Here is a 57,671-nt window from a genome sequence, read left to right on the forward strand (position 1 = left end):
CCCGAGCGCGCGCGCCGCGCGCCGCGGGCGACCGCGGGCAGCCGCCCGCGACCGACACAGAACAGCTCGACCAGCAGGCTGGTGTCGCGATAGTCGTGCCGGTGCAGGACGAAGCCGTGACAGGCGCTGGCGCTCACCGCCGCCGATCAGTCCTCGCTGTAACCGAGCCGCGCGAGCGCGGCCTCGTCGCTCGACCAGCTCTTCTTGATCTTCACCCAGACCTCGAGATGGACCGGGCAGTCGAAGAGCTTCTGCATCTCCAGACGCGCCTGGGTGGCGGTGGCCTTGAGCGACTCGCCCTGCTTGCCGATGATGATCGCCTTCTGTCCCGGGCGCTCGACCCAGATCAGGGCGTTGATCATATAGCGCCCGTCGACCGCCTCGAAGCGCTCGATCTCGACCGTGGTGCGATACGGCAGCTCCTCGCCATAGCGCTGGGTGAGCTGTTCGCGCAGCAGCTCGGCGGCGAAGAAGCGCTCCGAGCGGTCGGTGAGCTGGTCCTCGGGGAAGATCGGCTCGCCCTCGGGGAGCGCGGCGAGCACCGCCTGCTCCAGCGCCTCGACCTGACTGCCGCGCGCCGCCGAGACCGGGAACAGCTCGCGGAAGGCGTGACGCTCGCCCAGGGTCTGGAGGAAGGGCAGCAGCGCCTCCTTGTCCTCGACCCGGTCGACCTTGTTGATCACCGCGATGCACTCGACCCCGGCGCGGGCGACGGCGGCGAGCGCCTGCTCGTCCTCCTCGGTCCAGCGCAGCGCCTCGACCACGAACAGGATCAGGTCGGTGTCGGCGAGCGCGGCGCGCGCGGTACGGTTGAGATAGCGGTTGAGCGCACTCTCGCCGCGACGATGGATGCCCGGGGTGTCGACGAACAGGATCTGTCCCTCGGCGCGGCTCTTGACCCCGAGGATGGAGTGGCGCGTGGTCTGCGCCTTGTGCGAGGTGATCGCGAGCTTCTGACCGAGGATGCGGTTGAGCAGCGTCGACTTGCCGACGTTGGGGCGCCCGACGATGGCGACGGTGCCGCAGCGACCGGTGATGGCGTCATTCATGTTCGAGGATCTCCAGCATGGCCTCGGCGGCCGCCTGTTCGGCACGGCGCCGGCTGGTGCCGGTGCCTCGGGTGGTCAGATCGGCATCGCCGAGCGCACAGACCACGGTGAAGGATTGTGCATGCTGATCACCCTCGATGGTGATCACCGTATAGCCCGGCAACGGCCGCTTGTGGGCCTGGAGGAACTCCTGCAGCCGGGTCTTGGGGTCCTTTCCGGAACGGTTGATGCTGGTCTGCTCGAGGCGCTCGGCAAACAGCTTGGCCACCACGGTATTGGCCACGGCGAAGCCACCGTCGAGATAGACGGCGCCGAGCACCGCCTCCAGGGCATCGGCGAGGATCGAGTCGCGGGCGTGACCGCCGGTGCGCAGCTCCCCCGCCCCCAGGCGCATGTAGTCGCCCAGCTCGATGCCGCGGGCGAGCTTGGCCAGCGACTCGCGCTTGACCAGGCTCGCGCGCAGACGGCTGAGCGTGCCTTCGTCGGCCTCGGGGAAGCGATGGCCGAGCGCTTCGGCGATCAGCAGCCCGATCAGGGCATCGCCGAGGAATTCGAGACGTTCGTTGTTGTTCGGGCCGACGCTGCGGTGCGTCAGGGCCTGTTCGAGCAGTTCGGGGCGGGCGAACTCGTGCCCGAGCACACGGGCCAGCCGTCTGGGGTCTGCATTCACTGAGTGCTGATTTCCACCTGATTGTGGAACGTGAGCACGGCATCGACGTTGAAGAACAGATGCGTGCGACGTTCATACTCGAGGACCACGCTGAGTCGGTCGGCATCGGTCCGCTTGATGACGAACTCCTGCGCCGAGACCGAGGTGATCCCGTTGATGTCGAGATTGCGCATGAGATAGTCGGTGATCTTGCGCGGATTCCTGCCCACCGGCTCGACCGGATCCTCGAGCCCGTCCATCACCGACTGGATGGTCAGGTTCTGCATGTAGATCGGCCCGAGCTTGAGCAGCAAGGTGATGAAGAAAGCCGCCAGCCCGACCAGGATCGTGAAGGAGAGGATCCCGGCCCCAGCTTGCCGGCGGGCCGGCGTCGTGTATCTGCGTGTCGGCATCGCGCGTCCCTCAGTCGATTCCGTCGCCGAGTCGCGACCAGGCGATCGGCAGGCCGTCGCGGGCACCGTCCCAGTGCATCCAGATGCCGAACGCCTTGCCGACCAGATTTTCCTCCGGGACGAAGCCCCAGCAGCGACTGTCATTGCTGTTGTCGCGATTGTCACCCATCACGAAGTACTGCCCCTCCGGCACCTTGACCGAACCGAAGGCGAGCACCCGGCAGCCGGGCGGCAGATCGGGGGCGCGCGAACGGGTGAGGATGCTGTGCTCGACCCCGTCGAGGCTCTCGAGGGCCTCGCGCGCGCCGGTCATCTCTCGCCCGGAGCCGACACCAGTGTAGCGCCCGATCGGCAGCTGGGCCACCGGCTCGCCGTTGAGATAGACGGTCTTGCCGCGATAGCCGATGACGTCGCCGGGCAGCCCGATCACCCGCTTGATGTAGTCGGTCGAGGGGTCGAGCGGGAAGCGGAACACCACCACGTCGCCACGCTCGGGCTCGCCGATGTCGACGAACTTGGCGTTGAGCACCGGCAGACGCAGCCCGTAGGCGTACTTGTTGACCAGGATGAAGTCACCGGTGAGCAGGGTCGGCATCATCGAGTTCGAGGGGATGCGGAAGGGCTCGACCACGAACGAGCGCAGGATCAGCACCGCGAAGATCACCGGGAAGAAGGCGCGCGCATACTCCACCACCACCGGCTCCTTGACCGGGGCGCCACCGGCGGCGGCACGGCGACGCGGGGCAAGCCAGCGCGCGTCGAGCAGCCAGATCGCGCCGGTCACCACGGAGGCCAGCACCAGGAAGGCGGGAAAGTCGAAGTTGGTCATTGCGTCTGCAGGGTCTCTTGGTCCTTAGGGGATGGTCCGTGCCCCGGGGGGGCGACAGGCGACGGCGGGCGCGTCCACCCGAACGGGCGAGCGGCGAGTGACGGGCGCCGGGGCCGCGCGCACCGGGCGCGCGGCCGGCGGGCTCAATTATCCTTGCCGACCTGGAGCACGGCAAGGAAGGCCTCCTGCGGGATCTCGACCTTGCCGACCTGCTTCATGCGCCGCTTGCCGGCCTTCTGCTTCTCGAGCAGCTTGCGCTTGCGGGTGGCGTCACCGCCGTAGCACTTTGCGGTGACGTTCTTGCGCAGCGCCTTGACCGTGGTGCGAGCGATGATCTTGGTGCCGATAGCCGCCTGGATGGCGACCTCGAACATCTGCCGCGGAATCAGCTCCTTCATCCGCTCGGTGACCTCGCGCCCACGCGACTGCGACTGCGCGCGATGGACGATCGAGGACAGCGAGTCGACCTTGTCGCCGTTGATCAACACGTCGAGCTTGATCAGGTCGGCGGCCTCGAAGCGCTTGAACTCGTACTCGAAGGAGGCAAAGCCACGGCTGACCGACTTCAGCCGGTCGAAGAAGTCGAGCACCACCTCGCTCAGCGGCAGGTCGTAGGTGACCTGCACCTGGCCGCCGAGATACTGCAGGTTCTTCTGTACCCCGCGCTTCTCGATACAGAGGGTGATGACCGCGCCGAGATAGTCCTGCGGGACGAGGATGTGGGCCTCGATGATCGGCTCGCGGACCTCGGCGATCTGGTTCGGCTCGGGCAGATTGGCGGGGTTGTCGACCTTGATCAGCTCGCCGTCGTTGCGCAGCACCTCGTAGACCACGGTGGGCGCGGTGGTGATGAGGTCGAGGTCGTATTCGCGCTCGAGCCGCTCCTGGATGATCTCCATGTGGAGCATGCCGAGGAAGCCGCAGCGGAAGCCGAAGCCGAGCGCCTGGGAGACCTCGGGCTCGTAGTAGAGCGCGGCGTCGTTGAGGCGCAGCTTGCCGAGCGCCTCGCGCAGGTCCTCGTAGTCGTCGGTGACCACGGTATAGAGCCCGGCGAAGACGCGCGGGCGCATCTCCTTGAAGCCCGGCAGCTTGGCACCGGGGTTGTCGGGATGGGTGATGGTGTCGCCCACCGGCGCGCCGTCGATCTCCTTGATGCCGGCGATGAGGAAGCCGACCTCGCCGGTGGAGAGACACTCGCGGTCGGTCTTCTTCGGGGTGAAGACGCCGACCGCATCGACCTGATGGGTGCGCCCGGTGGACAGCATCTGGATCTTGTCGCGACGACGGATCTCGCCGTTGACCACCCGCACCAGCGAGACCACGCCGACGTAAGGGTCGAACCAGGAGTCGATGATCAGCGCCTGCAGCGGTGCCTCGCGGTCGCCTTCGGGCGGCGGGATGCGCTCGACCAGCGCCTCGAGGAGATCGGGGATGCCGAGACCGGTCTTGGCGCTCACCCGCAGCGCATCGGTCGCCTCCAGGCCGATGATCTCCTCGATCTCGCCGATCACCCGCTCGGGCTCGGCCGAGGGCAGGTCGATCTTGTTGAGCACCGGCAGCACCTCGAGCCCCTGGTCGATCGCGGTGTAGCAGTTAGCCACGCTCTGCGCCTCGACGCCCTGGGCGGCATCGACCACCAGCAGCGCGCCCTCGCAGGCGGCGAGCGAACGCGACACCTCGTAGGAGAAGTCGACGTGACCGGGGGTGTCGATGAAGTTGAGCTGGTAGGTCTCGCCGTCGCGCGCCTGATAGTTCAGGGTGACGCTCTGCGCCTTGATGGTGATGCCGCGCTCGCGCTCGAGGTCCATGGAGTCGAGCACCTGGCTCGACATCTCGCGATCGGTCAGGGCTCCGCTGACCTGGATGAAGCGGTCGGCGATGGTCGACTTGCCGTGATCGATATGGGCGATGATCGAGAAGTTACGGATGTGGGAGAGATCGGTCATCGGGATTGCGTGTGCGCCCAGCGGCTGATGAATGCGAGTGATCGCGATGCCGCCCGGTTGAGGGCGAGGCATCGCGACAGATAGCCGCTCATCTTACCAGAGGCGCGGGGGACGGCGCATCAGGCAGCGGCCAGCGGCCAGCGGCCAGCGGCCAGCGGCCAGCGGCCAGCGGCCAGCGGCCAGCGGCCAGCGAAGAGGATAGCCGCGCTGGCCGGGGCCGATGCCCGGATCATTCGGGGTCGGGCATGCGGATGGCGAAGAACATCCGCCCGTCGCTGCGTTGCACCAGCACCGCCACCGAGCGCCCCGGCTCGATCCCGGCGAGGATCTGCTCGAAATCGGCGGGGTCGGCGACCGGCTGGCCGTCGAGCATCAGGATGAGGTCGCCGGCGCGCAGCCCGGCGCGCTCGGCCGGGCCGGGTTCGAGGGCCTCGACCATCACCCCGCCCTGCTCGACGCCGAAGTGCTCGCGCTGCTCCGGGGCGATGGCGCGCACCACCAGGCCGATACGGTTGGCCGGGGTCTCATCGAGCGCCGGCGGCGCGGCGAAGGCGTCCTCCTCGGGCAGCTCGGCGATGGTGACCGAGAGGCTGATCCGCTCGCCACGACGCAGCACCCTGAGTTCGGCCTGCTCACCGATCGGCGTCACCCCGACCAGCGGCGGCAAGGCGCTGGAGGTGAGCACGTCCTTGCCGTCGAAGGCGAGGATCACGTCGCCCGGGCGCAACCCGGCCGCCGCCGCCGGGCTGTCGGCCAACACCTCGGCGACCAGCGCGCCGCGCGGCTGCTTGAGGCCGAAGCTCGCGGCCAGTTCGCGGGTGACGTCCTGGATCATCACCCCGAGCCAGCCACGGGTCACGCGCCCCTTGGTCTTGAGCTGTTCGATCACATCCATGGCGACATCGATCGGGATCGCGAACGACAACCCCATGAAACCGCCGGTGCGGCTGTAGATCTGGCTGTTGATGCCGACCACGCGGCCATCGAGATCGAACAGCGGCCCCCCTGAGTTACCGGGATTGATGGCGACATCGGTCTGGATGAAGGGGACATAGTTCTCCGAGGGCAGGTTACGCCCCTTGGCGCTGACGATACCGGCGGTGGCCGAGGACTCGAAGCCGAAGGGCGAGCCGATCGCCAGCACCCATTCACCGACCTGGAGATCCTTGGAGGAACCGATGCGCACCGCCGGCAGGCCCTCGGCGTCGACCTTGAGCAGCGCGATATCGCTGCGCTTGTCGGTGCCGACCAGATCGGCGACGAACTCGCGCCGATCGCTGGTGCGCACCACGATCTCGTCGGCGCCCTCGACGACATGCGAGTTGGTCATCACGAAGCCGTCGGAGGAGACGATGAAGCCGGAGCCGAGCGAGCGCGACTCGATGTCGTCGGGCAGCTCGCCCTCCTCGCCGAAGAAGCGATCGAAGAAGTCGCGCAGCGGCCCCTCGTCGGGCAGGTCGGGGATGGTGAAGCCGTGCATCTCGGAGACCGAGGACGTGTGCTGCTTGGTGCTGATGTTGACCACCGAGGGGCCGTTCTCGGCAACCAGGCTGGCGAAGTCCGGCAGGGTACGCCCGACGGCCATCCCCGGCGCCAGGGCGCAGCAGAGCAAGGTGGTCAGAGCGAGCGAGAGACGGGGTTTCGAGCGCATGGTTGCTCCTCAATGATTCATCGGCGCGGCCGGGGCCGCTTGGCTGGCGGGTTCGCGGGCGCCTGGAGCGACGGGCGCAATCAGCCGTCAGGGCTCGAGCAAGGTCACCCGCAGCGGCTCGGCGCCGAGACGACGGATCACCTCCGGCTGGCGTGATGGATCCCGGGCCAGGGCACGACTGTAGCCGCGAAGCCACACCAGTGCGAGAGTAAGACCCAAACCGGCCCCGAGCAACCCCAGCGGATCGGACGCGGCGCCACCGAGTGCGTTTCCCGCCACGGCACCGAGCACCAGCCCCAGGGTCGGCGCCAGATAGGCCGCGAGCGAGAGCCGAAGCACGCCCTGAGCCGAGATCGCCAGGACCACCTCGTCGCCGACCTCGACCCCGATCCGATCACGTGCGCGGACCTCGGCGGCGCGCCGCGAGAACAGCCGCTCGAGCAACGATGTGCCACAGGCGCCACGCGCGGCACAACCGCCACAGACGCTGCGCCGCTGGGTCCGGACGCGAACGTGATCACCGTCGCGGGCGATCACCCGCCCCTGTTCTTCGATCATGGTTCAGTCCTCGGCGTGGCGGCGCACGCCCGCCACCGCCGCTTCCACGGTCGCGACCGGCACCTCGCCGACCGCGGTGATCTGATAACCGGCGCGCCAGGCCCCGGCGGCATGCACGGCACCGATGTTGGTCGCCCCCTCGAGCCCGGGGGTGGCCGTCCGTTCGACATAGATCGAGTAGGCCGAGAGCCGGTCGGTGAACAGGAAGTGCTCGAGCTCGCCGCCGTCGTCCTGTGGGATTCGGTGATGGGTCACCAGCTCGAACCCGGTGGGCTGATCGACGAACCGCCATTGCGGCGGCGGTTCGGTCACCGGCGCCTCGCGCACGCCCTGGGGCGCGGCCTCGGGCTCGGTGCCGTCGTCGGGGTGGAAGGTGACGGTGGCGAACATCAGCTGCTCGAGCGCCTGCTCGGAGCGGTCGATCAGATCGGATTTGAGCGGCAGCGCGGTCGCGCGGTCGATATGGAAGCGATAGCCGTATCTCAGCGCATCGCGCGGGATGATGCCGATCACCTCGGTATCGCGCCCGGCCACCCGCCCCCGCCCCAACCGTTCGACACGATAGTGTTCGCCGAGGCGCTCGGGGTCGATGCCGTTGGTGTCGATCAGGCCGCCACCGCCGCCGGCGCTCCGCACCGAGATGCCGTAGCCGTCACGCATGGTGCAGTTGACCCGCCGGGAGTCGCGCGAGAGCGCCCGCACCGGGCCGCTGAGCGCAACCAGACGCTCCTGGGTGTGACCGGCGGCGACACGATGGATCAGGTGCAGGGTCTCGAGCTGGTTGTCATGGAGATAGACCAGGGTGCCCTCGTAGCTGAGCGCGCGCAGCGCCTCGGACATCCGGTCGAGCAACTCGGCGACCGGCGCATCGGAGCGCATGCGCGCCTGCTCTCCCGACGCCCCGGCCAGGGGCGTGCTCAGACACAGCAGGAGCAGGCAGACCCGACCGGTCGACCGGGGACTAGCGAGGCGATTCATAACCGACGAAGGTCGCATAAGGCAGCATGCCCTTGGCCCCGCTGGCGGAGGCCGTGTCTTGATGAGTGACCAGGAACAGATCGAGCTTGTTGGCGAGATCCGGGCGATCGATGCCCCAGCGCCCGTCGCCGACGGTGACCACCGCAGGCGGCGGTGCCTGATGCTGCGCCGTGGCCGGGAAGCCGCCCTCGAGCCGGTCGCCGCCCTGGAGAAACAGCGGCGGCACCGCGAACACCGCGACGAAGGCCGCGGCGGCGGCCAGCGCCATCCCCGCTGCCGGCGCCAGCGCGCGGCGCGGCTGGAAGCGATGGCGCTGATGGAACACCAGGGCGTCGGCCACCACCTGCTCACGCACCGCATCGGCCACCCCGGCGCACGACGGATCGAGTCGCTCGCCGCGGATGGCGTGACCGATCATCTGGTAGCGCGCCCAGGTCTGGCGCAACGCGTCATCGTGCGCCAGCGTGTCGAGCAGGCGCCCGGCGCTGGCGGAGTCGAGTTCGCCGTCTTGGAGTTCGGAAAGTCGTTGTCTTAGCTCGGTCATTGGTTCACGCCTGCGCTGGGTTCTGTCGCTGTCTCGGCCTTGCACCCGAGGTTCACGCGTCATCGCGCGAGCCGAGCGCTGGGCCACCCAAGGCCCGAACGGACATGCCGCACGGGCGGTTGACGCCCATATTCAGGGCTTGAGCAACGGACGCAATCGCTTGTCGATCGCGTCACGCGCCCGAAAGATGCGCGAGCGCACGGTGCCGATCGGGCACTCCATGGCATTGGCGATCTCCTCATAGCTCATGCCCTCGAACTCCCGCAGCATGATCGCCGTGCGCAGGTCATCGGGCAGGTCGTCGAGCGCGGCCTGGACCGTGCGCGCGATCTCGTCGCCGAGCAGCTCACGCTCGGGCGTGGCGCCATCGCGCAACCGCCCGCCGCCTTCCATCTGCTCGGCCACCTCGGCCTCGACATCGCCACCCGGCGGGCGCCGCCCCTGGGCGACGAGATGATTCTTGACGGTGTTGACGGCGATCCGGTAGAGCCAGGTGTAGAAGGCGCTCTCTCCGCGAAACCCCGGCAAGGCGCGATAGGCCTTGAGGAAGGACTCCTGGGCGACATCCATCACCTCCGCCGGGTCGCGCAGATAGCGCGAGATCAGGTTGGAGATCTTCTGCTGGTACTTCAGCACCAAGAGGTCGAAGGCGCGTTTGTCACCGGCCTGGGCGCGCTCGACCAGCTCCTGATCGGCCTGACGCTCAGACATGGGTCACGACCGCCGGTCCCCCGACCATCGGCTCCGTTGGCATGGACAGCTCCCCGGTTAGGAAGTTCTTCGGACAGGGCCGCAAAAATCCGACCCCGACCGTGCGAATCAAAGCATGCAATCCTGACCGGAATCGCTCGAAGCGGCAAGTCCGTGCAACGCTCACGGCCCCATCGATCGGTCGCCGCCATCGTCACGACACGGCAGTGGCACGGCGTGCGGACTGGATTTCCCGACCCCGGCGGCATAAAAATGAAGGCTGCCCCGCGCCGCGGCGTGGAGACGACTCCGGCCCCGAGCACCTCCCGAGACCGGCGTTGAACCATCCCTGTTCCCTATTGCAGCGAGTCCCGACCATGCCAGCAACCGTTCATCGTCATGACGTCCTCATCCTCGGCAGTGGTGCCGCGGGGCTCAGTCTCGCGCTGCGACTCGATCCCGATCTCTCGGTCGCGGTGGTCTCCAAGCGCGAACTGGTCGAGGGCAGCACCCTCTACGCCCAGGGCGGTATCTCGGCGGTGCTCGACGAGCACGATTCGATCGAGTCGCACGTCCAGGACACCCTCAAGGCCGGCGCCCATCTGTGCGATCGCGAGATGGTGCGAATGGTCGTCGAGCGCGGCCCCGACAACATCCGCTGGCTGCTCGACCAGGGTGTCGAGTTCACCCGCGACGAGGCCTATCAGAGCACCGGCGGCTACCACCTCACCCGCGAGGGCGGGCACTCGCACCGGCGCGTGGTCCACGCCGCCGACGCCACCGGGCGCGCGGTGGCGACCACGCTCGAGGCGCAGGTGCGCGAGCGCGCCAACGTCTCGCTCTACGAGCAGCACATCGCCGTCGACCTGATCACCACCAAACACCTGCCGGGCAGCCGCGATCATCGCTGTCTCGGCGCCTACATCCTCGATCTCGGCAACGGCCAGGTCGAGACCTTCATGGCCCGTTTCGTGGTGCTCGCCACCGGCGGGGCCAACAAGGTCTATCTCTACACCAGCAACCCCGACGTCTCCACCGGCGACGGCATCGCCATGGCCTGGCGCGCCGGGTGTCGGGTGGCGAACATGGAGTTCATGCAGTTCCACCCGACCTGTCTCTATCACCCCGAGGCGCGTTCCTACCTGATCACCGAGGCGCTGCGTGGCGAGGGCGCACGGCTGCTGCTGCCCGACGGCGAGCGCTTCATGCCGCGCTTCGACGAGCGCGCCGAACTCGCCCCGCGCGATATCGTCGCGCGCGCCATCGACCACGAGATGAAGCGTCTCGGCGCGCCCTGCGTCTATCTCGACATCTCCCACCGCCCGGCCGAGTTCATCATCGAGCACTTCCCGACCATCCACGCCCGCTGTCTCGAACTGGGGATCGACATCACCCGCGAGCCCATCCCGGTGGTGCCGGCGGCGCACTACACCTGCGGCGGGGTGATGGTCGACAGTCACGCCCGCACCGATCTGCCCGGGCTCTATGCCAGCGGCGAGACCGCCTACACCGGGCTGCACGGGGCCAACCGCATGGCCAGCAACTCGCTGCTCGAATGCCTGGTCTACTCCGAGCGCGCTGCCGAGGACATCGCCCGCCTGGCACCCAAGGTCGAGTTCGCTCCCGACGCGCCGGAGTGGGACGAGAGCCGGGTGACCGAGCCCGACGAGGAGGTGGTGGTCACCCACAACTGGGAGGAGCTGCGCCGCTTCATGTGGGACTATGTCGGCATCGTGCGCACCACCAAGCGGCTGCGTCGCGCCAAGCGCCGCGCCGACCTGCTCGCCCACGAGGTGATCGAGTACTATGCCAACTTCCGGGTGAGCAACGACCTCATCGAGCTGCGCAACCTGCTCGAGGTCTCCGACCTGATCATCCAGTCGGCGCTGCGCCGGCGCGAGAGCCGCGGGCTGCACTACACCCTCGACTTCCCGCGCCGCGACGCCTCGCAGCGCACCCCCACCATCCTCATCCCCGACCGCTACGTGCCGCGCGCCCGTCACTGAAGGATCCGGCGGGCAACACGCCGACCACGGCCGCAAGGGGTCGACCCGAATGCGCCTCGAATCACAGCGAGGCGCACCCATCGCCCCATATAATTAGGGAGTTAAGCCCACCACCCAGCACCAGGTCGGCACCCTCGCACGCGGTATGCCGACCGCGGCGCATCCTGCCCACCGCCCGGAGTCCAGCGCGCATGTCATCCCCGCACTCAGCCGCTCCCCGCCATCGCATCCGCGCGCCGCGCGGCATGACCGATGGCGAGCGTGGCGATCGAGCAGCAAGCACGCACCGCCTCGGGTGGCGAGCGCGATGAGCTGGACGCCGCGCCCGGCCTCATCGCTGCGTCATCTGCTGCCGCTGTTCGCACTGATCCTGGTGTTGCTGATCGGCGCCTTCTCGGTGCTGCTGTGGTGGATCCAGGAACAACGACTGCGCGAGATCGTCGCCGCCGACATCGACGAGATCGCGACCGTCTTCAACGCCGTCCTCGACGACCAGAGCGACTGGCTCGACGCCCTCGCCACCTCGGTGGCGATGGACACGACCACCCGCGAGGCGCTCGCCGCGCGTGATCCCGAGCGTCTCGATCGGCGCTGGCGTGCCCTGTTCGAGCGTCTGCGCATACGCAATGGACTCACCCACTTCTACTTCATCGGCGTCGATCGGCGCACCCTGCTGCGATTGCACGCCCCCGAACGGGTCGGCGACCGGATCGACCGCTTCACCGCGCGCCAGGCCGAACGCGACGACAGCGACGCTCAAGGGCTCGAACTCGGCCCGCTCGGCACCTTCACCCTGAGGGCGATCACGCCGATCCACGATCGCGGACGCCGCATCGGCTATGTCGAGGTCGGCAAGGAGATCGAGGACATCCTCGCGGCACTGCACACCCCCACCGAGACCCGGCTGGCGGTGATCATCCGCAAGCAGCTGCTCGATCGCGCGCCCTGGGAGCAGGGCATGCGGCTGCTCGGACGCGAGGGCGACTGGGAGCGCCTGACCAACAGCGTCATCACCTACAGCTCACCGGGTGGCATCCCCGCCGGCCTGGATCACGCCATCGAGCAGATCGACCGCCCCGGTCACACGCAGCACGACCCCGGTCGCGAGCTGATGGTCGACGACACCCGCTGGCGGCTGTCGCTGCTGCCGCTGGACGATGTCGCCGGCCGACACGTCGGCGACCTGCTGCTGGCCCACGACCTCACCAGCGAGGCCAGCGCCTTCAGCCATCACATCCGTACCTGGGGACTGGTCACCATGTTGCTGCTGAGCGCGGCACTGAGCGCCAGCGGGCTGCTGGTGCGGGGGGCCAGGCGGCTGATCCGCCGCCAGCAGGCCGAACTGGTCGAGCACCAGGGACTGCTCGCCGCCACCCTGCGCTCACTCGGCGAGGGGGTGATCAGTACCGATGCCGACAAGCGCATCATCGACATCAATCAGACCGGCGAGCAGCTCACCGGCTGGATGGCCACCGAGGCACGCGGACGCCCGCTCGGCGACGTGCTGCTGCTGGTCGACCCCGAGACCCGCGACCCCATCCCGCTGCCCAGCACCGCCACGGTCGAGCGCGCCACCGAGCAGGCGCTGCTGATCACGCGCAGCGGCAACGGTCGTCCGGTGGTCACCAGCAGCGCTCCCATCCGCAACGATCAGGGCCACACCCTGGGCGCGGTGATCGTGTTCCGCGACATGAGCGAGGCACAACGCATCCGGCACGAGCTCGAACTCAGTCGCGAACGCTACATGCTGGCGATCGACTGCAGCAGCGACGGCATCTGGGACTGGGACCTGCGCAACAATCAGGTCTTCATCTCCCCGCGCTGGAAGGAGCAGATCGGCTTTGCCGATGACGAGCTCGACAACGCATTCGAGAGCTTCGAGACACGACTCCACCCCGAAGACAGGCGCCGGATCCTCAATCAGCTCGCCAACTATCTGCAGCAGCCGCAGGACTCTTACGCCCTCGAGTTCCGGCTCAGACACAAGAACGGCAGCTATCGCTGGATCCTCTCGCGCGGCCGGGCGCTGTGCAACGCCCAGGGCGAGCCGTATCGAATGAGCGGCTCGCACACCGACATCAGCGCCCGCAAGGAGGCCGAGCGGACCATGGCGATGCTCTCGGCCGCGGTCGAGCACAGCGACGACCTGGTCGCCATTCGCGACCCGGAGCTGCGCGTGATCGCCGCCAACCCGGCCTTCGCCCAGGCCGTCGGCGTGGACTCCACCGGGCATCTGGTCGGGCGCACCGATGCCGAGCTGCTCGGCATCGCCCCCGACGAGGAGCCGGCGCGCTCACTCATGGCCGACGAGCGCCGCGCCCAGTTCCTCCCCGCGGGCGAGCACATCGTGCGCGAGCACGATGCCCGGCTCGCCAGCGGCGAGACCCGTACCCTGCTGACCAAGAAGTACCCGATCTACGACCACGACCAGCGACTGATCGGCACCGGCACGCTGTCGATCGATATCAGCGCCCGCAAGCGCACCGAGGATGCATTGCGCGAGACCAACGCGGCGCTCAAGGCAGCGATCGAACGCGCCAACGCCATGGCCAACCGCGCCAAGATGGCCAGCCGCGCCAAGAGCCGCTTCCTGTCGAACATGAGCCACGAGATCCGCACCCCGATGAACGGGGTCATCGGCATGCTCGGACTGCTGCGCGAGAGCCCGCTCAACGCCGATCAGCAGCGCTATCTCGAGATCGCCCAGCACAGCGGCGAGGGGCTGCTCAAGATCATCAACGACATCCTCGACTTCTCCAAGGTCGAGGCCGGCAAGCTCGAGCTCGAACGCATCGACTTCGACTTCGGCGAACTGCTCGACGACTTTGTCGCGACCATGGCGCTGCACGCCCACGAGAAGGCGTTGGAGCTGACCTGCACGGCGGCGCCGGATATCCCCACGGCGCTGCGCGGCGACCCCGGGCGTGTGTTGCAGATCCTCACCAACCTGGTCGGCAACGCGATCAAGTTCACCGAGCATGGCGAGGTCGCGGTACGCGCCACGCTGCTCGGATGCGATGCGCACCAGGTCAGAGTGCGCCTGGCGGTCCGTGACACCGGTATCGGCATCCCGCACGACAAGCGCAAGCGGCTGTTCCACGGCTTCTCCCAGGTCGATCCGTCGAACACCCGCCGCTACGGCGGCACCGGACTGGGGCTGGCGATCACCAAGCAACTGGTCGAGCTGATGGGCGGCGAGCTCGGCCTCGAGAGCACCTTCGGGCAGGGCTCGATCTTCTGGTGTGACCTGCCCCTGGCGCGCCAGCAGGGGCCGGAGGCGGAGCGCCACCCACCGCAGCCCTCGGCGCGGCTGCGCGACACACGGGTGCTGGTGGTCGACGACAACCGCCACACCCGTGAGTTGATCGCCGCACAGCTCGGCGACTGGGGGCTGGCCAGCGCCGCGGCCGGCGACGGCGACCAGGCGCTGACACAACTCCACCAGGGTGTCGCTCAGGAGCGCCCCTTCGCCATTGCACTCATCGACGTGAACATGCCGGACATGGACGGTATCGCCCTGGGCGAGGCGATCAGGGCCGAGCCGGCGCTGGCCGGAACCGCACTGGTGATGATGACCGCGCTCGGCATCGCCCGCGAGACCGAGCGCTGTACCCGTCATGCCCTCGGCCTTCAGCTGACCAAGCCGGTGCGCCAGCGCGAGTTGCTCGACGCGCTGGAGCAGACGCTGAGCCGCCCCGCAGATCAGCCACGCCCAGCCGCATCGCCCGCTCGCCGCGAGCGCCATCCGGCGCGACTGCTGCTTGCCGACGACAATCTCACCAACCAGCAGGTGGCACTCGGCATCCTCGGTCACCTCGGCTTCGACGCCGACTGCGTGAGCGACGGTCGCCAGGTCCTCGAGGCGCTCGCCGCGCGTCACTACGACCTGCTGCTGCTCGATGTACAGATGCCGCTGCTCGACGGACTCGAGACCACCAGGCACATTCGCGACCCGGCGCAGGGCTTGCTCAACCGCGACATCCCGATCATCGCCATGACTGCGCATGCGCTCGAAGAGGATCGGGAGCGCTGCCTGCAAGCCGGCATGAACGACTACCTGGCCAAGCCGATCGACCGCAAGGCGCTGGCCGCAGCACTCGAGCGCTGGCTGCCGCGGCAGGCGCTCGCCCCCCCCGGGGCCCCTCCGGTCCTCGACACACCGGCGCTGATGGAGGGGCTGATGGCCGACCGCGCGCTCATCTATCAGGTGATCGAGACCTTCCTCGACGACATCCCCAGACAGCTCGCCTCGCTCGGCCGGCAGCAGCAACGGCGCGATCTCGCCGCCTGCGCCCATCACGCCCAGCACATCGAGAGCGCAGCCGCCAGCCTCGGCGCCAGACAGCTGGCCGAGGCGGCCGCCGAACTCGAGACGGCCTGTCGCTGCGCCAGCGACCCCGCAACGTTCGCCGCATCGCTCGGCGCCGTCGAGACGGCCTTCACCGATCTCCGCGCAGCCCTGACCCGACTCCAAGACACCCTGCTCCAGGAGCATCATCATGTCAGTTGACCCACTTGCGCCTCGCCGTCAGGAGGTCGCGCTGCCACAGGGCCTCGACCAGGCCAGCCGGGACCCGATGCCGCCCTGGAGTCGCGAGCTCTGGACACGAACCTTCGACGCCCTGCCCGACATGATCGCGCTGATCGACCATCAGCGACGTATCCTGCGCGTCAACCGCGCCATGGCCGAACAGCTCGGCTGTACCCCCGAGTCGCTGATCGGTCGCCCCTGCTACGCGGTGGTCCACGACACCGACGCCCCGCCACACGCCTGCCCGCTCAGCCGCACCGAGCAAAGCGGCGAGAGCGCCACCGCCGAACTCTACGAGCCGCGGCTGGGCGGTCATCTCAGCATCACCACCACGCCGCTACACGACGCCGACGGCGAGCTGGTCGGCTATGTCCATGTCGCCCACAACGTCACCGATCGTCAGCTGGTGCGCGAGCAGCTCTATCTCCGCCTCGAGTGGCAGCGGCTGATCATGGACCTGTCGATGCGCTTTCTCACCACCCCGAGCGAGCAGCTCGAGGGGGCGATCCACGACGCCCTGGCCAAGGTCGGCACCTTCATCGGTGCCGATCGCGCCTGTCTCCATGAGCGCGCCCCGGGGGGCGACGAGCCAAGGCGCATCGCCGCCTGGTGCAACCTCGAAGAACGCTCCGCGACACCGACCATGCGCTGGCTCTCCTGGTCGATGATCGAGCCGCTGCTCTGCCAGCGTCACGACGGACCGCGCTTCCTGTTCACCACCCGCGAGGGCCTCGCCGCCGACGACCCGTTGCGCGCACAGCTCCAGGGCCACGGCATCCACACCCTGTTGCTGCTGCCGCTGCGCGACACCCGGGGCTGTCATGGGTTCATCGCCTTCTGCACGGCGCAACCCGACAAGCACTGGGCCGAGGCCGAGATCGACCTGCTGATCCTGCTCACCGAGCTGTTGCTCAACGCGCTGCGGCGCAAGAAACGCGAGGACGACCTGCGTCAGGCCCGCCTCCAGGCCGAGCAGGCCGCTCGCGTCAAGAGCGCCTTCCTGGCCAACATGAGCCACGAGATCCGCACCCCGCTCAACGGCATCATGGGCATGAGCGACCTGCTGCTCGACACCCCGCTGACCTTCGAGCAGAAGCGCTATACCGAGATCCTGCGCGCCAGCGGCGAGAGCCTGCTGTCGCTGATCAACGGCGTGCTCGACCTGTCGAAGATCGAGGCCGGCAAGCTCGCGTTGCAGCACGAGCGCTTCGAACCGCGCCCCCTGATCGAGGACATCGCCGAGATGCTCGCCTTCCGCGCGCAGGAGAAGGGGCTGGAGCTGACCTATCACCTCGCCGAGCTCGAGCGGCACGCCTTCCGCGGCGACGCCGACCGGCTGCGCCAGGTGCTCATCAATCTCGTCGGCAACGCCATCAAGTTCACCGACCGCGGCGAGGTACGGATCCACGCCCGTCAGCTCGATGCCGCTGGCGCGATCCGCTTCGAGGTCGCAGACACCGGCATCGGCATCGCCGCCGAGGACCAGCAGGTCCTGTTCGAGGCCTTCACCCAGCGCGACACCTCGCACAGTCGACGTTATGGAGGTACCGGACTGGGACTGGCGATCTCGAAGCAGCTGGTGGAGCTGATGGGCGGGCGCATCGGCGTCGACAGCACCCTCGGCGAGGGCGCCTGCTTCTGGTTCGAGCTACCGCTGGAGATCGACGACAGCGCACCGTCTCCGCCGTGCCCCGCGATCGGCGCGCGCCTGCTGATCGTCGACGATCATGCACCCAGTCGCCAGCTCGCCGGCGAGCTGCTCACCCGCTGCGGCTGCCGCCACAGCGCCGCCCATACCGCCGCACAGGCACTCGGTCTGCTGCGCCAGGCGCTACGCGCCGGCGACCCCTACCAGGCGGTGCTGATCGACCTCTCGCTGGCCGCCGAGAGCGACGGCTGCACGCTCGACGAACAGATCGGCGCCGACCCCCTGCTTGCCGATACCGCGCGCGCACTGATGGTGCCGCTCAGTCGTCACGACATCCCGAGCCGTCCCGACTGCCGCTTCGATCACTACTTCACCAAGCCCTTGCGCGCCGAGCACCTGCGCCAGGGACTCGAGCGGATGCTGCGCGCCGACGAGACATCGCCGCCGATCCAGCCTCGCGCAGCCGTGCCGCCACGCCCGACGTCGCGCCGGATCCTGCTGGTCGAGGACAACCCCACCAATCAGGTCGTGGCCCGCGGCCTGCTCGCCAGGCTCGGTCATCCCGAGGTCGACCTCGCCCGTGACGGCCATGGCGCGCTCACGGCACTCGCCGGCGCGCACTACGACCTGGTGATCATGGACTGTCAGATGCCGGAGATGGACGGCTTCGAGACCGCCCGACGGATCCGCGACGGCGAGGCCGGGGCCGAGACCGCGCAGATCCCCATCGTGGCGATGACCGCGCTCGCCCAGGAGGGCGATCAGGCGCGCTGTCTGGCCGCCGGGATGAACGCCCATCTGCCCAAGCCGATCCAGCCGCAGACGCTCGCCGCAGTGCTCGAGGCGCAGTTCGCCGAGGCCCCGTCACCGCCCTCCGCAGCCGCCGCCGAGGACGAGACGGAGGTGTTCGTCGCCGCCGAGCTGCTCGAACGGATGATGCACGATCGCGAGATCCTGCTGGAGGTCATCCCCCAGTTCCTCAGCGACCTGCCCGAACGCATCACCGAACTCGGCGCCGCACTCGATGCCGGCGACCTCAGTGAGGCGGCGTTCAAGGCGCACAGCATCAAGGGCATGGCCAGCAATCTGTCCGCCCCGGCGCTCGAGCAACAGGCGTTGAGACTCGAGCAACACGCGCGCGGCGATGCGCTGGAGCAGGCACGCGGGGCGTTCGCCGCGCTCGGCGAGGCCTTCGGCATGCTCGCACAGACGCTCGAGACCTGGATGCAGGGACTCTAGCCCGTCGTCGAACGGGCGGCGAGCGCGGCCAGATAGCGCTCGCACTCGACCGCAGACAGCGGTCTGGAGAAGAAGAAGCCCTGCGCCAGCCGACACCCGTTCACGCGCAGGAAGTCACGCTGGCGCGCCGTCTCCACCCCCTCGGCGAGGACATCGAGCGAGAGGCTCTCGGCCAGCGCGATGATCGCCTTGGTGATGGCCACGTCGCTGGCGTCCTCGGGCAGCTCGGAGACGAAGGAGCGGTCGATCTTGAGCTTGGTGAAGGGCAGGCGCTTGAGATAGCTCAGCGAGGAGTAGCCGGTGCCGAAGTCATCGAGCGCCACCTTGATACCGAGTGCGCGCAGCCGCTCGAGCTGGGGGATGACCTGATCGGAGGCGCGCATCATCACCGACTCGGTGACTTCGAGTTCGAGCTGCCCGGCGGCGAGTCCGCTCTCGCGCAGACTGCGCTGGATCAACTCGAGCAGCTCATGGTCGGCGAACTGCTTGGTCGAGAGATTGACGCACATCATCGTCTCCGCCGACAACAACCCGGCATCACGCCACTCGGCCATCTGCCGGCATGCCTCGGCCAGCACCCAGCGCCCGAGCGGCACGATCAATCCCGACTCCTCGGCCAGCGGGATGAACTTGCCCGGCGCCACCAGACCGAGTTCCGGGTGCTGCCAGCGCACCAGCGCCTCGAGCCCGTGCAGTCGCTCGCCATTGAGCTCGAGCTGCGGCTGGTAGTGCAGCACGAAGGACTCCTCGGCCAGCGCCTGGCGCAGACTGCCCTCGAGCAGCACCTGCTCGAAGGCGTGCGCGGTCAGCTCCTCGGTATAGAAGTCGAAGGTGCCGCCGCCCCCGGCCTTGGCGCGATAGAGCGCGGCATCGGCGTTGCGGATCAGGTCGTCGCCGCTGGCACCGTGTTCGGGGTAGCGACTGATGCCGATGCTCGCGCCGAGCACCAGATTGTGTCCCTGCAGTTCGAACGGCGTGGAGAAGGCGCCGATGATCCGCTGGGCGACGCCGATGACCTGATCGCTCCCCCGCAACCCGCGCAGGATCACGCCGAACTCGTCGCCGCCCATCCGCGCCAGGGTGTCGCCCGGCGCGAACAGCCCCCGCAACCGGTTGGCGACACGCTTGAGGATACGGTCACCATCGCTGTGATCGAAGCTGTCGTTGATGTGCTTGAAGCGATCGAGATCGACGATCAGCACCGCCAGCTCGTCGCCCTGCACCCGGGACTGCTCGATGGCAAAGGTCAGACGCTCGGAGAACAGCGCGCGATTGGGCAGCCCGGTGAGCAGGTCATAACGGGTGAGCTGGGTATTGGCCTGATCGCTCGCCTCGAGCCTGGCGAGCAGGTGCAGTCGCTCGGTGATCTCGCGTGAGGCCTCGATGATGCCGACGATATGGCCGTCATCGTCGTAGAGCGGGCTGGCGGCGACCTCGAAGCTGCGCTCCCTGCCGTCCTTGTCGGTGCGGTGATGCACCACCTTGCACGGCGCCCTGGTGTCGAGGATGCGCTGCAGCGGACAGGGGTTGCGGGCATCGCCGCAGGGCTCATCCCTGCCCTGCCACAGCTGGTGGCATCTGAAGGCGTTCGGCGCCAGCCCGATGGTGCGCATCAGCTCACGCGCGCACTGATTCATCCGCAACACCTGGTAGTCGAGCCCGATCACCAGGATCGGTTCGTCGATCCCGTCGATCACGTGCTGGAGGAAGGTCCGCTCCTCGCGCAACGCCCGGGCACGGGCCAGGGTCTGTACCGACATCCGATTGAACGCCCGCGCCAGCTCGTCGAGTTCGTCGTGCCCGTCGCAGGGCAGCGGCGCCACCTCGCGCTCCACGGCCAGGGCGTGGGCGGCATGCTCCAGCCGTGTCACCTTGTCGACCACGAAGCGCTGCAGCAGGATGCCGCCGGCGAGCAGCATCAACGGAAAGATCAGCAAGTGGTCGAGTACCGAGCTGAGCCAGGCCGCATCGGTCCGGCGCTCGACCGAGGCGCCCGGGATGCGCACGCTGAGGATGCCGCGCAGCTCGCCCGCGCGATAGCCGAATCCGCCCTGGTAGTGCTCGGCGATGGCGGGCGGAGCGGCGGCACGGTCACCGTGACAGCCGAGACAGGCCGGCTCGACCCAGATCGGCCGCGCATAGTGATAGATGCGCTGGCCATCGGCATCGTTGAGCGCGACCAGCCGGTCCTCGGCCTCGGGCGTACGCTCGAAGAAGCGGATCGCCTCGATCTCATCGGCATCGGCCTGATGGGCCGGGTTGCGCGCGCGCAGGCTCACGGTGCTGAAACGCAGCGCGCTCGGGATCTGTTCCTGAACCGCCTCGGCCAGACGATCGATCGCCGGCGAGGGCAGGAAACCGGCTTGACCCGAGGGATCACCCGACGGGGTGAGATAGTGGACCCGATGGGCCGCCAGCAGCACCGTATGCAGGGTACGGGCATCGTCGCGCACCTGATCGAGCATGAACTGACGCAGCGTGCGGTGATGGTCGAACTGCAGGGCGAGAAAACCGATCAGGACCACGATACCGACCCCCAGCCACAGCTTGAACTGCAGTCGTGACAGGTGAATTCGGCTCATCTCGGTCTCTCAAGCATGGTCTTCTCGTTCTCGACACGGGACACCTTCCGCACTCGCCGCTGCCGGCGCCGAGCCGCGTCCGGCACCAAGACGCCGAGCGGCGCCGACCCCGAATGAATGGGGAACGAGTCATGCAAAGGTATGTCACATCCGGTGAGCGCGACAACCCGCCTGGGTCAGCTGAGCGGTGATTCTGCGACATCCGTCCGTCACCGCCGCCGACAGCACATCGGTGAGCGACCACGACAGGGAGAGAATGGGGCGCTACCAGCGATAGTGGGCCTCGACCCGCGAGCCGCTGGCATCGATGCTGACCGACTCGCACAGTCCGCGCACCAGGGTCAGGCCGCGTCCCCAGGGACAGGCGGCATCCGGAGCGGTGAAGTGCTCGGTATCGAGGGCGAAGCCGGTGCCGCTGTCGGCAACCGAGACCACCACCTCACCACCGCCCTCGACCGGAGTGAAACCGACCTCGACCCGCACCCAGCCGCGACAGCCTTCGGCCAGCCGCGTGGCTCGCTCGCGGTAATACTGCTCGAAGCCATCGGCGGTCCGTTTCATCCGCGACGAGAGTCCCAGTACGCCGTGCTCGAGGGCGTTGGCATAGAGTTCGGCGAACACCGTCTCGAGCGCGCCCTCCTGGGCCTCGAGCCCGTCGAGCAGTCCGAGCGGACCGAGCGCGGCGCGCAACGAGGGCGGATTGCCGATCTGGCCGTCGCGCAGCTCCAGCGACCAGCGCCAGCTGCCACTGCTGCCACGTACCAGCTGGCCGTTGGAGACCGGCACGGTGGCGGCATCGAGCGGACACTCGAGCAGGGCGATGTCGTCGAGCTGCTCGGTCTGCTCGCAGTGACGATCGAGCGCCTCGATCAGCGCCGGCAGCAGCGACACCCCGGGTTGCCAGCCGTGCAGCAGTTCCATCAGGCCACGCTCGATGAACATCCGCCCCTCGCGATCGAGCGCCTCGAGCAGCCCGTCGCTCATCAGCAGCAGACGATCGCCGGGCGAGAGCGCCACCCGGTGGTGCTGCTCGCGCATCGGGAACTCGGCCTGAATCCCCAGCGGCAAGGCGTGCGAGGAAAGTTCGACCAAGGCCTCGTGGGTGCGCAACCAGCCGCTCGGCATGCCGCCGTTCCACCAAAACAGGGTATCGCCTGTGGCCGAGATCGAGATCAGCACCGCGGCCATGAAGCGATCGGCCGGCAACACCTGGTGGAGCTTGCGGTTGATCGCGGCGAGCACCCGGGCATCATCGGCGCCGCGGCGGGTCATGGTATGGAAGATATCGGCCACCGGCAGGGCGCCGAAGGCGGCGGCCAGACCGTGACCGGTGAAGTCGCCGAGCAGGATGCGCAGCCCGCCGTCGGGCAGGCGCTGGGTGAGCACCAGATCGCCGTTGAACAGTGCCGCCGGGCGTTGCAGCAGCGCCAGGCGCTCGACCTCGACGTTGCGGTTGCCGACGGCATAGCTCAGCACCCGCTCGGCGAGCGCCTGCTCCTCGTGCTCGCGCTCGAGCAGCTCGGCGAGGGCGAGCTTCTGCGCCGCCAGACGCCGGTGCAGATCACGCACCCGCTCCATCGCCCGGATCCGCGACTTGAGCACCCCGAGACTGAAGGGCTTGGAGAGGAAGTCGTCGCCGCCAGCGGCGATGCAGCTGGTCATCGACTCCTCGTCGCTCAAGGCGGTGAGGAAGATCACCGGCACGAAGTCCATCCCCGAGAGCTGCTTGATTCGTGTGGTCGTCTCCAGGCCGCTGAGCCTCGGCATCATCACGTCCATGAAGACGATGTCGGGACGCTCGTCGACGAACAGCTCGAGGGCCACCTCGCCACTGAGCGCCTCGAGCGTCCTGAAGCCCTCGCGCTGCAGCATCCGCGACAACAGACGGCAGTTGGCAAGCTCGTCATCGACGATCAGCGCGGTACCGCGCTGCTCTCGTGGGCTGTCACCGACCGCGCCGGTGGTGGATACATCCATCGCTGCTGCCCCCGGCCGCTCAGTCGAAGGCGAACAGACGATCGAAGTTGGCGATCTTGAGCACTCGCATCACATCGCGCTGGGCGTTGATGATGCGGACCTGGGCACGCTCGCCGCCGGCGTGCTCGCGCAGCAGCAGCAACATCCCCAGTGCCGAGCTGTCGAGATAGCTCGCATCACCCAGATCGACCACGAAGCGCATGGTGGTCGGCGAGAGATCGCGATAGGCATCGCGAAAGATCTTGTGCAGCGAGAAGTCGAAACGACCCTCGATGCTGATGGTGACCTCGGAGTGGGTTTCATCGACTTGGCGTTTGACAGACATGAGCTTTAGAGCACCTGGGTTGACCGCTGGCGCGCACCGGGCGGTGCCTCCAGCATGAGTGGGAAGGCGGCGCAACGACGGTCAATGTGAGCGCTCCCCCGGCGCCCTCCCCCGTGCGGCCTTGAGCAGCGCGTCGGCGATCGCATGCAGCGGCAGCACCGCGCTCGCCGCGCCACGCTTGACCGCCTCGCCGGGCATGCCCCAGACCACGCTGGAGGCCTCATCCTGCGCGACAGTATAGACACCGAGCTCGTGCAACCGCTTGAGACCGGCGGCGCCATCGGCGCCCATGCCGGTGAGCAGCGCGGCGCAGGCATTGGTGCCGGCGGCGCGGGCGACCGAGTCGAACAGCACATCGACACTCGGGCGATGGAGGTTGACCGGCGGCTGATCGTTGATCCGGCAGACATAGCGCGCGCCATCGCGGGCGAGCTGCAGGTGGCGATCGCCAGGGGCGATATAGACGTGTCCCGGCATCATCCGATCGCCCTCGGCGGCCTCCTTGACCACCAACCCGGTCTGGCGATTCATCCGCTCGGCGAAGGCGGCGCTGAATCCGGGCGGAATGTGCTGGACGATGGCAATCCCCGGCGCATCCGGGGGCAACCGCATCAGCACCTCGTGGATCGCCTCGGTGCCGCCGGTCGAGGCGCCGATCGCGATGATCCGGTCGGTGGTGCGGTAATGGCGCAGCACCGGCGGCCGCGGCGACGCGGCCGCCCCCGTCGCGCCCGGCCCGGGCCGGGCGCGCACGCGCACCCGGGCGGCCACCCGGATCTTGGCGATCAACTCGTCGGCATAGTTCTGCAGCCGCCCGCTCAGATCGAGCGCGGGCTTGCACACGAAGTCGACGGCGCCGAGCTCGAGCGCCTGGAGGGTGACCTCGGCGCCGCGCTCGGTCAGCGACGAGACCATCACCACCGGCATCGGATGCAACCGCATGAGATTGCGCAGGAAGGTCAGGCCGTCCATGCGCGGCATCTCGACATCGAGCGTCAGCACATCGGGATCGAGCGCCTTGATGCGCTCGCGCGCGACATAGGGGTCCTGCGCGGTCCCCACCACATCGATGTCGGGGGCGGCCTCGAGCAGCTCGGAGAGCAGCTTGCGCACCAGCGCCGAATCATCGATTACCAGGACACGAATCGGTCTACCCACGAAGAAGCTCCCGTCTCAGCGTTCAGAACAGCTCGATCTCGCCTTCATCCATCGACTGCTGGGTGACCGAGCGATGCGCGGTCTGCTCGAGCTCGCCACGCAGCTGCTCGAGCCGCACGCGCGCCGCGGCCAGCTCGTCCCCGGAACTCGAGGGTTCGATCAGCGGCAACTGGCGCAGCTCGGCGGCGAAACGCTCCATGAAGTCGATGCGCACTTGGGCGCGCATCATCACCTGATGAGCGATGTCCTGGAACTGCAGCAGTCGCACCGCATCGGCGACACTGACCTGGATGCGATCGACGATCGCGGTGAGCTGCTCGAGCCCGGCGGAGACGTTCTGGTTCAGCAGCTGCACCTGCTCGATCATGTCGTCCATCGCGCCCTTGGCGGTGATCGAGGCGTTCATGTCCTGCGAGGCCATGCGCGCGACGATGGCATGGGTATCGGCGAAGAACCCCTGGGTCTGCTCGACCTGACCACGGATCTGCTCGGTGAAGGCCGCCGAATCCATCGACAGCTTGCGCACCTCCTGCGCCACCACCGAGAAGCCGCGCCCGGACTCGCCGGCGCGGGCCGCCTCGATCGCCGCGTTGAGCGCCAGCAGATTGGTCTGACGGGCGATCTTGGTGGCGCCGTCGAGTCCGGTGAAGATGCCGTCGATCTGCGCCGAGAGATCCTCGATCTGGTGGACCACCTGGACGCTGTGCTTGCCCATGTCGATCAGCCGGGCGACGTTCTCCTCGAGCAGCCTGCTGTTCTCCTCGAGAAAGACGTTCATGTCGATGTGCGCCGCCTCGCCGGCGGCATCGTCCTCGCCGCCGGACATCCCCTGCACCAGACGCATCACCAGATCCTGCTGGGTCTTGGAGGTATCCGAGAGCCCCTGGAAACTCGCCTGCAGATCGCTCGACGCCTGCTCGACCAGCCCATCGACCTGACCGATGAGCTCGCGCAGCTCGGCCATCTCGGGGACGATCAGCGCATCGATCTCGCGCACCAGCTCCCACAGCTCGCGATCGGCCCGGGCATACTCCGGCGTCGACTCCTGCCGCGCGGGCGGCTGCCCGGGACGCAGCGTCCACCACAGCGTACCGGCCCACCCCAGCGCCAGGAGCAGCGTGCCCAGCCAGGGCGGGATCAATCCCGGCAGCAGCACCTGTTGCAGCAGCACGACCAGGCCGAGCGCGAGCGGTGGCCAATACGGCTTCAACTTCGACATATCTCCTCCATGCTTGGCCGATGCCCGCTGTCGACGTCTCACGGCGGCCGGATCGAGGGCGCGACGACAGGCGTCGTCGCGCCGGGTTTCAGGAAAACAGCTCCACTTCACCCTCCACCTTGGATTGACGCAGCCGCTGCCGGTAGGTCAGTTCGCGCTCGATGATGGTGTCGTTGTGCAGGCTGCGCAGCCGCTTGACCAAAACCTTGCCGGAGGAGGGAAAGAAATAGATCTTGCGTGGATAGTTGCCGAGCAGGTCGCGTGCGACCAAGGGTATCCCTTCGGTATCGAGATAGTCGATCACGAAGTCCGCGTTGCGCTCCCCGACCATATTGCTCTTGAACCCCGGCAACACGTTGCCCCCCCCGAAGACCTTGGCCTCGAGGTTGTGGCGCCGCGCGCCGAGCTTCAGCAGTTGGTTGATGAGCATCTCCATCGCATAGTCCCCGTAGCGCATCGAGCGCCCGAAACGCTCATCCTCCTCGCGCTTGTCATCGGGCAGCATGAAGTGATTGATCCCGCCGATCCCGCTGGCCCGGTCGCGCACGCAGGCGCCGACACAGGAGCCGAGCACGGTCACCATCAACAGGTCACGATTGGAGACATAGTACTCGCCCGGCAGAATCTTGACGGCATCCATGTCGAAATGCCGGTCGTAGTAGAGATTGGGGGCGAGGACCTCCTCGAAACCGCCATTCATGCTCACCTCGTACGTCCTGATGGTCGCGCAACGGGGATGCACACGGTCTGCCCCCGGGGGCGAAACAGATCAGCCGCGTGCAGCAAGCTCTCCGAGTGACCGACGAACAGCAACCCCTGCGGGTAGAGCAGCGGGTGGAGTCGCTGCATCAGTCGATATTGGGTCGGCTTGTCGAAATAAATCAGCACATTTCGACAGAACACCGCCGCGAAGGGGCCCTGCATCGGCCATTGGGTCTGGAGCAGATTGAACGGCCTGAAGCGCACCAGCGCGCGAACCGCCGGATTCACCCGCACCATCCCGGCGTTGGTGCCGCGCCCGCGCAGGAAGAAGCGTCTCACCAGATCGCGCGGCAGTCGCTCGACCCGCTCGGCCGAGTAAACCCCGGCCTGCGCCTGCTCGAGCACATTGGTGTCGAGATCGGTGGCGAGGATGCGCACCGGGGGCGACCAGCTGCCGAAGGTGTCGATCATGGTCATCGCCATCGAGTAGGGCTCCTCGCCGGTGGAGCAGGCCGTCGACCACAGCTTCAGCGGGCGACGCGTCTGCGCGTGCAGCGTCTGGACATGCTCGGCGAGGATCGGGAAGTGATGCGACTCGCGAAAGAACGAGGTGAGATTGGTGGTCAGCGAATTGACGAAGTGTTGCCACTCCTCGGCATCGCTCACCAGGCGCTCGAGATAGTCCTCGAACGAGCGCAGCCCGGTGGCCCGCAGGCGCCGGGTAATCCGGCTGTAGACCATGTCGGCCTTGCCGGCGTGCAGCGAGATGCCGGCATAGGTGTAGATCAGCTTCCGAATCCGCTCGAAATCATGACTGGTGAAGGGGAACTCGCGCTCGTGCATCGTCTGCGCTCACCGGCAGGCCGCGCCACGGCGCGGTCCCGTCCTTAGGACCACTCGTACCGCCAGCGCGGATGCGCCGGCGGCCCCGGGCGAACGACCCGGTCGCCGGGCGCGGCAAATGCCGCGCGACGACCTCGGGACGGACTCAGAACTCCTCCCAGTCGCCGTCGTCACCGGCAGGCGGCGCGACCATCTTCTTCTGCTTGGTCGGCGCAAGCGGGCGCTTGGCCGCCGGCCGCGCGCTCGGGACGGTGGCGACAGTACGCGGCGCCATGCCCTGCGCGACCAGCCCCTGATCGACCTTGAACACCGAGACCACCTTGGCCAGGGCACGGGCCTGCTCCTCGAGCGACTCGGCCGCGGCCGCGGCCTCCTCGACCAGCGCGGCGTTCTGCTGGGTGACGTCGTCCATCTGGGTGACCGCCTGATTGATCTGCTCGATGCCGGTCGACTGCTCGTCGGAGGCGGCGGAGATCTCGGCCATGATGTCGGTGACGCGCTTGATCGAGGTGACGATCTCATCCATGCGCTCGCCGGCCTCGTTGACCTGGGCGGTACCCGAGTCGACCTTCTCGACGCTGTCGGTGATCAGGGTCTTGATCTCCTTGGCGGCGTTGGCCGAGCGCTGGGCGAGGTTGCGCACCTCGGCGGCGACCACCGCGAAGCCGCGGCCCTGCTCGCCGGCGCGGGCGGCCTCGACCGCGGCATTGAGCGCGAGGATATTGGTCTGGAAGGCGATGCCGTCGATCACCCCGATGATGTCGGCGATCTTCTTGCTGGCCTCGGAGATCGCCGCCATGGTCTCGACCGAGGCCTGCACCACGGCGCCGCCCTTGACCGCGACCTCGGAGGAGGTCACCGAAAGCTGGTTGGCCTGACGGGCGTTGTCGGCATTCTGCTTGACCGTGCTGGTGAGCTCCTCCATCGAGCTGGCGGTCTCCTCCAGCGAGCTGGCCTGCTCCTCGGTGCGCTGGCTGAGGTCCTGGTTGCCGGTGGCGATCTCGTTGGAGGCGGTGCTGATGGTGTCGACCGACTCCTTGATGCGCAGCACCAGCTGCTGCAGATTGGCCACCGTGGTGTTGACCCCGTCCTTGGTCTCGCCGAACAGTCCGGGATAGTCCTTGTTGATGCTCTGGGTCAGATCACCCTCGGCGAGCGCCTTGGAGACCCGCATCACGTCCTTGAGCCCGACCTCGGTGGTGTCGGAGAGCTGATTGAGCATCTGCCCGATCTCACGCGCGAAGCCCTGCTTGGAGGAGAGGTCGAGGCGCACGCTGAAGTCGCCCTGGGTGGCCGCATCGACGATGCTGCGGATCTCGTTGACGACATTGGTCATCGAGGTCACCGAGCCGTTGACCCCGGCCTTGGTGCGACCGAACAGTCCCGGATAGTCGCGGGTGATCGACTGCGACAGATCGCCGGCGGCAAGCGCATCGGCCACTCGGGTAATGTCGTTGAGACCGGTCTCGGTGGTATCGGAGAGCTGGTTGATGTTGACGCCGACGTCCTTGCCGAAGCCCTGCTTGTCGGTGAGATCGATCCGCTTGGAGAAGTCACCCATGGCGGCCGCCTCGACCACCTGGGCGATCTCGCCGACCAGGCTCTTCAGCGTCTCCTGCATACGCTGCAGCGAGTACAGCAAGCTGCTGTTGTCATCGGGCTTGGTATGGATGGTCTGGGAGAGATCGCCGGCGGCGATCACCCGAACCATGGAGGCGGCGTAGTCGGGCTCGCCGCCGAGCTGGCGCATCAGCCCGCGCACGATCCAGAAGCCGACGGCAATGCCCACCACCAGCGCGATCACGCACAGCAGCAGCACCTGGGTGGTGGCCGAGTCGACGTTCTGCTGCGCATCCTCGCCGGCCGCGCGCATCAGATCGGTCTGGAAGGTGATCAGCGCCGCGATCGCGTGCAGATAGTCCTCCTGGGCGTCCTCGACCTCGGTCTCGAGCAGCGCCTTGGCCGCCTCGCGCTGACCGTCGCGCAGCAGCCCCATCAGTCGCGACTGGGCGTCGAGATAGGCCGCGCGGGTCTCGCGAGTCGCCTCCAGGCGACGCACCCCTTCCTGTGACGTGATCGTCGACTCGAGCTGATCGAGGTTCTTGGTGATCTCGCGCCCGCGCTGCTCGATCGCATCCATCTCGCGCTGCATCTTCAGCCGATCGTTGTCGATCAGGATGTTGCGTACCGAGCGGGCCACCGCATTGACACTATCGATGACGTTGTTGGCATAGACCGTTTTCGGGAACAGGTCCTGGGTGATGGTGTCGATGTTGCGATTGATGCCGTAGATCTTGCTGATGCCAATGAACCCGACCACACCCAGCAGCACCAGCACGATGCCGAAACCCAAGCCCAAGCGTGTCGCGACCTTCAAATTCCCCATGTCGGCTCTCCCGTCATGCTCTCGATTACCGACGCCACCGCGCACGCGGCGACGCGCTCACTCGGCACTCGCGCGTGCCTGATCGACCAGCCCCATCTCCTCGCTGTTCATCAGCCGCTCGATGTTGACCATGATCACCATGCGCTCCTCGAGCGTGGCCAGACCATCGATATAGGCGGTATCGAGCACGGCCCCGAACTCGGGCGCCGAACGGATCTGCTCGTGGTGCAGCGCGATGACGTCGGAGACGCCGTCGACGACCATGCCGACCACGCGCCCGGTGATGTTGAGGATGATCACCACGGTGAACTGGTTGTACTCGACCTCGCCGAGTTCGAACTTCAGGCGCATGTCGATGATCGGCACGATCACCCCGCGCATGTTGATCACGCCCTTGATGAAGTGCGGCGAGTTGGCGATCTTGGTGACGGTGTCGTAGCCGCGGATCTCCTGCACGTTGAGGATATCGATGCCATATTCCTCGTCGCCCAGGGTAAAGGTGAGATACTCGCGCGAGTCCTCGCTGTTGACGGTCGTCGAATCCTGAGAGTCTTCGTTCATCGGTTCCTCCACGGGACCCTACTCCTCCGATGCGGTGTGGATGATGGTCAGGGCGTCTTGCGACTGAGCCGGACCAGGGCGTCGACGTCGAGAATCATGGCGACCCGCCCATCGCCCATGATGGTCGCCCCGGAGATCCCCTCGACCTTGCGATAGTTGGTCTCCAGGCTCTTGATCACGACCTGGTGCTGGGCGAGCAGCTCGTCGACCTGCAGCGCGGCGCGCCCCTCGTTGGACTCGATGATCACCAGGATGGTCTCCTCGGCGGCGACCTGCTGACGGCTCAGTCCGAAGATCTGGTGCAGGGCGACGAGCGGTAGATATTCCTCGCCGACGTGCACCACCTTGCCCTTTCCGGCCAGGGTCTTGCATTGTCCCGCCTGCGGCCGGATCGACTCGCGGATCACCGTCAGCGGGAGGATGAAGGTCTCGTTGCAGACCCGCACCGACATGCCATCGAGGATCGCCAGGGTCAGCGGCAGGCGGATGGTGATGCGCGTGCCGCGCCCCGGCTCGGAGTCGATCTCGACGCGACCGTTCATCGCCTCGATGTTACGGCGCACCACATCCATCCCGACACCGCGCCCGGAGATGTCGGTGACCGCCTTCGCCGTCGAGAACCCGGGGGCGAAGATCAGCTGCCAGACCTCCTTGTCGGTGGGGTTGTCGGGGAGCGCCACGCCACGTTCGGCGGCCTTGGCGAGCAGTCGCTCGCGATCGAGCCCGGCGCCGTCGTCGCTGACCTCGACGACCACATTGCCGCCGCGATGACTGGCCGCGAGCACGATCTCGCCGGTCTCGGGCTTGCCCTGCTCGATGCGCTGCTGGGCGGTCTCGATGCCGTGATCGATGCTGTTGCGAACCAGGTGGTTGAGGGGGTCGGCAAGACGCTCGATCAGCCCCTTGTCGAGCTCGGTGTCCTCGCCGATGAGCTTCAGCGTGACCTTCTTCCCGAGTGCCGAGGCGGTGTCGCGCACCACCCGGGGGAAGCGATTGAAGACGAAGCTGATCGGCATCATGCGGATCGACATAACCGCCTGCTGCAGGTCGCGCGAGTTGCGCTCGAGGTTGGCCAGACCGTCGAAGATCCGTTCCTGGGCGACCGGATCGAGCGCGGAGGCCGACTCGGCGAGCATCGCGTGGGTGATGACCAGCTCGCCGACCAGGTTGATCAGCTGGTCGACCTTCTCGACGCTGACCCGGATCGAGGACTCGCCCTGGGGCTGACGGCCCGGGGCCGGTTGCGGCTGGCGACGGCCACCCGCCGGTGGCCTGCTCCCCGCCCCACCCTCGGCCGCGGGCGGTGAGCGCGGCGTGGCGGGTTCCTCGACGGGGGGGGCGGCCTCGGGGGCGCCGGGCGCGGTCTCGAAGAAGCCGAACCCCTGTTGCTGCTCGTCGCGCTCGCGCTCGGCGGTCTCGGCGACCTGATCCATGCCCGGGCTGCCGCCGAACAGACCGAAACCGTCGAGCTCCTGATCGGCGCCGCGATCGCTGCCCGGCGCCCCCTCGAAGAACCCGAAGCCATCCTCCTCCTCGCCCCCGCCGGTCTGCTCCTCGCGGGTGATCTCGACCTCCTCGGGATCGCAGAGAAAATCGAAGATCTCGACGATGGCCTCACGCTCGACCTCGGTGCACAATCGCCAGGCCAGGCGATCGACCGGGACGTCGGCGGGGACATTGCGCTCGAGTTCGCCGAGTTCGGCGAGCGCCGCGGCCAGCCCGGCCTCGCGCTCGTCTCCACTCGCGCCGAGCAGGTCGGCGGCGAACACCAAGCGCCAGCAGGCGCACGGATCAGCGGGGCCAGCGGGCGGCTCGGGGACGGTCTCGAGCGCGCCGCCCTGGGACAGCTGCTCGAGCCGGGCGCAGACCTCGGCGATCTGCGGATCCTCGAATTCCTCGCCACGCTGATGGGCGGCGAGCTGGGCCTTGAGCAGGTCCCCGGCCTGGAGGGTGGCGTCGATCATCTCCACCGTCGGCGCCAGCTCGTGCTTGCGCAGACGGTCGAGCAGGGTCTCGAGGATGTGCGTCACCCGGGCGACGTCGTGAAAGCCGAAGGTGCCCGCCCCGCCCTTGATCGAGTGGGCGGCCCGGAAGATGGCATTGAGCACCTCCGGATCGGGGGCCTCGATATCCAGCTCCAGCAGCAAGGTCTCCATCTCGGCCAGATGCTCGCCGGCCTCGTCGAAGAAGACCTGATAGAAACGGGTCATATCGATGGTCATGTCCGCCCCTTAATCCTTGTCGCCCGGGAGACGTGTCAGCCGATCACCTTGCGCACGACCTCCAGAAGCTTCTTCGGGTCGAAGGGCTTGACCAGCCAGCCGGTCGCACCAGCGGCCCGCCCCTGGCTCTTCATCGCATCGCCCGATTCGGTGGTCAGCATCAGGATCGGGACCGATCGATAGTTCGGCAAGGCACGCAGCTGCTTGATCAGTGTCACCCCGTCCATCCGCGGCATGTTCTGATCGGTGAAGATCAGGTCGAAGCGACTCGCGCGCGCCTTGTCGAGACCGTCTTGGCCATCGACCGCCTCGGTCACACTGTAGCCGGCCTCCTTGAGGGTGAAGGAGACCATCTGGCGGATGGAGGCGGAATCGTCCACGGTGAGAATCGTCTTAGCCATCGAGAGAATATTCCAATTCGATTGTCTCTGTGTCCCCCATCTGGGGACACGTCATACGTACAAAAGCACGCAACAACCTCTCGTCGGAATCCCGTCGCGCACGCGACGCGCCCGAGCTCAAGCCGGAACCTTGCGATGTGCTGGGTCGGCGCCCGGCATCATCTCGTGGATGCCGGACGGATGGACACCTCCGTGTGTCGAGGACAGGATCAAAGGGGATGCTCCTGCCAAGAGCCAAGGGACTGCGGGATACGCCGACGCCGGCGGCGAGCAGCGGATAGGATGAAACGAAAGGGACCCGTGAGTCGGGCCTGAGGGCGACATGGCACATGATGAAGGACGGTCTGTTCGTCAAGGCTCCTTGTTTCGCGGCACGTGCGCCAGCGCGGCGCTCACGGCCAATCCGCCTCTTTTGAAAAGAGGACCGGATCGAACACGGCGACTCGACTCAGGTCGTTCCCGTGTCCGGCGACGAATGACCGCATCCACATTCGCGCCTCAATAGTATAGTCATCACGGACGCAAGACCACCGTTCAGCCGTACCCTCTCGAACCATGACCCACAGTACCCGGCTCCTCCCTCTCGTCACGACCCTGGCCCTGACCTCGCCACTCCAGGCCCAACCGCCGCAACCCGCCGAGATCCCCGACGCCGCCGGGATCTGCCTGCCCAACCGGGCGCAGACCACGCCATCGGCCGATTTCACCCCGATCGAGGACGGCCAGGCGGTACGCCATCAGCCCACCGGGCTCGACTGGCAGCGCTGCGCGCTCGGCCAGCGCTGGGACGGGCGCGACTGCGTCGGTCGGCCCGGCAGCTGGTCGTGGCGCGCGGCCGAGGCGCTGGCCGCCCGACGCGACGACGGCTGGCGCCTGCCGCGCGCCGATGAGCTCACCACCATCGTCGAGCGCTGTCACCCCGGACCGGCGGTCAACCCGCAGGTCTTCCCCAACACCCCGGGAATCATCTTCTGGACCAGCTCGGGGGACACCGGCGGGCTCGACCGCGCCTGGGCGGTGAGCTTCTTCGCCGGCAGCCGTTATCGCATGAGCAAGGAGCAGGAAGGCGCGATCCGGCTGGTGCGCGAGACCCCGGACGGGGCCGCCGCGCCCTGAGCCGGGACGGGTGACTACAGACTGAAGCGCTTGACCAGCGCCTCCAGGCGCTGAGCGCGCTCGACCAGGGTGGCGTTGACCTGCTGACCGTGCTCCATCGCCTGGGTGCTCTCCTCGGCGAGTTGGTGGATCCGCGCCATGCTCGCGCTGATGCTCTCGGTCACCTCGCGCTGCTCACGCGTGGCTGCGGCGATCTGCAGCCCCATTTCGTTGACCCCACCGACACCGGAGCGGATCTCCTCGAGCGCCGCGCCTGCCCGGCCGGCCAGAGTGGCGCAGTCCTGGGCCTGGCCATTGCTGTGCTGGATCGCCTCGGCGACCTGGTGGGCGGCACGCTGCAGCTCCTCGACGATGGCCGCGATCTCGCGGGTCGACTCCTGGGTGCGGTTGGAGAGATTGCGCACCTCGTCGGCGACCACCGCAAAACCGCGCCCGGCCTCGCCGGCACGCGCCGCCTCGATCGCGGCGTTGAGCGCGAGCAGATTGGTCTGCTCGGCGATCGCCGCGATCGCCTCGATCACCTGGCCGATCCCGGCGCTACCGCGCTCGAGACGTTCGACCACCGGCTGCATCTCATGCATCTGCGTGGCCAGTTGGTCGATCGCGGCGGTGGTGCGGCGCACCTCCTCGCCGCCCTCGGCGGTGTGGCGCTCGGCGGCCTCGGCCGCGGCGCGGGTATCATCGGCATGCTGCGAGACCGAACGCGCCGAGGCGGCCATCTCGGTGCTCGCCGAGGCGACATGATCGGTCTCCTGCTGCTGCTCGCGCGCCAGCGCAATGGTCTGGTCACCGGCGGCGAGCAACTGCTGCGCCGATTCGTCGAGCTCGGTGGCGGTCCCTGCCACCTCCTGAATGATCCGGTGCAGTGTCTCGGTGTGGCGGTTGAGGGCGCCGAACAGGGTGCCGATCTCGTCATCGCTGGTGATGTCGAGACGCAAAGTCAGGTCTGCCTCCATCAGCGCGAGCTGATCGACGGCGCCCTTGATCGGACGCGCGACATAGCGCTGCACCGCCCAGGTGATGGCCCCGGCCAACCCCAGCAGCAGCACCAGCAGCATACCGTTGAGCAACCAGGCCAAGAGGGTGGTGCTCGCCACCCGCTGTTCGAGCCGGGCCCGCGGCTCGCCGATCAGGTGCACCCCGATACGGGTGCCGCTGGCATCGAGCACCGGCGTGGCGACCACGAACCAGTCAGGGGTGACCCATTCGGACTGATGCGGCAGGAGGCCATCGGCATCGATCAGGCTGCGCGCAAAGCCCAGTGCCTCGGCATTGAACCAGCGATCGTTGGCCAGCACCCAGTCGCCCACCGCGGTATTGCTGCGCAGCGCGGGCAAGGCGCGGGCACGATCGGCATCGATCAGCAGGACATACTGCAGCGCATCGGCCTGGAAGTTGCGGCTGACGCTGCCAACACCCTGGATCATCTCCAGACTGCCCAGATAGCGCTCGTCGTCGAATACCGGTGCGAAGGCATGGATGTTGACGCCGAGCTCACCGACCTCGAGCCCGGCCCACGGCTTGCGATCGGCGAGCGGGCGCACCGCCGCCGGCGCGTCCGTACCCTTCGGGGTCCAGCTGCGCGCCAGCACCCGCCCCTGGGGATCACGCAGGTTGAAACGCAGGTTGTGATACTTGGTCTCGGCGCGATAGAGCGCCGAGATCCGCGCGAGCCCGTCTGTACCCAGCGACGGATCGCTCAGGATGGCGGCAACCCGAGGATCCTGGGCCAGGGCGAACACCGCCCCCACCCCGAAATCCTGCTTGGCGCGCAACCGCTCGTCGAGCACCAGCCGCAGGGTTTCGGCACGCTCGGCCACCACGCCGTCGGTCAAGCGCTGCTTGACCCACTGCAGCGAGCCGAAGCCGATGACCAGGAACAGGGTGCCGGACAGGGCGATGATCAGGAGTAGACGTTTCTTCAGCGAGAGGGATCGGAACATCACAGGGACCTAGGAAGGGGATGGAGACTCTCGAAGACGGGTGGTCACGGGGCAACAGCGCACCACGCCGCCATACCGGACAGCGGATGCCATCTGATCGATGGCACGGAGGTCCACAAGTACGCAGCAATGCCGCGCATGGTCTCAACGCCATACACAGAGCACCCGCGCATGGGGGTGACGGCAGTGCCTGGACCTGACTGGGGGAGTCTGGAGGGGACGCGACCGATATGGGCGAGGGGGTACGACACAGCGCAATACCACATGCCTGCCGGATGTACATCGAGCAGATCGCGGCGGTCACGGGCAGACCGAGTGCACGCCGCCGTCATCCTTTATGCTCTACCGGCGCATCGTCCTTGTCGAGCAGGGGTGACGGCCTCAGTCCGGGCTATCTTAGCGACCACCGGACAGGGGCGGCAAGCGCGGTCCCACCATGGGCGCGACATCGCCCGCCGCGTATGGCGGGCGATGTCGCGCCGGATGATGAACCCAGCTCACCAGGGGCGGTACTCGAGCCCCGGAATGGCCGCGCGGTCGAAGACCTGCGGCAGGCACTGCATCAGCTCCTCGAGCTCCTCGAGCGCCATGTGGCGGCCGTAGGAGGCCTTGGCGGCATCGATCGGCAGCTCGACCCAGTAACGCGATGCGGCGGGCTCGAAGAGGATCTGCAGCACGTTCTCGTCGGTATCGATGATCCCCAGATAGTCGTCCTCACTCTGCAGTCGCGGTAGCAGCTGCTCGCGAATCGCCCGCGCGCTCATCTCCACCGCGCTGGCCGAGGAGACGGCCTCACCCGCCCGTTCGAACAGATAAAAGACTCGGTAGTGCATGGTCGACAGTCATCGCTCCAGTGTGAACGCCGCGGATGACATATCCATCCCGCGGCCTGATGTTTCCATACGGCACCGCCACGGCCGGGACCATTGACGAAGCCATGCTATGATCCCGCACGCAGACGATCTCCCCCGGTGGCGGCCAACGGCGATCCACTGGCCATCACCGGGATGCTGATCGATTCCCGAGACGGAATCAATCGGACGCTCGCCGCCGCGTGCCCGCTCGCTGGGCGCGCTCCAGGGAGCGGCTCCGCCGCGGACTCGGGCGTCCAACCCCCGAACATACCGCGACTCGCACCGTCAGTGCGCGATCGATTGTTGGGACGATGATCGACGCGCCACCGCACGGGGACTGCGAAACGACCCACCCGTCCCCTCGGGACCGCTCGCGCGCGACCGCCCGAAACGCAAGAAAAACAACGCCTGATCAAGGACCTAATCACTAGAACAGCGATCGGGATGCGGTGCCCCGCAGGTGACGCACCGGCAGGCAACCCGATCGACGCCGGAGGCATCGATGGCCTTTTTCAAACTCAAGCTCCACTGGCAGATCCTCATCGCCCTCGTCCTGGCCATCGCGGCCGGCCTGCTGGCCGGTCGCGAGGCCACCCTGCTCGGGGTCAGCGTCTATTCGATCTTCGACTTCATCGGGCAATTGTTCCTAAATGCCCTGAAGATGCTGATTGTACCCCTGGTGGTCTCCTCCATCATCGTCGGCGTCTCGGGCATCGGCGGCTCGCGCAATCTCGGGCGTCTGGGAGCCAAGACCATCGGCTACTACGTGCTCACCACCCTGCTGGCGGTGCTTGCCGGGTTGTTCGTGGTCAACCTGCTGCAACCCGGGGTGGTCGAGGGCTCGGCCCAGGAGGTCTTCGGCTTGAGCGCCGAGCGCGCCGGGTTCGAGGCGCAGTTCGCCGACAAGGACGCCGGCGACATCGTCGAGGTCTTCCTGCGCATGATCCCGACCAACGTGGTCGCCGCCGCCAGTGCCGGCCAGATGCTCGGGCTGATCTTCTTCAGCCTGCTCTACGGCTACTATCTCACCCGCATCGAAGGCGATCACGCCAAGGTCCAATCCGACTTCTGGAGCGGCATGTTCGCGATCATGATGCGGATCACCGACCTCATCATGCGCTTCGCCCCGCTCGGGGTCTTCGCCCTGGTGGCCAAGACCGTCGCCGACTCGGGGATCGAGGTCTTCGGCCCGCTGGCGCTGTTCTTCCTCACCGTGGTCGCCGCGCTCGGCATCCACTTCTTCATCACCCTGCCGCTGTTGCTGCTGCTCGCCGGCTTCAACCCGTTGCGTCACTATCAGGCGATGAGCGCCGCGCTGCTCACCGCCTTCTCCACCGCCTCTTCCTCGGCCACCCTGCCGCTGACCATGGAATCGCTGGAGAAGAACGCCGGGGTGTCCAACCGCACCACCAGCTTCGTGCTGCCGCTCGGCGCCACCGTCAACATGGACGGCACCGCGCTCTACGAGTGCGTGGCGGTCATGTTCATCGCCCAGGCCTACGGTATCGAGCTCGGGCTCGCCACCCAGATCACCGTGGTGCTGCTGGCGCTGACCACCTCGATCGGGGTGGCGGGGATCCCGGCGGCGAGCCTGGTGGCGATCTCGATCATCCTCGCCGCCGTCGGCCTGCCGCTCGAGGGCATCGGTCTAATCCTCGCCGTCGACCGCATCCTCGACATGATGCGCACCTCGGTGAACGTCTTCGGCGACTCCTGCGGCGCGGTGCTGATCGCCAAGAGCGAGGGCGAACAGGGCATCCTCCAGGGACCGGTGCGAGGCTGATCGGCGTCCCGGCGCGAACCATCGGAACGGCGGCCGGTCGAATCCGGCGCCGTTCCCGTCAACATTCCACCCCGAGCGCATGACCTCAACCGTGTCGCAACCCACCGACGACGACGGCACCGCCCGCGCCTTCCGCTCCCGCGTCCTCCGCCCCACCGAAGGCGTGTTCCTCTTCCACCCCCGCGCCATCGAGCGGCTGGTGGCCAAGCAGCTCGGTCCAGACGGCTATGAGGGCTCCATCCCCGAGCCGATCTATGCGCTGATGCCCTGCGCCGACTTCCTCCACGGGCTCGAGACCGAGAACCCCGAGGCGCTGGCGGTGATCGAGGGCCTCGACCTGCCCGCCGAGGTGATCCTGCTGCCGATCCCGCCCGAGCAGCGATTCGACCGTGCCGGGTTCGTGCGGCTGCTGCGCGACTACTGGGGCCGGCGCTTCGAGGCCGAGGTGGCGCGCGCCTGGCAGCTCGCCGGCGAGCAGGTGCCGACCCGCGCCACCGCCACGCTCATCGAGCTGATCGGCGCCGGCGCCTTCGCCGAGATCCGCGAGGTGCTGGGGCGCGACGGGCTGATCCCCCAGGGCGTCGCCGACCCGCTCGTCTGCCGCGCCTTCGTCGCCCTGCTCGTCCGGCTCCACCGCTTCGCCCCGGGGACGCGCGGCTTCCTGTTCCCGGCGATCGCCGACTGGGCGGCGCTCGATGCCTGGCTCGCGACCCTCGATCTCGACCCCGACGGCGACCGGCTCACGGCGCTGCTCGCGCGCACCCGCCCCGATCGCGCCTGTGGCGAGGCGCCGCGCCAACTGCCACTGCCCACCGCCCTGCCCTATGGCACCGGCGACCCGGGGCTGAGGGTATGCGCCCCGCTGCCACCGCCCGCGCCGCGGACCCCGGCGACACCGGCCAGCGCGCCGCCCGCGCGCACCGCCACCTTGCACTCGGCCTGCCTGGCCGCGCTCCATCAGGGCTCGCAGCTGCCCCGACAGCGCTGGAACCAGCGCCTGCGCGACTGGCTGCTCAACGCCCTGGGTCCACTGCTCGCCGCGCTGCTCGCCCTCGGGCTGCGTCTCGAGCGGCGCACCCGCGGGCTGCCGGCGGTGCTGATGGCGCCCTACCTGATGCTGTTCCGTCATGCCATCCGCATGGCCCAGCGCGCCGAACTCAACGACCGCTATGCGCTGACCCTGTGGCAACTGGTCAACGCCGAGCGGCTGTTCCAGCGCATGGGCCAGCCCTGCGCGCCCGATGCCGAGCAGATCGCCCGGATCATCGCGCGCCGCATCGATCGCGCCCGCCAGGCACTCGGTGACCTCATCGCGGTGCGCTGGAAGCTGCCGCCGGGCGAGGCCCAGGCGCTGCGCGCGCTGATCGCCCGGCTGATCGAGGAGGACCGCCACGGTGCCAGCTGCCGCGCCGCCCGGGCACAGCTGCGGATGCTCGAGCAGGTGCTGCACGAGGGCCGCGCCACCTACTATCGACTGCGGCCCTTGCGCTGGATATTGAGCGGCGGACGCCAGCCCTTGCGCCAGATCCTCCCCTTCCAGTCGACGCTGAAGGCGTTGCACGCGCTCGACACCGGGCTGGCGAGACTCGACGGCATCGGCTGGACGGTGGCCGAGGTCGAGCGCTGCGCCGCGCCGCTGCGCACCCTCTCGGCGCGTCACAGCGAGCGATTGCAGACCCAGTTGCGCCCCCATCTCGTGCGGATCCTCGACGAGGCCGGCTTCACCCCCGACGACCACCGTCAGCGGGTCGCCGCGCACAAGCTCCTCTGCGAGCTGCTCGATGTCATCGAGCACCGCCGCCACCTGCGTTTCACCGATGTGCGCGACATCGTCGCGCGCAACACCCTGCGCCTGCCCGACCCCGGTCCTCGCGAGTTGCTCGGCGGCGATCGTCTGGCGCGCTTCGACCGCGCCGCCGCCCGCGCCCTGCCCGGCCTCTACAAGCCCGGCGAACTCTATATCAAGGGCCTGCAACAGCTCAGTGCGCCGCTCTTCGGCACCCCCGGCGGACGCCTGGCGATGCGCCACCTGCTGCTGCCCTTCGGGCTGGCCTTCCTCGGTCTCAAGACCCTCGACCTGCTCGTCGGCCTGCTCGTCCCGCCCGAGAGCCACCCCGAGCTGGCACCGCTGTGGCTGGTCGCCCTGGTGGCACTGATGGTCAACCTCGGCGTCTACACCCGCATTGGCCGGCGGTTCTTCATCGCCCTCTGGCAGGGGCTCGGCACCCTGCTGCGACTGTTGCTGTTCGACGGGGTGCGACGGCTGCTGCGCTGGCGCCCGATGGCCAACCTGCTCGCCACCCGCGCCATCCGCGCGCTCGACCACAACCTGCTGCGCCCGCTGCTCACCGGCACCCTGGCGCTGCTGCCGCTGATCGGGCTGGCCGGCCTGGTCGAGGGGCTCGCCATCGAGCCCGGCGCACCCTTGTTCGGGCTGGCCTTCACCCTCGGCATCCTGATCAACAACACCCCGCTCGGGCGGCGGCTGGTCGATCAGACGGTGAGCGCGCTCGGCGGCTTTCTGCGCCGCGTCAACCAGACCCTGGTGATCGGGCTGGTCAAGGCCCTGCTCGACTTCTTCAAGGAGTTCACCCGGCGCTTCCAGCAGGGGCTGCATCGCATCGAGGAACTGCTCAGCCACCATCTCGCCGAGTCGCTGCCCGAGCTGCTGCTCAAGTCGCTGCTGGCGCCGCTGTGGAACCTGATGCAGTCACTGATCCAGTTCTACGTCACCGTGCTGGTCGAGCCTCAGGTCAACCCGATCAAGCACTTCCCGCTGGTCACCATCGCCCACAAGCTGCTGCTACCCTTCCTGCCGGCGATCACCGGGGTGCTGGTGGCGCTCACCGAGTCGGTACTGCCGAAGCTCATCGCCTACCCCTTCGCCACCCTCACCGTGCTGCTGCTGCCGGGGCTGGCCGGCTTCCTGGTCTGGGAGCTGAAGGAGAACTGGAAGATCTATGCCGCCAACCACCCGCGCTCGGGGCCGGCCCTGCGCCCGGGGATCGAGCCGGCGGTGATCGGCGAGCACGGCGAGAACATGCGCGCGATGCTGCGTCGGGGGATCCACAGCGGCACCCAGCCCAAGGCCTTCGACCGGCTGCGTCGGGTGCTGCGCGAGCAACTCCGCGACGAGCGCGCGGCACCCTGGCGGGTACACGAGGCCCAGCGTCGGGTGCACGGGATCGAGCGGGCGATGCAGCGTTTCTGCGAGCGCGAACTCGCCCACGCGCTACGCCTGCGCAGCGCCGAGCCCGGCTGCCGCCTGGCACAGGTCGAGACCCTGGCGCCACGGCTGGCGACCAATGCCTGCGCGCTCAGACTCGCGCTCAGACCGGCGAGGGCCCCCGCCGCCGCGGTGCAGCTCGGCATCGACATCACGCTGCGCGACGGGCGGTTGCACTACCGCGCCACCGCCACCGGCCCGCTCGCGCGGATCGAGCCGGGGTGCTGGCGTGCCATCGCCGAGGACATTGAGTTCTTCGCCGGGCGAGCCGGGGCCGAACGGGTGGAGATCCTGCTGCCGCCGGGCTGAGGCCGGCTCAGTCGCGCCCGCCACCCGGCCAGCGCAACAGGATGCGCCCGGCGTTGGCGAGCTGGCGGCGCAGCAGGCGCCAATCCTCCCCGCCCTGGCGCGCGCCGCGCACCCGCAGCAGCCGCGCGCGGCTGGCGCGATCGAGCCGCCCGAGCAGGGCCGACCACAGTGCGTCATCGACGTTGTAGGCCGTCTCGGGCAGCAGCGCCACCGGGACGGCATCGGGCAGCGGCACGGCAAGATCGGTGCTCGCGTGCTCGAGCGCGGCGCGGATGTTGGCCGCCTTGGGACGAGCGGCGCTGTTGAGATCATAAGGCGGCGCCCACTCGCGCACCGGGCGCAACCGATCGATGTGCGAGAGCACCAGCAGCAGCGGCGGCGCCGGACGCTCGGGACGCGCGGCGAGATGGGCGCGCAGGGCATCGAGTCGAGCGCGTTCGGTGGCGCGATCGGGGCGGTGCGCCGGGCTCACCCACAGCAGCATGTCGGCGGTGTCGGCCGCGGCGTGCAGCGCCGCGTCGTCGAGCTGCTCCAGCCCCGGGGTGTCGAGCACCAACCCCAGCGCCAGACCGTCGCGTTCGAGACGCAGCGGGGTCGGCTCCCGGGTGGTGCCGGGCAAGGCGTCGGTGGCCAGACGCAGGCTGCCGAAGAGCGCATTGATCAGGCTCGACTTGCCGGCGTTGGCGCGCCCGAGCACCAGGATGCGCAGCGGCTCGTCGGCCTCGGACTCGCGCTCGGACCGGTCGAGGTCGCGCGCCGATTCATCGAGGCGCGGCGGCGCCGCACCCGGCGTCTCGTCGAGCGAGAGCCGACCGCTGTAGAGGGCGATGGCGTAATAGCCGACCTTGCGCACGTACTCGCGCAGCACCCAGGCATAGAGCTCGTCGCGCGCCAGCGCATAGCCGCGGCTGCGTAGCCGCGACAGCGCCTCGGCGAGCAACGCGCTGGTCGGACTGGCCACCCAGCGCCCGGCGCGATAGAGCCCGTAGAGACGCTCGGCGAAGCCCTTCCAGCGATAGAGCCGCGCCAGCATGCCGAGGGTGAGGGTGTGGCTGAAGGGGATCTGCTCGGTCACGCTGAGACGCAGGTCGTGGCTGGCGCGCTCGATCACCAACAGGGCATGCGGCAGGGTCAGCTCGAGCAGCGGCTGCTCGACCTCGGGATGGAAGTGACGGGCGACCCGCTCCAGGGTCTGCTGGCCGAGCAGCCCCAGACGCATGCCCTCGCCCAGCGGCCAGTCCTCCGGGCGCAGCTCGGCGAGCTGCTGCTCGACCACCGCCCAGGCGTCGACTCCGCCCGGGGTCCAGTCGGGGTCGGGCCCGGTGTGGGCCGCGTCCAGACAGGCGCGCTCGCGCCGCGCCGCGAGCAGCATCAGCCCGTGCCCGAGCAGCACGCAGAACGCCCCGCCGAGGAGCCAGTAGAACACCATGCCCTGCTGATAGAGCCACCAGCCACCGGCGAGCAGCAACGCCAGCGGCGGCAGCGCCCAGAACGCCAGCGCCAACGCGCGCCAGCGCCCCACCCAGCGCAACAGCGGATTCATCGTCGTCCCCGGCCGACCAGCGCCCGTCCGCGCTCGAGCTCGGCGGCGAAGCGCGCGCGCAGCGCCCGCGCCTGGGTCTCGACGCCGTGACGACGATCGTTGAAATAGGCCCCGGCGGCCTTGCCCAGGGCATAGGTGGTGGCGCCGCTCGCGCTCGCCCCCCACAGCGCGCCGAGCGTCTGGCCGAGCCCGGGCACCAGCTTGACCAGGGCGCGCCCGGCGGCATGGGTGGCATAGGCCGCGCCCACGCCGATGCCGAGCAGGCCGAGGAATTCGCTGATCTCGCGCCGCGACCAGGGCTGGCCGTAGAGCGCAGCGAGGCTCTGCAACAGCTTGGCCTGGATCGCCGGCACCCCGACCAGATCGACCGCCGGCAACGCACCGACCCCGGCCGCGGTCAGGGCATAGCCGACGATGTGCGGATGGGCGCTGCGCGCGAACAGGTCGCGCACCTCGGGATCGGCCCGCAGCAGCTCGGTCAGACGCAGGCTGGAGACCCCGTCGAGTGCCGACCACAGCGCCTCGATACCGTAGTCCGGTGGCGCGAAGCCGTCCTCCGGCAGGGTCAGATCGATCGCCACCCAACGCACCTCGGCCGTCCCCGGCAGCTCGCCGAGCGCGTCGCGCTGGGCGCGCAGCGCCCGGACCAGATCGTTCGGCAGGTCCATCGGCCAGGGGTCGTGGTCGAACCGATAGGGTGTCGGGTGCGGATCGGTGACCCGCGCATAGAGTTCGTGCAACCCGGTCTGGGCGACCACCACCGGCCACTCGGGGTGGCGCCGACGGACCTCACGCAACACCGCGTGCACCGCCTGCTGATCGGGATCGGCGACCTTCATCACCGCCAGCAGCAGATGCGACTGCGACTCGCAGAAGCGGATGTCCTCGGCCGGGTCGTAGTCGATCTCGCCGAGCCCGCGGGTGTCGAGGAAGCGCACCAGCGGCAGCTCGGCGGGGAAGTCGTAGAGCCGCGCGGTCCTGGTGCAGGGACGGAAGCCGTCGCCGACCTCGGCGGCGCTGCTCGCGGTGAGCGTGCGCACGATCGAACTCTTGCCCGACTGGGTCTTGCCCACCAGCCACACCACCGGCGGTGGATGGCGCTCGCGCGCCGCGGCCAGGGTGCGCTCGAGCGCCGCCTCGTCGACCCGGGGGTCGAGCAGCACCTCGCGCACACGCCGCCAGCGCGCGCGCCAGCCCTCGCCGTCCTGTTGATCCGATGACTCGGTCATGACCACCTCGTTACCGCTACCAGCTACCAGCTACCAGCTACCAGCTACCAGCTACCAGCTACCAGCTACCAGCTACCAGCTACCAGCTACCAGCTACCAGCTACCAGCTACCAGGGGGATTGAACCGCGAAGGCACGAAGGACGCAAAGGGATTCGATGTTGCGCGGTGTCGAAGAACGCCCAACGGAAGCTGGTGGCGCTCAGCGTCCAGCCACCAGCCACCAGCCGACAGCCGCCAGTGGGGAGGGTTGGCGCGGATGATGGCGGCAGCGGCTGGTGTCCTGCAGCGACGGCGGGAAGAAGAACACCCACTGGTGGCTGGGGACTAGCCACTGCTGGGGCTCTTTCAGCGTCCAGCCACCAGCCGACAGCCACCAGTGGGGAGGGTCGGCGTCGATGATGGCGGCGCGGTTGATGTCCAGCGGCGACGGCGGGAGGAAGAACGTCCACTGGGAGCTGGGAGCTGGCCACTGCTGGGGCCCTCTCCGCGTCCAGTCGCCAGTGGGGGGGGAATGACATCCATGATGGCGGCAGCGGCTGGTGTCCTGCGGCGACGGCGGGAAGAAGAACGCCCACTGGTGGCTGGGGACTAGCCACTGCTGGGGCGCTTTCAGCGTCCAGCCACCAGCCGACAGCCACCAGTGGGGAGGGTCGGCGTCGATGATGGCGGCGCGGTTGATGTCCAGCGGCGACGGCGGGAGGAAGAACGTCCACTGGGAGCTGAGAGCTGGGAGCTGGGAGCTGGCCACTGCTGGGGCCCTCTCCGCGTCCAGTCGCCAGTGGGGGGGGAATGACATCCATGATGGCGGCAGCGGCTGGTGTCCTGCGGCGACGGCGGGAAGAAGAACGCCCACTGGTGGCTGGCGGCTGGACGCTGTTAGCTTTCCCTTCGCGTCCTTCGCGGCTTCGCGGTTCAATCCCTCCCGGCTGGCGGCTGGCGGCTGGCGGCTGGCGGCTGGTAGCTAACCGCTGGCGGCTGCCCGCACGGTCTGGCATCCGCGGCCGGCTGTGTAATAATGCAGTCGCACTCAGCCACTCCCTCCTCGGCCCGTCACACTCCACGTCCAGGCGCGGCCGCGGGGGTGGTGTCGAACCATGTCTCATCGCAACGACCACGCATCTCGCGAGGTCATCAGCGCCACAGTTAAGGGTGAATCGTGTACGCAGGAGAACGCTTCAACAGCATCACACATCTGGTGGGCGCGGTGCTCGCCCTGATCGGGGTCACCGTGATGATCACCCTCGCCAGCACCGAGGGCGGCGCGGTACGGATCTCGAGCCTGACCATCTATGGGGTCACGCTGTTCCTGCTCTATCTGTTCTCGACCCTCTACCACAGCCTGCGCGGACGCGCCAAGCAGATCTTCCGCATGCTCGATCATCATGCGATCTATCTGCTGATCGCGGGGACCTATACGCCCTTCACCCTGCTCGCACTGCAGGGCAGCGTCGGTTGGTGGCTGTTCAGCGCGGTCTGGGGGCTGGCGGTGATCGGCATGATCCTCGAATCGCTGCCGCGCAAGGGCGCACGGGTGCTGCCGATCCTGATCTATCTGGCGATGGGCTGGCTGGTGGTGTTCGCGCTCGACCCGCTGATCGCGGCGCTACCGGCGGCCGGTTTCTGGTGGCTGCTCGCCGGGGGGCTCTTCTATACCGTGGGCGTGATCTTCTACGTCCTCGACGATCGCTTCCCCTGGTGCCACGGCATCTGGCACCTGTTCGTGCTCGCCGGCAGCATCAGTCACTACTTCACCATCCTGCTCTACCTATGACCGAGATCACACCCCAGGACGAGGCCATCACCGAGCTGCAGCTGCGCCTGACCTACCAGGAAGACGACCTCAAGCAGCTCAACGCGGTGGTCACCCGTCAGCAGACCGAGATCGACGCGTTGCGCGAGGAACTCGCCAAGGTCCGCGCCTGGATCAGCTCCGCGCTCAGCGCGCGCGATGATCAGACGGGCGGCGCACCCTCCGACGAGCCGCCACCGCCGCACTACTGAGCGGCGCGTTCAGCCCCGACGCCGTGGTCCGCCACCCGGACCGCGGCGCGGCGGGCGCGACGGCGCCATGCCGACGAGGGTCAGCAGACCGTTGAGTTCCTGCTCGTCGAGCGGTCGCCAGTTCCCCGGGAACAGCCGCCGACCGAGTTCGATGTTGCCGTAGCGCACCCGGATCAACCGGCTGACGGTCAACCCCGCCGCCTCCCACAGCCGCCGCACCTCGCGGTTGCGCCCCTCGTGCAACACCACGTGATACCAGCGGTTGGCGCCGCTGCCGCCGCGCGACTCGATATGGTCGAAGCGCGCCGGACCGTCCTCGAGCTCGATGCCCTGGGTGAGCTGGGCCAGCGTCTCCGGGCTCGGCTCGCCGAGGATACGCGTCGCGTACTCGCGCTCGAGCTCGCGCGAGGGGTGCATCAGCCGGTTGGCCAGCTCGCCATCGGTGGTGAACAGGATCAGCCCGGAGGTGTTGATGTCGAGCCGCCCGACGGCGATCCAGCGCCCCTGCTTGGGACGTGGCAGCCGGCGAAACACCGTGGCGCGCTCCTCGGGGTCGCGACGGGTGACCACCTCGCCCTCGGGCTTGTGGTAGACGATCACCTGGCGCTCGATGTCGCGCTGACGTTGCAGCCGCACGTCGCGCCCGTCGACGCGGATACGGTCGGCGCGGGTGGCGCGATCGCCGAGCGTGGCCAGCTCGCCGTTGACGCGTACCCGCCCGGCAGTGATCCAGCCCTCGATCTCGCGGCGCGAGCCGAGACCGGCCTCGGCGAGCAGCTTCTGCAGCCGCACCGGCTCTTCCTGTGGCACCCGAGGACCCGGGCGTCGGTCATTCTTCATCGTTGTGTTGCTCCGGGACCGCACGCGCGGTCTCCTGGGACGTGGAATGGGGTTGGGGCGGCGCCTCGAGCGCCAACTCCTCGTTGAACAATAGCTCCGGTTCGCGGATCTCGGCCAAGGGCGGCAGCTCGTTGAGCGAGCGCAGCCCGAAGTAGTCGAGAAAGCGTCGGGTGGTGGCATAGAGCGCCGGCCGACCGGGGACGTCGCGATGCCCCACCACCCGCACCCACTCGCGCTCGAGCAGGGTGCGGATGATGTTGGTGCTGACCGAGACGCCGCGGATCTCCTCGATCTCGCCCCGGGTGATCGGCTGACGATAGACGATCAGCGCCAGGGTCTCGAGCAGCGCGCGCGAGTAACGCGGCGCACGCTCCTCCCACAGCCGCCCGACCCAGGGGGCGAGTTCGGCGCGCACCTGCACGCGCCAGCCGCTGGCGACCTCGACCAGGGCGATGCCGCGCTCGGCATAGTCCTCGGCAAGCTCGACCAGGACGCGATCGAGCACCCCGCGCGCGGGGCGCTCGTGGTCCTCGAACAGCTGCAGCAGCCGCTCGCTGCTCACCGGGGCGTCGGCGGCGAACAGCGCCGCCTCGACGATCTGTTTAAGCCGCTGTGGCGTCATCGTGTTCCTGGCTCTCGTCGGCGCCGCTGTCGCGCAGCCGGACGTGGATCGGGGCGAAGGGTTCGGGCTGGACCAGCTCCAGGGTCGCGCTCTTGACCAGCTCGAGCACCGCAAGGAAGGTCACCACCGCGCCGGCGCGGCCCTCGGTGAGGTCGAACAGCTCGGTGAAGCGCCGGAAACCGCCGCCACCGAGCCGCTCGAGCACCATCGACATGCGCTCGCGCAGCGACAGCGACTCGCGCTCGACCCGGTGACTGACATAGAGATCGGCCCGCGCCAGCACCGCGCGCAGCGCGCCGATTAGCTCGTCGAGCTCGACCGGCGGCGGCAGCCGACGGATCTCGGTCGGCGGCAGCTCGGCGGCGACCGGGAAGAGGTCGCGTTCGAGTCGCGGCAGGGCGTCGATCGTCTGCGCGGCGCGCTTGAAGCGCTCGTACTCGAGCAACCGGCGCACCAGTTCGGCGCGCGGGTCGAGATCGCTCTCCTCGTCCTCGGCAGCTGCCGGGCGCGGCAGCAGCATGCGCGACTTGATCTCGGCGAGCATCGCGGCCATCAGCAGATACTCGGCGGCGAGCTCGAGGCGCAGCTCGCTCATCAGCTCGACATACTCCATGTACTGCGCGGTGATGTCGGCGATGGGGATGTCGAGGATGTCGAGGTTCTGACGCTTGATCAGATAGAGCAGCAGGTCGAGCGGCCCCTCGAAGGTCTCGAGAAAGACCTCCAGCGCATCGGGCGGGATGTAGAGATCCTGCGGCAGCGTCAAGACCGGCGTCCCCCGGATCAGGGCGAGAGGCGCGCCCGCCTCCCCGCCACCCTCAGCGGGCAGCGGGGCGGACGCGTCGCCCGTACGCACACGGGCCTCCCCGGCTCGATCCATGGACATCCGATCGACGTGCGCGCCGGCGCGTGACCGGAGGCGGCTCAGACCATCACCAGCGACATCGCGTGACGAACCTCTTCGAGGGTCTCGCGGGCGACGTCACGGGCCTTCTCGCAGCCCTCGTTGAGGATGCTGCGCACCAGCTCGGGCTGGGCGGCGAACTCCTCGGCACGGGCCTGGATCGGCTTCAATTCGGCACAGACGGCATCGATGACCGGCTGCTTGCACTCGAGGCAACCGATCCCGGCCGAACGGCAGCCCTGCTGCACCCAGTCGCACACCGCCGGGTCGGAATAGACCTGGTGGAACTGCCACACCGGGCACTTCTCCGGGTCGCCCGGATCGGTACGGCGCACCCGCGCCGGATCGGTGGGCATGGTGCGCATCGCCTTCTCGACCTCTTCGGGACGGTCGCGCAGCGAGATGGTGTTGCCATAGGACTTGGACATCTTCTGGCCATCCAGCCCGGGCATCCGCGAGGCCTTGGTCAGCAGCGGCTGGGGCTCGGGGAGGATCTCGCGACCACCGCCCTCGAGATAGCCGAACAGCCGCTCGCGATCGGCCATGGTGATGTTGGCCTGGCCCTCGAGCAGCGCGCGCGCCACCTCCAGCGCCTCCTGATCACCCTGCTCCTGATAGGCGCGGCGGAGCTTGTCGAACAGCTTGCCGTTCTTCTTGCCCATCTTGCGCCGCGCCGCCTCGGCCTTCTCCTCGAAGTCGGGCTCGCGACCATAGATGTGGTTGAAGCGGCGTGCCACCTCACGGGTGAGTTCGACGTGGGCGATCTGGTCCTCACCGACCGGGATCTGGCCGGCCTTGTAGATGAGGATGTCGGCGCTCTGCAGCAGCGGGTAGCCGAGGAAACCGTAGGTGGCCAGGTCGAGTTCCTTGAGCCGCTCCTGCTGGTCTTTGTAGGTCGGCACCCGCTCGAGCCAGCCCAGCGGGGTGATCATCGACAGCAGCAGGTGCAGCTCGGCGTGCTCAGGCACCCGTGACTGCACGAACAGGGTCGCGGCGCCGGGATTGACACCGGCGGCCAGCCAGTCGATCGCCATCTCCCAGATGTTGGCCGGGATCGCGGTGGGATCCTCGTAGGCCGTGGTCAGCGCGTGCCAGTCGGCGATGAAGAAGTAGCAATCGTACTCGTGCTGGAGTTCGACCCAGTTCTTGAGCACGCCGTGATAATGACCGAGATGGAGTCGGCCGGTCGGGCGCATCCCGGAGAGGACGCGCGAGTGTTGTGCGGAGACGGAATTCAAGGATTAACGGCCTCGCGTCAGACGAAAAACAGTTCCATGACGACCCTCGCGCCCGGTAGCAGGGCGACGGTGTCGGCGACCAGTGGCAGCAGGATCGCGCCGAGCACGCCGGTGACCAGGAGGACCAGCAGGATGATCAGACCAAAGGGTTCGAGTCGAGCAAACCACTGCGCCAGGGACGGCGGCAGCAGCGCATTCAGTACACGCCCACCGTCCAAGGGTAACAGCGGGAACAGGTTGAGCACCATGAGGAAGACATTGATCAGCACCCCGGCCGCGCCCATGTAGACCAGCGGCAACGCCGCCCAGGCCGTCTCTGGCCCCAGCCACAGCCCGAACTCGATCACCAGCCCCCAGCCCAGCGCCATCAACAGGTTGGCGCCGGGGCCGGCGAGCGCGACCAGGGCCATGTCGCGACGCGGCCGGCGCAGGTTGCGATAGACCACCGGCACCGGCTTGGCCCAGCCGAAGAGGAAGCCGACCAGCACGAAGGTGAGCGCCGGCACCAGCAGGGTGCCGATGGGGTCGATGTGGCGCAGCGGGTTGAAGGTCACCCGCCCCAGCATCCACGCCGTGCGATCCCCGAGCCGGCTGGCCATCCAGCCGTGGGCGGCCTCGTGCACGGTGATCGCGAACAGCACCGGAAGGGCCAGCACCGCCAGCCACTGGAAATGATTGAGCGTTTCCATGATCGCGAACTCAGTTCAGCGGCGCGGCTTCGCCCTTGCCCTGGCGCACGACCTCGGGGGGCTCGGCGGTCATGTCGATCACCGTGGTCGGCTCGAGGCCGCAGAAATCGCCGTCGATGACCAGGTCGACATGCTTGTCGAGCAGCTCGCGCATGTCGTAGGGGTCGGTCAGCGGGTGCTCGTCATCGGGCATGATCAGCGTCGAGCTGAGGATCGGCTGATTGAGCTCGCCGAGCAGCGCGCGACAGATCTCGTTGTCCGGTACGCGGATGCCGATCGCCTTGCGTTTGGGATGGAGCAGTCGGCGCGGCACCTGTTTGGTGGCGTGGTGGATGAAGGTATAGGGTCCGGGGGTCAGCGACTTGAGCAGACGGAAGGCCTGGTTGTCGATCTTGGCATAGGTGGTGATCTCGGAGAGATCGCGACAGACCAGGGTGAAGTTGTGCTTGTCGTCGAGTCGGCGGATGCGCCGGATGCGCTCCATCGCCGACTTCTCGCCGAGCTGGCAGCCGAGCGCGTAGGAGGAGTCGGTGGGATAGACGATTACCCCGCCCTCGAGCAGGATCTCCACCGCGCGACGGATCAGCCGCGGTTGCGGGTTGACCGGATGAATCTGGAAGAACTGCGCCATCTCTGTGTCCTTAACAGGTCGCGCGCGCGGCGCCGGCGGGGACGGCGCACGACGACCAATCACGCCAGATCGGGATGCACCCGTCGGGCAGCGGTGGCAACCGCCCGAGCATCAGCCAGGGCTGCTCGGGACCGTGATAATCCGAACCCGCCGAGGCCAGCAGGCGTTGCTCGCGGGCATGACGGGCGAAGGTGAAGATCTCGTCGCGGCTGTGACTGCTGGTCACCACCTCGATACCGCAACCGCCGTGCTCGCGGAACTCGCCGATCAGCTGCAGCAGCTTGGTGCGGGTGAGCCGGTAGCGCGCGGGGTGGGCGATCACCGCCTGACCGCCGGCGGCGCGGATCCAGCCCACCGCCGCCTCCAGGCTCGCCCAGTCGCCGGCGACGTGCCCCGGCTTGCCGGTGGTGAGAAAGCGCTTGAACACGTCTCCGGTGTCGGCGGCCAGACGCTGCTCGACGAGAAAACGGGCGAAGTGGGTGCGCCCGATCAGGTTGCCCCCGGCGTACGCCCGCGCGCCCTCGTAGGCGCCCTGGATGCCGTGCCTGGCCAGCCGCCGGCCGATCTCCTCGGCGCGCCAGTCACGAAACGCGCGCAATCGCGCCAGCCCCTCTGCAAGCTCGGGGTTGACAGGGTCGACGTTGAGCCCTACCACATGGATGGTACGGACGTTCCAGGTGACCGAGACCTCGACCCCGGGGACCAGCGTCAACCCGTGGCCGGCGGCCGCGGCGGCGGCCTCCCCGACCCCGGCGGTGGTATCGTGATCGGTCAGCGCCAAGGTCGTCAGGCCGGCGCGTACCGCGCGCTCGACCAACGCGCCTGGGGTCAGGGTTCCATCGGAGGCGGTCGAATGGGTGTGCAGATCGGGAATCGGGGTCATCATGCTAGTCTACCGCAAGGCGGGCGCGGAGGTGGCGTCGGCTTGGCGACACCATCATCCCGACTCATCCGCGCGAGGATCATCCCAGCATGCTAGCCCCGGTCGACCTGTCCCGCATCGCCCAGTGCCTCACCGAGATCGGCGACGAGATCCGTGACGCCTTCGAGCGCGCGACCAACCCGCCCGAGAACGATCCCGACGTGCCGCTCGAGGCGCTCGACCGGCTGCTCGTCACCCTCGAGACCTCCGCGCTGGAGCCGGCGCGAGACGGCGAATTCGGTCTCTGCGCCCGCGAGCGCGCGCTCACCCAGCGACTCGTTCACGGGCTCGACCTGCTCGCCGAGCTCGCCGCAATCGCCCGCGCACTGCAACTGCCGACGCTGGCCCGTCGCGTCAGCACCCTGGCGCTGCCACTGAGTTGCTGGGTGCTGCGCCACGGCGGCGAACTGCTGCGCCCCGCACCACTGGTCGACGCCGCCGCCGGACTGGCCAACACCACCGCCAACCCCGATGAACTGGTGGCCCTGCACCGGCTGATCTCCGAGATCCTCGACGGCATCGGCACCGAGCGCCTCCAGGACCCGGCCGGCCCCGAGGCCGCGCGCGCCTGGCGGGTGCTGCTCTACAACCGCGCCATCGTCGCCACCCGCACCCAGCAGCCGCCCCTGATGCACGAGGCCTTCGAGGCGCTCATCGAGCTGGCCCCGGAGCTCGCGCCGGGGTTCTTCCGCGAGGGCATGGAGCAGATGGAGACGCACGACTACCCCGAGCCGGTCAGGGCGCTGATGCAGGCCTACTACAGTCGCTGGGCCCAGGAGACCCGCTTGCACTAGCGCCCTGCCCTGCCGACCGTCGCGAGCCGATCGCGCGCACTCGCCTATAGTGATGTCTCGGGACCCAAGGAATCATTCGATCACGAGGACAGGCGCATGGCATCACCCGATCTCGACCATCTCCGTCCGCTGCGCCAGCAGCTCGAGCAGCACCCCGTCTATGCCGCCATCGATGACCTCGGGCGGCTGCGCACCTTCATGCAGCACCACGTGTATTCGGTGTGGGACTTCATGTCGCTGATCAAGTACCTGCAGCGCCAGCTCGCCCCGACCGACCTGCCGTGGCAGCCACAGGGCGACCCGGCGCTGCGCTACTTCATCAACCAGCTGGTCCTCGAGGAGGAGTCCGACGTCCTCGAATCCACCGCCGCCGCGCCCCTCTATGCCAGCCACTTCGAACTCTATTGCCGCGCCATGACCGAGGTCGGCGCCGACCCCGAGCCCGCCCGTCGCTTCGTCGAGCGACTCGCCCGCGAGCCGCTCGACGCGCTGCTCTACGACCCCGAGCTGGTGCCGCTGCCGGCGCGCTACTTCACCGAGACCACCTTCGGCTTCATCCGCGAGGGCAAGCCACACCTGGCCGCCGCGGCCCTCGCCCATGGCCGCGAGACGCTGATCCCGATGCTGTTCCGCCGATTGCTCGAGGACATGGCGATCACCCCGGAACAGGCACCGATCTTCCACGCCTATCTGCAACGCCACATCGAACTCGACAGCGACTTCCACGGCCCGCTGTCGATACGCCTGCTCGAGGTGCTGTGCGATGACGACCCGCGCCGCATCGAGGAGGCCGAGACCGCCGCCGAGGAGGCGCTGTGCGCCCGTATCCGTCTCTGGGACGGGGTCTACGAGGCGCTCGGCGCGACACCGCCGCTCAGACCTCGCCGCGATTGTAGTCAGGCTGCGCGGTGATGCGGTGGATGCTGAGGTCGGCGCCGAGATACTCCTCCTCGTCGCTCAGCCGGATGCCGAACAGCCCCTTGGCCATACCGTAGACCAGCGCGCCGCCGACGAAGGCGAACAGCGCCCCGGCGAGACTGCCGATGGCCTGTGAGGCGAGGCTCACCCCGCCCAGGCCACCGAGCAGCGGCAGACCGAAGATCCCCGCCGCGAGTCCGCCCCAGAGGCCGCAGAGCCCGTGCAGCGGCCACACCCCGAGCACATCGTCGATGCGCCAGCGGTTCTGCGCCAGGGTGAAGGTGTAGACGAAGATCGCCCCGGCCACGGCGCCGGCTGCCAGGGCGCCGAGCGGGTGCATCAGGTCGGAGCCCGCGCACACCGCCACCAGCCCGGCGAGCGGCCCGTTGTGGAGAAAGCCCGGATCCTTGCGCCCGGCCAGCAGCGCCGCGAGGATGCCGCCGACCATCGCCATCAGCGAGTTGACCGCCACCAGCCCGCTCACCGCCTCGACGCTCTGCGCCGACATCACGTTGAAGCCGAACCAGCCGACGGTGAGGGTCCAGGCGCCGAGCGAGAGGAAGGGGATCGAGGACGGCGGGTGCGCCAGCATGGTGCCGTCGCGACGATAGCGCCCCTGACGCGCCCCGAGCAGCAACACCGCAGCCAGGGCGAGCCAGCCGCCGAAACCGTGCACCACCACGGAGCCGGCGAAGTCGTGGAAGGGCGCGCCGAGGTGCGTCTCGAGCCACGCCTGCACCCCGAACGCACCATTCCAGACCACGCCCTCGAAGCTCGGATAGAGCAAGCCGACGACGAGAAAGGAGGCGAGCAGCTGCGGATAGAAGCGGGCGCGCTCGGCGATGCCGCCGGAGACGATCGCCGGGATCGCCGCAGCGAAGGTCAACAGGAAGAAGAAGCGCATCAGCTCGTAGCCGTTCTTCTCCTGCAACGCCTCGGCGCCGCTGAAGAAGTCGATGCCATAGGCGAGGCTGTAGCCGATGAAGAAATAGGCGATGGTCGAGACCGCGAAATCGGCCATGATCTTGGCCAGCGCATTGACCTGGTTCTTGGCACGGACGGTCCCGACCTCGAGAAAGGCGAAGCCGGCGTGCATGGCCAGCACCATCACGGCGCCGACGAGTAGAAAGAGCACATCCGTGCCCGCCTGGGAAGGCTGCATCATGTCGAGGAAACCCCTTGGATCAATTCAGCGGGGGGCCATTAAGCACGATCCAGACCAGCACCCTTTCGACCTCCCGCGGAGAGGACGCCAAACCGCTGATGCACCAATCCATTACAGCCCGCATCCTCGCGGTGCGGCAGTCCCATCAACCGCCAGCGCACCAACCGACACCGCACCATGATGGAGCAATGCGACCAACCTCGCACTCTAAGTGGGCATTCGTGTTTAAGCGACGACAGGGGTACACGAAGCATCCACGGATACCGCTAGAATGACCGCCTGAGAAGGACGTCAAGGCAGGAGCGGCGTCTACGCCACCACAACGAAAGACCGCGTACCAAGCGCGGCAGCATGAGACCACTCGATATGCGATTCTGGATGATCGGCATGACCCTGGGCGTCCTGTCCGGGCTTGGTGGATGCGCGCTCGCGCTGGCGAGCGGCGCCCTATCGATGACCGTCCTCGGTGGACAACTGGTGCTCGCGCTCCTGCTCGGCGCGACCGCCTGGCTGATCCTCGAACGCACCCTCGGCGCCGAACTCAGGGGCTTTGCCGATCTGCTCGCGCGCACCCGCGCCGACGGCGACCTCGCCCGCCGCGCCACGGTCTCGAGCAGCCCCGCCGGTCACTGCGCCCGCCACTACAACGCCCTGATCGAGAGCTTCCAGGGGATCATCGGCAAGGTCCTCTACGACGCCCAGCGTCTCGCCGAGGCGGCCGACATCCTCGCCGCCAACGCCCGCGCCCTGGCCGACGACTCGGCCGCGCAGGGCGAGGCCTCGGCGCGCATGGCACAGGCCATCGGCGAGATGAGCGCCGGGGTCGAGGTGGTGGCCGAGCACGCCCGCGACTCGGCCAGCGACGCCGAGGAGGCGCGCACGCTGTCGCAACACGGCAGCCGCATCGTCTCCGAGGCCGCCGCCGAGATCGCCCGCATCGCCGACTCGGTCGGGCGTTCGGCGCAGCTGATCGCTGCGCTCGGCAAGCGCTCCGAGGAGATCGGCGGGATCGTGCGCACCATCCGCGAGATCGCCGACCAGACCAACCTGCTCGCGCTCAACGCCGCGATCGAGGCGGCGCGCGCCGGCGAGGCCGGGCGCGGCTTCGCGGTGGTCGCCGACGAGGTGCGCCAGCTCGCCGAGCGCACCGCCACCGCCACCACCGAGATCGGCGAGGTGATCACCACCATCCAGACCGAGACCCGCGAGGCGGTCGCGGCAATCGGCGCCGGCAGTGACCAGGCCCAGTCCGGGGCCGACCTCGCCAGCCAGGCCGCCGCCGCGCTCACCGGGATCGACCAGGGCGCGGCGCGGACCCTCGAGCGCATCAACGGCATCGCCGTCGAGATCGCCCAACAGGGCAACGAGGCCCAGCGCGTCAGCAGTCATGTGCAGGAGATCAGCGAGATGGCCGAGCGCAACGCCCAGGGCGCCGCGACGACGTTGCAGGAGGTCCAGGCCCTTGAGGGGCTGGCCACCAACCTGCACGAGATCAGCAAGGTCTTCCAGCTCGGCGCCGCCGGCGAGCAGGCCACCCGGACCCATCAGCAGATGCCCGAGCTGGTGCAGCGACTCGCGCGCGCGATCGGCGACCAGCTCGAACGCGCGCTGGAGAACGGCGAGGTCAGCGAGCGCAACCTGTTCGAGAGCGACTACCAGCCGATCCCGGACACCGAGCCGAAGAAATTCACCACCGGCTTCGACCGGCTCACCGACCGGCTCTTCCCGCCACTGCAGGAGCCGGTGCTCAAGAGCAACGCCCATGTCGCCTATGCCATCGGCTGTGACCGCAACGGCTATGTGCCGACCCACAACCAGTGCTTCTCCCAGCCGCTG

At 68.3% G+C, this 57,671-nt stretch carries 46 protein-coding genes (1 of these 46 running past the window's edge); 11 read left to right on the top strand and 35 right to left on the bottom strand.

What is annotated here, in order from left to right; all coding sequences use genetic code 11:
- The 11 genes from EBL84_RS11940 to rpoE all read right to left on the bottom strand — a co-directional run.
- A partial coding sequence (locus tag EBL84_RS11940; RefSeq protein WP_190287954.1) for a recombination protein O N-terminal domain-containing protein occupies window positions 1–137 on the bottom strand: 137 nt, incomplete at its 3' end.
- 9 nt (window positions 138–146) lie between these two features.
- Window positions 147–1,049, bottom strand: coding sequence for a GTPase Era (gene era / locus EBL84_RS11945; protein WP_123141028.1), 903 nt, complete (start codon window positions 1,047–1,049; stop codon window positions 147–149).
- Complete coding sequence (rnc, locus tag EBL84_RS11950) at window positions 1,042–1,719, bottom strand: ribonuclease III (protein ID WP_123141029.1); 678 nt, start codon at window positions 1,717–1,719, stop codon at window positions 1,042–1,044. Before rnc ends, era begins: the two co-directional genes overlap by 8 nt.
- Complete coding sequence (locus EBL84_RS11955; protein ID WP_123141030.1) at window positions 1,716–2,111, bottom strand: DUF4845 domain-containing protein; 396 nt, start codon at window positions 2,109–2,111, stop codon at window positions 1,716–1,718. Before EBL84_RS11955 ends, rnc begins: the two co-directional genes overlap by 4 nt.
- Window positions 2,112–2,121: 10 nt before the next feature.
- On the bottom strand, window positions 2,122–2,940 hold the full coding sequence (gene lepB / locus EBL84_RS11960) for a signal peptidase I (RefSeq protein ID WP_062275028.1): 819 nt from the start codon (window positions 2,938–2,940) through the stop codon (window positions 2,122–2,124).
- Between the two features lie 143 nt (window positions 2,941–3,083).
- Complete coding sequence (gene lepA / locus EBL84_RS11965) at window positions 3,084–4,886, bottom strand: translation elongation factor 4 (RefSeq protein WP_123141031.1); 1,803 nt, start codon at window positions 4,884–4,886, stop codon at window positions 3,084–3,086.
- A 229-nt stretch (window positions 4,887–5,115) separates the two neighbouring features.
- Window positions 5,116–6,537 (bottom strand): DegQ family serine endoprotease, encoded by a 1,422-nt coding sequence (locus tag EBL84_RS11970; protein WP_123141032.1) that lies wholly within the window; start codon window positions 6,535–6,537, stop codon window positions 5,116–5,118.
- A gap of 87 nt (window positions 6,538–6,624) precedes the next feature.
- Entirely contained in the window at window positions 6,625–7,095 is a 471-nt protein-coding gene (locus tag EBL84_RS11975) for a SoxR reducing system RseC family protein (protein ID WP_123141033.1), read from the bottom strand.
- Window positions 7,096–7,098: 3 nt separating this feature from the next.
- Entirely contained in the window at window positions 7,099–7,974 is an 876-nt protein-coding gene (locus tag EBL84_RS11980; RefSeq protein WP_223806149.1) for a MucB/RseB C-terminal domain-containing protein, read from the bottom strand.
- Window positions 7,975–8,056: 82 nt separating this feature from the next.
- On the bottom strand, window positions 8,057–8,617 hold the full coding sequence (locus EBL84_RS11985; protein ID WP_165913505.1) for a sigma-E factor negative regulatory protein: 561 nt from the start codon (window positions 8,615–8,617) through the stop codon (window positions 8,057–8,059).
- A gap of 132 nt (window positions 8,618–8,749) precedes the next feature.
- Entirely contained in the window at window positions 8,750–9,328 is a 579-nt protein-coding gene (gene rpoE / locus EBL84_RS11990; RefSeq protein WP_062274792.1) for an RNA polymerase sigma factor RpoE, read from the bottom strand.
- Window positions 9,329–9,684: 356 nt separating this feature from the next.
- Between rpoE and nadB the strand changes: the two genes are divergently transcribed.
- The 3 genes from nadB (at window position 9,685) to EBL84_RS12005 (ending at window position 18,731) form a co-directional block, all read left to right on the top strand.
- Window positions 9,685–11,313 (top strand): L-aspartate oxidase, encoded by a 1,629-nt coding sequence (nadB, locus tag EBL84_RS11995; protein WP_123141036.1) that lies wholly within the window; start codon window positions 9,685–9,687, stop codon window positions 11,311–11,313.
- Window positions 11,314–11,620: 307 nt separating this feature from the next.
- A complete protein-coding gene (locus tag EBL84_RS12000; protein ID WP_190287955.1) occupies window positions 11,621–15,823 on the top strand; it encodes a response regulator in 4,203 nt (1,400 codons plus the stop codon).
- Entirely contained in the window at window positions 15,813–18,731 is a 2,919-nt protein-coding gene (locus tag EBL84_RS12005; protein ID WP_123141038.1) for an ATP-binding protein, read from the top strand. Before EBL84_RS12000 ends, EBL84_RS12005 begins: the two co-directional genes overlap by 11 nt.
- Here EBL84_RS12005 and EBL84_RS12010 read toward each other — a convergent pair.
- The 11 genes from EBL84_RS12010 to EBL84_RS12060 form a co-directional block, all read right to left on the bottom strand.
- The gene (locus EBL84_RS12010) at window positions 18,728–21,313 is read right to left on the bottom strand and encodes an EAL domain-containing protein (protein ID WP_123141039.1); all 2,586 of its coding nucleotides are present in this window, start codon (window positions 21,311–21,313) and stop codon (window positions 18,728–18,730) included. The two genes, EBL84_RS12005 and EBL84_RS12010, sit on opposite strands and share 4 nt — an antisense overlap.
- 264 nt (window positions 21,314–21,577) lie before the next feature.
- Window positions 21,578–23,290 carry a fused response regulator/phosphatase gene (locus tag EBL84_RS12015; RefSeq protein WP_123141040.1) on the bottom strand — a complete coding sequence of 571 codons (1,713 nt, stop codon included), beginning with the start codon at window positions 23,288–23,290 and terminating at the stop codon, window positions 21,578–21,580.
- Between the two features lie 19 nt (window positions 23,291–23,309).
- The gene (locus EBL84_RS12020) at window positions 23,310–23,615 is read right to left on the bottom strand and encodes an STAS domain-containing protein (RefSeq protein ID WP_123141041.1); all 306 of its coding nucleotides are present in this window, start codon (window positions 23,613–23,615) and stop codon (window positions 23,310–23,312) included.
- Window positions 23,616–23,696: 81 nt separating this feature from the next.
- Window positions 23,697–24,773 carry a chemotaxis response regulator protein-glutamate methylesterase gene (locus EBL84_RS12025; RefSeq protein WP_123141042.1) on the bottom strand — a complete coding sequence of 359 codons (1,077 nt, stop codon included), beginning with the start codon at window positions 24,771–24,773 and terminating at the stop codon, window positions 23,697–23,699.
- 22 nt (window positions 24,774–24,795) lie between these two features.
- A complete protein-coding gene (locus EBL84_RS12030; protein ID WP_123141043.1) occupies window positions 24,796–25,992 on the bottom strand; it encodes a methyl-accepting chemotaxis protein in 1,197 nt (398 codons plus the stop codon).
- A gap of 88 nt (window positions 25,993–26,080) precedes the next feature.
- Window positions 26,081–26,692 (bottom strand): chemoreceptor glutamine deamidase CheD, encoded by a 612-nt coding sequence (gene cheD / locus EBL84_RS12035; protein WP_123141044.1) that lies wholly within the window; start codon window positions 26,690–26,692, stop codon window positions 26,081–26,083.
- A gap of 2 nt (window positions 26,693–26,694) precedes the next feature.
- The gene (locus tag EBL84_RS12040; protein ID WP_123141045.1) at window positions 26,695–27,537 is read right to left on the bottom strand and encodes a CheR family methyltransferase; all 843 of its coding nucleotides are present in this window, start codon (window positions 27,535–27,537) and stop codon (window positions 26,695–26,697) included.
- Between the two features lie 145 nt (window positions 27,538–27,682).
- Complete coding sequence (locus EBL84_RS12045) at window positions 27,683–29,923, bottom strand: methyl-accepting chemotaxis protein (protein ID WP_123141046.1); 2,241 nt, start codon at window positions 29,921–29,923, stop codon at window positions 27,683–27,685.
- Between the two features lie 57 nt (window positions 29,924–29,980).
- Window positions 29,981–30,484: a chemotaxis protein CheW gene (locus EBL84_RS12050; RefSeq protein WP_123141047.1), complete on the bottom strand. Its 504-nt coding sequence runs from the start codon at window positions 30,482–30,484 to the stop codon at window positions 29,981–29,983.
- Between the two features lie 47 nt (window positions 30,485–30,531).
- Entirely contained in the window at window positions 30,532–32,706 is a 2,175-nt protein-coding gene (locus EBL84_RS12055; RefSeq protein WP_123141048.1) for a chemotaxis protein CheW, read from the bottom strand.
- 35 nt (window positions 32,707–32,741) lie between these two features.
- Window positions 32,742–33,107 (bottom strand): response regulator, encoded by a 366-nt coding sequence (locus EBL84_RS12060; protein ID WP_062274831.1) that lies wholly within the window; start codon window positions 33,105–33,107, stop codon window positions 32,742–32,744.
- 555 nt (window positions 33,108–33,662) lie between these two features.
- Here EBL84_RS12060 and EBL84_RS12065 point away from each other — a divergent pair.
- A complete protein-coding gene (locus tag EBL84_RS12065; protein ID WP_123141049.1) occupies window positions 33,663–34,223 on the top strand; it encodes a DUF1566 domain-containing protein in 561 nt (186 codons plus the stop codon).
- A gap of 14 nt (window positions 34,224–34,237) precedes the next feature.
- Here the strand turns inward: EBL84_RS12065 and EBL84_RS12070 are convergent, their stop codons facing one another.
- Both EBL84_RS12070 and EBL84_RS12075 read right to left on the bottom strand, forming a co-directional pair.
- Window positions 34,238–36,166, bottom strand: a complete 1,929-nt coding sequence (locus EBL84_RS12070; RefSeq protein WP_123141050.1) for a methyl-accepting chemotaxis protein — start codon at window positions 36,164–36,166, stop codon at window positions 34,238–34,240.
- 497 nt (window positions 36,167–36,663) lie between these two features.
- Window positions 36,664–36,999, bottom strand: a complete 336-nt coding sequence (locus EBL84_RS12075; protein ID WP_062274840.1) for a hypothetical protein — start codon at window positions 36,997–36,999, stop codon at window positions 36,664–36,666.
- 523 nt (window positions 37,000–37,522) lie between these two features.
- Between EBL84_RS12075 and EBL84_RS12080 the strand changes: the two genes are divergently transcribed.
- Both EBL84_RS12080 and EBL84_RS12085 read left to right on the top strand, forming a co-directional pair.
- Window positions 37,523–38,803: a dicarboxylate/amino acid:cation symporter gene (locus EBL84_RS12080; protein ID WP_123141051.1), complete on the top strand. Its 1,281-nt coding sequence runs from the start codon at window positions 37,523–37,525 to the stop codon at window positions 38,801–38,803.
- 91 nt (window positions 38,804–38,894) lie between these two features.
- Window positions 38,895–42,338, top strand: a complete 3,444-nt coding sequence (locus EBL84_RS12085) for a sulfite exporter TauE/SafE family protein (RefSeq protein WP_223807009.1) — start codon at window positions 38,895–38,897, stop codon at window positions 42,336–42,338.
- 7 nt (window positions 42,339–42,345) lie between these two features.
- On the opposite strand, the gene EBL84_RS12090 is transcribed toward EBL84_RS12085, so the two are convergent.
- The 3 genes from EBL84_RS12090 to EBL84_RS12105 all read right to left on the bottom strand — a co-directional run bounded on the left by EBL84_RS12090 (window position 42,346) and on the right by EBL84_RS12105 (window position 46,027).
- Entirely contained in the window at window positions 42,346–43,881 is a 1,536-nt protein-coding gene (locus EBL84_RS12090; RefSeq protein ID WP_123141053.1) for a GTPase family protein, read from the bottom strand.
- Complete coding sequence (locus EBL84_RS12095; RefSeq protein ID WP_123141054.1) at window positions 43,878–45,110, bottom strand: YcjF family protein; 1,233 nt, start codon at window positions 45,108–45,110, stop codon at window positions 43,878–43,880. The genes EBL84_RS12090 and EBL84_RS12095 overlap by 4 nt, the downstream gene beginning before the upstream one ends.
- 200 nt (window positions 45,111–45,310) lie before the next feature.
- Complete coding sequence (locus tag EBL84_RS12105) at window positions 45,311–46,027, bottom strand: hypothetical protein (RefSeq protein ID WP_148040297.1); 717 nt, start codon at window positions 46,025–46,027, stop codon at window positions 45,311–45,313.
- A 240-nt stretch (window positions 46,028–46,267) separates the two neighbouring features.
- Here EBL84_RS12105 and EBL84_RS12110 point away from each other — a divergent pair, with 240 nt between their 5' ends.
- The gene (locus EBL84_RS12110) at window positions 46,268–46,882 is read left to right on the top strand and encodes a hemolysin III family protein (protein WP_123141056.1); all 615 of its coding nucleotides are present in this window, start codon (window positions 46,268–46,270) and stop codon (window positions 46,880–46,882) included.
- Entirely contained in the window at window positions 46,879–47,112 is a 234-nt protein-coding gene (locus EBL84_RS12115; RefSeq protein WP_123141057.1) for a SlyX family protein, read from the top strand. Before EBL84_RS12110 ends, EBL84_RS12115 begins: the two co-directional genes overlap by 4 nt.
- A gap of 9 nt (window positions 47,113–47,121) precedes the next feature.
- Here EBL84_RS12115 and rluB read toward each other — a convergent pair whose 3' ends face one another.
- From rluB to EBL84_RS12150, 7 genes are read right to left on the bottom strand one after another with little or no spacing between them, the layout of a single operon-like run.
- On the bottom strand, window positions 47,122–47,952 hold the full coding sequence (rluB, locus tag EBL84_RS12120; RefSeq protein ID WP_123141058.1) for a 23S rRNA pseudouridine(2605) synthase RluB: 831 nt from the start codon (window positions 47,950–47,952) through the stop codon (window positions 47,122–47,124).
- Complete coding sequence (gene scpB / locus EBL84_RS12125) at window positions 47,942–48,574, bottom strand: SMC-Scp complex subunit ScpB (protein WP_123141059.1); 633 nt, start codon at window positions 48,572–48,574, stop codon at window positions 47,942–47,944. The genes rluB and scpB overlap by 11 nt, the downstream gene beginning before the upstream one ends.
- On the bottom strand, window positions 48,555–49,454 hold the full coding sequence (locus EBL84_RS12130) for a ScpA family protein (RefSeq protein ID WP_123141060.1): 900 nt from the start codon (window positions 49,452–49,454) through the stop codon (window positions 48,555–48,557). Before EBL84_RS12130 ends, scpB begins: the two co-directional genes overlap by 20 nt.
- Window positions 49,455–49,498: 44 nt before the next feature.
- Complete coding sequence (locus EBL84_RS12135; RefSeq protein WP_082806104.1) at window positions 49,499–50,716, bottom strand: tryptophan--tRNA ligase; 1,218 nt, start codon at window positions 50,714–50,716, stop codon at window positions 49,499–49,501.
- A 17-nt stretch (window positions 50,717–50,733) separates the two neighbouring features.
- Complete coding sequence (locus EBL84_RS12140) at window positions 50,734–51,405, bottom strand: site-2 protease family protein (protein ID WP_123141061.1); 672 nt, start codon at window positions 51,403–51,405, stop codon at window positions 50,734–50,736.
- Window positions 51,406–51,415: 10 nt separating this feature from the next.
- Complete coding sequence (locus EBL84_RS12145) at window positions 51,416–52,036, bottom strand: L-threonylcarbamoyladenylate synthase (RefSeq protein WP_123141062.1); 621 nt, start codon at window positions 52,034–52,036, stop codon at window positions 51,416–51,418.
- Window positions 52,037–52,046: 10 nt separating this feature from the next.
- The gene (locus tag EBL84_RS12150; RefSeq protein WP_190287957.1) at window positions 52,047–52,919 is read right to left on the bottom strand and encodes a PHP domain-containing protein; all 873 of its coding nucleotides are present in this window, start codon (window positions 52,917–52,919) and stop codon (window positions 52,047–52,049) included.
- A gap of 89 nt (window positions 52,920–53,008) precedes the next feature.
- On the opposite strand from EBL84_RS12150, the gene EBL84_RS12155 reads away from it, so the two are divergent.
- Both EBL84_RS12155 and EBL84_RS12160 read left to right on the top strand, forming a co-directional pair.
- On the top strand, window positions 53,009–53,752 hold the full coding sequence (locus EBL84_RS12155; protein ID WP_123141064.1) for a hypothetical protein: 744 nt from the start codon (window positions 53,009–53,011) through the stop codon (window positions 53,750–53,752).
- Window positions 53,753–53,848: 96 nt separating this feature from the next.
- Window positions 53,849–54,664: a DUF3050 domain-containing protein gene (locus tag EBL84_RS12160; RefSeq protein WP_123141065.1), complete on the top strand. Its 816-nt coding sequence runs from the start codon at window positions 53,849–53,851 to the stop codon at window positions 54,662–54,664.
- Here EBL84_RS12160 and EBL84_RS12165 read toward each other — a convergent pair.
- Window positions 54,627–55,832 carry an ammonium transporter gene (locus tag EBL84_RS12165; RefSeq protein ID WP_123141081.1) on the bottom strand — a complete coding sequence of 402 codons (1,206 nt, stop codon included), beginning with the start codon at window positions 55,830–55,832 and terminating at the stop codon, window positions 54,627–54,629. The genes EBL84_RS12160 and EBL84_RS12165 overlap by 38 nt on opposite strands.
- A gap of 390 nt (window positions 55,833–56,222) precedes the next feature.
- Here EBL84_RS12165 and EBL84_RS12170 point away from each other — a divergent pair, with 390 nt between their 5' ends.
- On the top strand, window positions 56,223–57,671 hold the 5' portion of the coding sequence (locus tag EBL84_RS12170) for a methyl-accepting chemotaxis protein (RefSeq protein WP_223807010.1). The gene runs 207 nt beyond the window's last position; the window shows 1,449 of its 1,656 coding nt (coding positions 1–1,449); the start codon lies at window positions 56,223–56,225; the stop codon falls past the right edge of the window.

This window comes from Marichromatium sp. AB31 (genome assembly GCF_003718685.1).
GTDB lineage: Bacteria > Pseudomonadota > Gammaproteobacteria > Chromatiales > Chromatiaceae > Marichromatium > Marichromatium gracile.

What these genes read in the sequence shown, in the direction of transcription:
- EBL84_RS12005 (WP_123141038.1), top strand. Translation starts at nt 15,813, where the DNA reads ATGTCAGTTGACCCACTTGCGCCTCGCCGTCAGGAGGTCGCGCTGCCA.
- EBL84_RS12090 (WP_123141053.1), bottom strand. Translation starts at nt 43,881, where the DNA reads ATGAATCCGCTGTTGCGCTGGGTGGGGCGCTGGCGCGCGTTGGCGCTG.
- EBL84_RS12160 (WP_123141065.1), top strand. Translation starts at nt 53,849, where the DNA reads ATGGCATCACCCGATCTCGACCATCTCCGTCCGCTGCGCCAGCAGCTC.
- EBL84_RS12140 (WP_123141061.1), bottom strand. Translation starts at nt 51,405, where the DNA reads ATGGAAACGCTCAATCATTTCCAGTGGCTGGCGGTGCTGGCCCTTCCG.
- era (WP_123141028.1), bottom strand. Translation starts at nt 1,049, where the DNA reads ATGAATGACGCCATCACCGGTCGCTGCGGCACCGTCGCCATCGTCGGG.
- cheD (WP_123141044.1), bottom strand. Translation starts at nt 26,692, where the DNA reads ATGAATGGCGGTTTCGAGGAGGTCCTCGCCCCCAATCTCTACTACGAC.
- EBL84_RS12145 (WP_123141062.1), bottom strand. Translation starts at nt 52,036, where the DNA reads ATGGCGCAGTTCTTCCAGATTCATCCGGTCAACCCGCAACCGCGGCTG.
- EBL84_RS11985 (WP_165913505.1), bottom strand. Translation starts at nt 8,617, where the DNA reads ATGACCGAGCTAAGACAACGACTTTCCGAACTCCAAGACGGCGAACTC.
- EBL84_RS12095 (WP_123141054.1), bottom strand. Translation starts at nt 45,110, where the DNA reads ATGACCGAGTCATCGGATCAACAGGACGGCGAGGGCTGGCGCGCGCGC.
- EBL84_RS11980 (WP_223806149.1), bottom strand. Translation starts at nt 7,974, where the DNA reads ATGCGCTCCGATGCGCCGGTCGCCGAGTTGCTCGACCGGATGTCCGAG.
- EBL84_RS12055 (WP_123141048.1), bottom strand. Translation starts at nt 32,706, where the DNA reads ATGACCATCGATATGACCCGTTTCTATCAGGTCTTCTTCGACGAGGCC.
- EBL84_RS12155 (WP_123141064.1), top strand. Translation starts at nt 53,009, where the DNA reads ATGCTAGCCCCGGTCGACCTGTCCCGCATCGCCCAGTGCCTCACCGAG.
- rluB (WP_123141058.1), bottom strand. Translation starts at nt 47,952, where the DNA reads ATGAAGAATGACCGACGCCCGGGTCCTCGGGTGCCACAGGAAGAGCCG.
- EBL84_RS12015 (WP_123141040.1), bottom strand. Translation starts at nt 23,290, where the DNA reads ATGGATGTATCCACCACCGGCGCGGTCGGTGACAGCCCACGAGAGCAG.
- EBL84_RS11975 (WP_123141033.1), bottom strand. Translation starts at nt 7,095, where the DNA reads ATGATCGAAGAACAGGGGCGGGTGATCGCCCGCGACGGTGATCACGTT.
- EBL84_RS12130 (WP_123141060.1), bottom strand. Translation starts at nt 49,454, where the DNA reads ATGGATCGAGCCGGGGAGGCCCGTGTGCGTACGGGCGACGCGTCCGCC.
- EBL84_RS12000 (WP_190287955.1), top strand. Translation starts at nt 11,621, where the DNA reads ATGAGCTGGACGCCGCGCCCGGCCTCATCGCTGCGTCATCTGCTGCCG.
- EBL84_RS12075 (WP_062274840.1), bottom strand. Translation starts at nt 36,999, where the DNA reads ATGCACTACCGAGTCTTTTATCTGTTCGAACGGGCGGGTGAGGCCGTC.
- EBL84_RS12070 (WP_123141050.1), bottom strand. Translation starts at nt 36,166, where the DNA reads ATGTTCCGATCCCTCTCGCTGAAGAAACGTCTACTCCTGATCATCGCC.
- nadB (WP_123141036.1), top strand. Translation starts at nt 9,685, where the DNA reads ATGCCAGCAACCGTTCATCGTCATGACGTCCTCATCCTCGGCAGTGGT.
- EBL84_RS12060 (WP_062274831.1), bottom strand. Translation starts at nt 33,107, where the DNA reads ATGGCTAAGACGATTCTCACCGTGGACGATTCCGCCTCCATCCGCCAG.
- EBL84_RS12030 (WP_123141043.1), bottom strand. Translation starts at nt 25,992, where the DNA reads ATGTCGAAGTTGAAGCCGTATTGGCCACCGCTCGCGCTCGGCCTGGTC.
- EBL84_RS12150 (WP_190287957.1), bottom strand. Translation starts at nt 52,919, where the DNA reads ATGACCCCGATTCCCGATCTGCACACCCATTCGACCGCCTCCGATGGA.
- EBL84_RS12080 (WP_123141051.1), top strand. Translation starts at nt 37,523, where the DNA reads ATGGCCTTTTTCAAACTCAAGCTCCACTGGCAGATCCTCATCGCCCTC.
- EBL84_RS12040 (WP_123141045.1), bottom strand. Translation starts at nt 27,537, where the DNA reads ATGCACGAGCGCGAGTTCCCCTTCACCAGTCATGATTTCGAGCGGATT.
- EBL84_RS12020 (WP_123141041.1), bottom strand. Translation starts at nt 23,615, where the DNA reads ATGTCTGTCAAACGCCAAGTCGATGAAACCCACTCCGAGGTCACCATC.
- EBL84_RS12045 (WP_123141046.1), bottom strand. Translation starts at nt 29,923, where the DNA reads ATGGGGAATTTGAAGGTCGCGACACGCTTGGGCTTGGGTTTCGGCATC.
- EBL84_RS12010 (WP_123141039.1), bottom strand. Translation starts at nt 21,313, where the DNA reads ATGAGCCGAATTCACCTGTCACGACTGCAGTTCAAGCTGTGGCTGGGG.
- scpB (WP_123141059.1), bottom strand. Translation starts at nt 48,574, where the DNA reads ATGACGCCACAGCGGCTTAAACAGATCGTCGAGGCGGCGCTGTTCGCC.
- EBL84_RS11955 (WP_123141030.1), bottom strand. Translation starts at nt 2,111, where the DNA reads ATGCCGACACGCAGATACACGACGCCGGCCCGCCGGCAAGCTGGGGCC.
- EBL84_RS12065 (WP_123141049.1), top strand. Translation starts at nt 33,663, where the DNA reads ATGACCCACAGTACCCGGCTCCTCCCTCTCGTCACGACCCTGGCCCTG.
- EBL84_RS12115 (WP_123141057.1), top strand. Translation starts at nt 46,879, where the DNA reads ATGACCGAGATCACACCCCAGGACGAGGCCATCACCGAGCTGCAGCTG.
- lepB (WP_062275028.1), bottom strand. Translation starts at nt 2,940, where the DNA reads ATGACCAACTTCGACTTTCCCGCCTTCCTGGTGCTGGCCTCCGTGGTG.
- lepA (WP_123141031.1), bottom strand. Translation starts at nt 4,886, where the DNA reads ATGACCGATCTCTCCCACATCCGTAACTTCTCGATCATCGCCCATATC.
- EBL84_RS11970 (WP_123141032.1), bottom strand. Translation starts at nt 6,537, where the DNA reads ATGCGCTCGAAACCCCGTCTCTCGCTCGCTCTGACCACCTTGCTCTGC.
- EBL84_RS12165 (WP_123141081.1), bottom strand. Translation starts at nt 55,832, where the DNA reads ATGCAGCCTTCCCAGGCGGGCACGGATGTGCTCTTTCTACTCGTCGGC.
- rpoE (WP_062274792.1), bottom strand. Translation starts at nt 9,328, where the DNA reads ATGTCTGAGCGTCAGGCCGATCAGGAGCTGGTCGAGCGCGCCCAGGCC.
- EBL84_RS12050 (WP_123141047.1), bottom strand. Translation starts at nt 30,484, where the DNA reads ATGAACGAAGACTCTCAGGATTCGACGACCGTCAACAGCGAGGACTCG.